This is a genomic window from Bacillus sp. REN3 (assembly GCF_017912555.1).
Lineage (GTDB): Bacteria > Bacillota > Bacilli > Bacillales > Cytobacillaceae > Mesobacillus.
Genome location: NZ_JAERSD010000002.1, coordinates 18,392 through 76,062, shown reverse-complemented (window position 1 = coordinate 76,062; position 57,671 = coordinate 18,392). Strand labels below are relative to the sequence as shown.

Annotated in this window: 54 protein-coding genes and 1 riboswitch (1 of these 55 cut by a window edge); of the genes, 34 read left to right on the top strand and 20 right to left on the bottom strand. The window is 46.7% G+C overall.

All coding sequences use genetic code 11. The features are described 5' to 3' along the window. Both JJQ88_RS01860 and JJQ88_RS01855 read left to right on the top strand, forming a co-directional pair. On the top strand, positions 1-601 hold the 3' portion of the coding sequence (locus tag JJQ88_RS01860; RefSeq protein WP_210364040.1) for an STAS domain-containing protein. 254 nt of this gene lie to the left of the window's left edge; the window shows 601 of its 855 coding nt (coding positions 255-855); the start codon falls outside the window, past its left edge; the stop codon is at positions 599-601. 1,565 nt (positions 602-2,166) lie between these two features. Continuing rightward, positions 2,167-2,670, top strand: coding sequence for a P-loop NTPase family protein (locus JJQ88_RS01855; protein WP_210364039.1), 504 nt, complete (start codon positions 2,167-2,169; stop codon positions 2,668-2,670). A 32-nt stretch (positions 2,671-2,702) separates the two neighbouring features. On the opposite strand, the gene JJQ88_RS01850 is transcribed toward JJQ88_RS01855, so the two are convergent. Next, positions 2,703-3,329: a nitroreductase family protein gene (locus JJQ88_RS01850; protein ID WP_210364038.1), complete on the bottom strand. Its 627-nt coding sequence runs from the start codon at positions 3,327-3,329 to the stop codon at positions 2,703-2,705. Positions 3,330-3,499: 170 nt separating this feature from the next. Here JJQ88_RS01850 and JJQ88_RS01845 point away from each other — a divergent pair, with 170 nt between their 5' ends. Next, positions 3,500-4,060: a maltose acetyltransferase domain-containing protein gene (locus tag JJQ88_RS01845; RefSeq protein WP_210364037.1), complete on the top strand. Its 561-nt coding sequence runs from the start codon at positions 3,500-3,502 to the stop codon at positions 4,058-4,060. 52 nt (positions 4,061-4,112) lie between these two features. Here JJQ88_RS01845 and JJQ88_RS01840 read toward each other — a convergent pair whose 3' ends face one another. Further along, the gene (locus tag JJQ88_RS01840) at positions 4,113-4,835 is read right to left on the bottom strand and encodes a DUF3784 domain-containing protein (protein WP_210364036.1); all 723 of its coding nucleotides are present in this window, start codon (positions 4,833-4,835) and stop codon (positions 4,113-4,115) included. A gap of 140 nt (positions 4,836-4,975) precedes the next feature. Between JJQ88_RS01840 and pnuC the strand changes: the two genes are divergently transcribed. Next, complete coding sequence (pnuC, locus tag JJQ88_RS01835; RefSeq protein WP_210364035.1) at positions 4,976-5,677, top strand: nicotinamide riboside transporter PnuC; 702 nt, start codon at positions 4,976-4,978, stop codon at positions 5,675-5,677. Between the two features lie 301 nt (positions 5,678-5,978). Here the strand turns inward: pnuC and JJQ88_RS01830 are convergent, their stop codons facing one another. Further along, on the bottom strand, positions 5,979-7,184 hold the full coding sequence (locus JJQ88_RS01830) for an MFS transporter (protein ID WP_210364034.1): 1,206 nt from the start codon (positions 7,182-7,184) through the stop codon (positions 5,979-5,981). Between the two features lie 386 nt (positions 7,185-7,570). Here JJQ88_RS01830 and JJQ88_RS01825 point away from each other — a divergent pair, with 386 nt between their 5' ends. Beyond that, positions 7,571-8,188, top strand: coding sequence for a cell wall hydrolase (locus tag JJQ88_RS01825; RefSeq protein WP_210364033.1), 618 nt, complete (start codon positions 7,571-7,573; stop codon positions 8,186-8,188). Positions 8,189-8,346: 158 nt separating this feature from the next. Next, positions 8,347-8,475 (top strand): hypothetical protein, encoded by a 129-nt coding sequence (locus JJQ88_RS21400; protein ID WP_282597645.1) that lies wholly within the window; start codon positions 8,347-8,349, stop codon positions 8,473-8,475. 63 nt (positions 8,476-8,538) lie between these two features. On the opposite strand, the gene JJQ88_RS01820 is transcribed toward JJQ88_RS21400, so the two are convergent. Continuing rightward, the gene (locus JJQ88_RS01820) at positions 8,539-9,366 is read right to left on the bottom strand and encodes a glycerophosphodiester phosphodiesterase (protein WP_210364032.1); all 828 of its coding nucleotides are present in this window, start codon (positions 9,364-9,366) and stop codon (positions 8,539-8,541) included. Positions 9,367-9,561: 195 nt separating this feature from the next. Here JJQ88_RS01820 and JJQ88_RS01815 point away from each other — a divergent pair, with 195 nt between their 5' ends. From JJQ88_RS01815 to JJQ88_RS01795, 5 genes are all read left to right on the top strand, one after another. Next, the gene (locus JJQ88_RS01815) at positions 9,562-10,185 is read left to right on the top strand and encodes a pyroglutamyl-peptidase I (protein WP_210364031.1); all 624 of its coding nucleotides are present in this window, start codon (positions 9,562-9,564) and stop codon (positions 10,183-10,185) included. A 318-nt stretch (positions 10,186-10,503) separates the two neighbouring features. Continuing rightward, entirely contained in the window at positions 10,504-10,977 is a 474-nt protein-coding gene (locus tag JJQ88_RS01810; protein WP_246860872.1) for an ArsR/SmtB family transcription factor, read from the top strand. Next, on the top strand, positions 10,977-12,251 hold the full coding sequence (locus JJQ88_RS01805) for an MFS transporter (RefSeq protein ID WP_210364030.1): 1,275 nt from the start codon (positions 10,977-10,979) through the stop codon (positions 12,249-12,251). The genes JJQ88_RS01810 and JJQ88_RS01805 overlap by 1 nt, the downstream gene beginning before the upstream one ends. A gap of 102 nt (positions 12,252-12,353) precedes the next feature. Next, entirely contained in the window at positions 12,354-13,040 is a 687-nt protein-coding gene (locus tag JJQ88_RS01800) for a hypothetical protein (RefSeq protein ID WP_210364029.1), read from the top strand. Between the two features lie 193 nt (positions 13,041-13,233). Continuing rightward, positions 13,234-15,480 carry a sensor domain-containing protein gene (locus JJQ88_RS01795; RefSeq protein WP_210364028.1) on the top strand — a complete coding sequence of 749 codons (2,247 nt, stop codon included), beginning with the start codon at positions 13,234-13,236 and terminating at the stop codon, positions 15,478-15,480. Between the two features lie 442 nt (positions 15,481-15,922). Here the strand turns inward: JJQ88_RS01795 and JJQ88_RS01790 are convergent, their stop codons facing one another. Beyond that, positions 15,923-16,486: a dihydrofolate reductase family protein gene (locus JJQ88_RS01790; RefSeq protein ID WP_210364027.1), complete on the bottom strand. Its 564-nt coding sequence runs from the start codon at positions 16,484-16,486 to the stop codon at positions 15,923-15,925. Positions 16,487-16,737: 251 nt separating this feature from the next. Between JJQ88_RS01790 and JJQ88_RS01785 the strand changes: the two genes are divergently transcribed. Next, positions 16,738-17,724: a helix-turn-helix transcriptional regulator gene (locus JJQ88_RS01785; protein ID WP_210364026.1), complete on the top strand. Its 987-nt coding sequence runs from the start codon at positions 16,738-16,740 to the stop codon at positions 17,722-17,724. 394 nt (positions 17,725-18,118) lie between these two features. Beyond that, on the top strand, positions 18,119-18,577 hold the full coding sequence (locus JJQ88_RS01780; RefSeq protein ID WP_210364025.1) for a DUF1259 domain-containing protein: 459 nt from the start codon (positions 18,119-18,121) through the stop codon (positions 18,575-18,577). Between the two features lie 199 nt (positions 18,578-18,776). On the opposite strand, the gene JJQ88_RS01775 is transcribed toward JJQ88_RS01780, so the two are convergent. The 8 genes from JJQ88_RS01775 to pepT all read right to left on the bottom strand — a co-directional run bounded on the left by JJQ88_RS01775 (position 18,777) and on the right by pepT (position 27,585). Beyond that, positions 18,777-19,697 carry a ketopantoate reductase family protein gene (locus tag JJQ88_RS01775; protein ID WP_210364024.1) on the bottom strand — a complete coding sequence of 307 codons (921 nt, stop codon included), beginning with the start codon at positions 19,695-19,697 and terminating at the stop codon, positions 18,777-18,779. A gap of 108 nt (positions 19,698-19,805) precedes the next feature. Further along, positions 19,806-19,958 (bottom strand): hypothetical protein, encoded by a 153-nt coding sequence (locus tag JJQ88_RS01770; protein WP_210364023.1) that lies wholly within the window; start codon positions 19,956-19,958, stop codon positions 19,806-19,808. Between the two features lie 2 nt (positions 19,959-19,960). Beyond that, a complete protein-coding gene (locus tag JJQ88_RS01765; RefSeq protein WP_210364022.1) occupies positions 19,961-21,412 on the bottom strand; it encodes a carbon starvation CstA family protein in 1,452 nt (483 codons plus the stop codon). Between the two features lie 193 nt (positions 21,413-21,605). Continuing rightward, the gene (locus tag JJQ88_RS01760; protein WP_210364021.1) at positions 21,606-22,337 is read right to left on the bottom strand and encodes a LytR/AlgR family response regulator transcription factor; all 732 of its coding nucleotides are present in this window, start codon (positions 22,335-22,337) and stop codon (positions 21,606-21,608) included. Continuing rightward, positions 22,338-24,074 (bottom strand): sensor histidine kinase, encoded by a 1,737-nt coding sequence (locus JJQ88_RS01755; protein ID WP_210364020.1) that lies wholly within the window; start codon positions 24,072-24,074, stop codon positions 22,338-22,340. A gap of 147 nt (positions 24,075-24,221) precedes the next feature. Continuing rightward, on the bottom strand, positions 24,222-24,905 hold the full coding sequence (locus tag JJQ88_RS01750) for a DUF421 domain-containing protein (RefSeq protein WP_210364019.1): 684 nt from the start codon (positions 24,903-24,905) through the stop codon (positions 24,222-24,224). A gap of 424 nt (positions 24,906-25,329) precedes the next feature. After that, a complete protein-coding gene (gene liaG / locus JJQ88_RS01745) occupies positions 25,330-26,190 on the bottom strand; it encodes a LiaG family protein (protein WP_210364018.1) in 861 nt (286 codons plus the stop codon). A gap of 159 nt (positions 26,191-26,349) precedes the next feature. Further along, on the bottom strand, positions 26,350-27,585 hold the full coding sequence (gene pepT / locus JJQ88_RS01740) for a peptidase T (protein WP_210364017.1): 1,236 nt from the start codon (positions 27,583-27,585) through the stop codon (positions 26,350-26,352). Between the two features lie 125 nt (positions 27,586-27,710). Beyond that, positions 27,711-27,820: riboswitch (TPP riboswitch) on the top strand. Between the two features lie 69 nt (positions 27,821-27,889). Between pepT and JJQ88_RS01735 the strand changes: the two genes are divergently transcribed. The 7 genes from JJQ88_RS01735 (at position 27,890) to JJQ88_RS01705 (ending at position 33,985) form a co-directional block, all read left to right on the top strand. After that, positions 27,890-28,651 (top strand): 3-oxoacyl-ACP reductase, encoded by a 762-nt coding sequence (locus JJQ88_RS01735; protein ID WP_210364016.1) that lies wholly within the window; start codon positions 27,890-27,892, stop codon positions 28,649-28,651. A 15-nt stretch (positions 28,652-28,666) separates the two neighbouring features. Further along, positions 28,667-29,476 (top strand): hydroxyethylthiazole kinase, encoded by an 810-nt coding sequence (thiM, locus tag JJQ88_RS01730; RefSeq protein WP_210364015.1) that lies wholly within the window; start codon positions 28,667-28,669, stop codon positions 29,474-29,476. Between the two features lies 1 nt (position 29,477). Continuing rightward, entirely contained in the window at positions 29,478-30,305 is an 828-nt protein-coding gene (gene thiD / locus JJQ88_RS01725; protein ID WP_210364014.1) for a bifunctional hydroxymethylpyrimidine kinase/phosphomethylpyrimidine kinase, read from the top strand. Next, positions 30,293-30,955, top strand: coding sequence for a thiamine phosphate synthase (gene thiE / locus JJQ88_RS01720; protein WP_210364013.1), 663 nt, complete (start codon positions 30,293-30,295; stop codon positions 30,953-30,955). Before thiD ends, thiE begins: the two co-directional genes overlap by 13 nt. Next, the gene (gene thiW / locus JJQ88_RS01715; RefSeq protein ID WP_210364012.1) at positions 30,952-31,449 is read left to right on the top strand and encodes an energy coupling factor transporter S component ThiW; all 498 of its coding nucleotides are present in this window, start codon (positions 30,952-30,954) and stop codon (positions 31,447-31,449) included. The genes thiE and thiW overlap by 4 nt, the downstream gene beginning before the upstream one ends. A gap of 235 nt (positions 31,450-31,684) precedes the next feature. After that, on the top strand, positions 31,685-32,299 hold the full coding sequence (locus JJQ88_RS01710; protein ID WP_210364011.1) for an exonuclease domain-containing protein: 615 nt from the start codon (positions 31,685-31,687) through the stop codon (positions 32,297-32,299). Between the two features lie 291 nt (positions 32,300-32,590). Beyond that, complete coding sequence (locus tag JJQ88_RS01705; protein ID WP_210364010.1) at positions 32,591-33,985, top strand: amino acid permease; 1,395 nt, start codon at positions 32,591-32,593, stop codon at positions 33,983-33,985. A gap of 105 nt (positions 33,986-34,090) precedes the next feature. Here the strand turns inward: JJQ88_RS01705 and trhA are convergent, their stop codons facing one another. Continuing rightward, entirely contained in the window at positions 34,091-34,738 is a 648-nt protein-coding gene (gene trhA / locus JJQ88_RS01700) for a PAQR family membrane homeostasis protein TrhA (RefSeq protein WP_210364009.1), read from the bottom strand. Positions 34,739-35,016: 278 nt separating this feature from the next. On the opposite strand from trhA, the gene JJQ88_RS01695 reads away from it, so the two are divergent. Together JJQ88_RS01695 and JJQ88_RS01690 are read left to right on the top strand one after the other, a co-directional pair. Next, entirely contained in the window at positions 35,017-35,598 is a 582-nt protein-coding gene (locus JJQ88_RS01695) for a DUF1836 domain-containing protein (RefSeq protein WP_210364008.1), read from the top strand. Then, entirely contained in the window at positions 35,595-35,834 is a 240-nt protein-coding gene (locus JJQ88_RS01690; protein ID WP_210364007.1) for an excisionase family DNA-binding protein, read from the top strand. The genes JJQ88_RS01695 and JJQ88_RS01690 overlap by 4 nt, the downstream gene beginning before the upstream one ends. A 47-nt stretch (positions 35,835-35,881) precedes the next feature. On the opposite strand, the gene JJQ88_RS01685 is transcribed toward JJQ88_RS01690, so the two are convergent. Together JJQ88_RS01685 and JJQ88_RS01680 are read right to left on the bottom strand one after the other, a co-directional pair. Continuing rightward, positions 35,882-37,564, bottom strand: coding sequence for a PAS domain-containing sensor histidine kinase (locus JJQ88_RS01685; protein WP_210364006.1), 1,683 nt, complete (start codon positions 37,562-37,564; stop codon positions 35,882-35,884). 168 nt (positions 37,565-37,732) lie between these two features. Beyond that, positions 37,733-38,101, bottom strand: a complete 369-nt coding sequence (locus JJQ88_RS01680; RefSeq protein ID WP_210364005.1) for a coiled-coil domain-containing protein — start codon at positions 38,099-38,101, stop codon at positions 37,733-37,735. Between the two features lie 164 nt (positions 38,102-38,265). Here JJQ88_RS01680 and JJQ88_RS01675 point away from each other — a divergent pair, with 164 nt between their 5' ends. Beyond that, positions 38,266-38,775: an NUDIX hydrolase gene (locus tag JJQ88_RS01675; protein WP_210364230.1), complete on the top strand. Its 510-nt coding sequence runs from the start codon at positions 38,266-38,268 to the stop codon at positions 38,773-38,775. Positions 38,776-39,302: 527 nt separating this feature from the next. Next, on the top strand, positions 39,303-41,708 hold the full coding sequence (locus tag JJQ88_RS01670) for an immune inhibitor A domain-containing protein (RefSeq protein ID WP_481748266.1): 2,406 nt from the start codon (positions 39,303-39,305) through the stop codon (positions 41,706-41,708). Positions 41,709-41,782: 74 nt separating this feature from the next. Here JJQ88_RS01670 and JJQ88_RS01665 read toward each other — a convergent pair whose 3' ends face one another. The 4 genes from JJQ88_RS01665 to JJQ88_RS01650 form a co-directional block, all read right to left on the bottom strand. Continuing rightward, positions 41,783-42,133: a hypothetical protein gene (locus JJQ88_RS01665; RefSeq protein WP_210364004.1), complete on the bottom strand. Its 351-nt coding sequence runs from the start codon at positions 42,131-42,133 to the stop codon at positions 41,783-41,785. A 78-nt stretch (positions 42,134-42,211) separates the two neighbouring features. Next, the gene (locus JJQ88_RS01660) at positions 42,212-42,709 is read right to left on the bottom strand and encodes a GNAT family N-acetyltransferase (protein ID WP_210364003.1); all 498 of its coding nucleotides are present in this window, start codon (positions 42,707-42,709) and stop codon (positions 42,212-42,214) included. A gap of 283 nt (positions 42,710-42,992) precedes the next feature. Further along, positions 42,993-44,654, bottom strand: coding sequence for a glutamine--tRNA ligase/YqeY domain fusion protein (locus JJQ88_RS01655; RefSeq protein WP_210364002.1), 1,662 nt, complete (start codon positions 44,652-44,654; stop codon positions 42,993-42,995). Between the two features lie 161 nt (positions 44,655-44,815). Further along, on the bottom strand, positions 44,816-46,468 hold the full coding sequence (locus JJQ88_RS01650) for a M20/M25/M40 family metallo-hydrolase (RefSeq protein WP_210364001.1): 1,653 nt from the start codon (positions 46,466-46,468) through the stop codon (positions 44,816-44,818). Positions 46,469-47,186: 718 nt separating this feature from the next. Between JJQ88_RS01650 and JJQ88_RS01645 the strand changes: the two genes are divergently transcribed. The 10 genes from JJQ88_RS01645 (at position 47,187) to JJQ88_RS01600 (ending at position 56,814) form a co-directional block, all read left to right on the top strand. Next, positions 47,187-47,645, top strand: a complete 459-nt coding sequence (locus JJQ88_RS01645; RefSeq protein ID WP_210364000.1) for an OsmC family protein — start codon at positions 47,187-47,189, stop codon at positions 47,643-47,645. Between the two features lie 227 nt (positions 47,646-47,872). After that, entirely contained in the window at positions 47,873-49,081 is a 1,209-nt protein-coding gene (locus JJQ88_RS01640; protein ID WP_210363999.1) for an MFS transporter, read from the top strand. 223 nt (positions 49,082-49,304) lie between these two features. Then, on the top strand, positions 49,305-50,063 hold the full coding sequence (locus JJQ88_RS01635; protein ID WP_210363998.1) for a threonine/serine exporter family protein: 759 nt from the start codon (positions 49,305-49,307) through the stop codon (positions 50,061-50,063). 15 nt (positions 50,064-50,078) lie between these two features. Continuing rightward, entirely contained in the window at positions 50,079-50,522 is a 444-nt protein-coding gene (locus tag JJQ88_RS01630; protein ID WP_210363997.1) for a threonine/serine exporter family protein, read from the top strand. A 575-nt stretch (positions 50,523-51,097) separates the two neighbouring features. Further along, complete coding sequence (locus tag JJQ88_RS01625) at positions 51,098-52,267, top strand: respiratory nitrate reductase subunit gamma (RefSeq protein ID WP_246860871.1); 1,170 nt, start codon at positions 51,098-51,100, stop codon at positions 52,265-52,267. Then, a complete protein-coding gene (fdhF, locus tag JJQ88_RS01620) occupies positions 52,248-54,374 on the top strand; it encodes a formate dehydrogenase subunit alpha (protein ID WP_210363996.1) in 2,127 nt (708 codons plus the stop codon). The genes JJQ88_RS01625 and fdhF overlap by 20 nt, the downstream gene beginning before the upstream one ends. A gap of 165 nt (positions 54,375-54,539) precedes the next feature. Then, positions 54,540-55,091, top strand: coding sequence for a 4Fe-4S dicluster domain-containing protein (locus tag JJQ88_RS01615; protein WP_210363995.1), 552 nt, complete (start codon positions 54,540-54,542; stop codon positions 55,089-55,091). A 182-nt stretch (positions 55,092-55,273) separates the two neighbouring features. After that, the gene (locus JJQ88_RS01610; RefSeq protein ID WP_210363994.1) at positions 55,274-56,011 is read left to right on the top strand and encodes an Mrp/NBP35 family ATP-binding protein; all 738 of its coding nucleotides are present in this window, start codon (positions 55,274-55,276) and stop codon (positions 56,009-56,011) included. Positions 56,012-56,093: 82 nt separating this feature from the next. After that, positions 56,094-56,621: a QcrA and Rieske domain-containing protein gene (locus tag JJQ88_RS01605; RefSeq protein ID WP_210363993.1), complete on the top strand. Its 528-nt coding sequence runs from the start codon at positions 56,094-56,096 to the stop codon at positions 56,619-56,621. Continuing rightward, complete coding sequence (locus JJQ88_RS01600; RefSeq protein WP_210363992.1) at positions 56,614-56,814, top strand: hypothetical protein; 201 nt, start codon at positions 56,614-56,616, stop codon at positions 56,812-56,814. The genes JJQ88_RS01605 and JJQ88_RS01600 overlap by 8 nt, the downstream gene beginning before the upstream one ends. Positions 56,815-57,671 lie beyond the last annotated feature (857 nt).

Genomic DNA, 57,671 nt, shown 5'->3' with positions numbered 1-57,671 from the left:
GTACATATACAAATTAGGTACTTCCCTTGATGAAGCATTAAAGGATATGAGGTATTACCGTAAGCATATCTGGAAAGCAATCAAGGAAGAGGCCGTGTCAAAGAATATGGCTGCGGTAACCATCATGGATGTCGTTTCGGTCATTGATTCCCTTATGGACAATGCCATCTACAGTTTCAGCCTGACGTTCGTGAAATCCCATGAAAAAAGTCTCGAGCATGCGAAGACCGCGCTTCTTGAGCTTTCTGTCCCAGTTGTCCCTCTGCTGCCGGGTGTAGGTGTCCTGCCTCTGGTTGGGAATGTGGATACCGAAAGGGCGCGGCTGTTAATGGAACAAACACTCGAACATGCAGTCAACCTGAAACTGACGCATCTGATTTTTGATATTTCCGGAGTAGCAATCGTCGATACTATGGTAGCTGACCAGCTGTTCAAGGTCATCAGCGCGCTGTCCCTTGTCGGGGTCAAGACAATCATGACAGGGATCCGCCCAGAGGTTGCACATACAATGGTTTCGCTTGGACTGAACCTGGACGGTATCACAGTCAAAGCAAATCTCCATCAGGCATTCAAAGAAATCCAGGCAATCAAACAAGGATAAAATAATGTTAGGAAAAGCTGCTTCGGCGGCTTTTTTGTTTGTTTACCAGGAAATTATTAAATTCTTTAGGTGTGGATAGCGCTCCAGCCCTTAGCCTTGCGAGACACCTCAGTCCTTCGAAGAAGTCAAAGAAACGACATCATTGGCAGGCTCTTCAAAGGATACGGTGATCGTGCCGACGTGGCTGCAGGATGTGGCGATCTCATCCTGCTAGCACTTATCTGAGCTGAAAGGGGCGCTTGCCCCCTTTGCGTTACCTTTCGTCTCTCCCGACAGCCCCAAAGGGAGTGCATCCCGCACTTGCGTTACTTTTTACCACTCCGAGCACCTCCAAAGGGAGCGCATAGCGCACTTGCGTTACCTTTCGGCACTCCCGACAGCCCCAAAGGGAGTGCATAGCGCACTTGCGTTACCTTTCGGCTCTCCCGACAGCCCCAAAGGGAGCGCATAGCGCACTTGCGTTACCTTTCGGCTCTCCCGACAGCCCCAAAGGGAGTGCATCCCGCACTTGCGTTACCTTTCGGCACTCCCGACAGCCCCAAAGGGAGTGCATAGCGCACTTGCGTTACCTTTCGGCTCTCCCGACAGCCCCAAAGGGAGTGGCATAGCGCACTTGCGTTACCTTTCGGCTCTCCCGACAGCCCCAAAGGGAGTGCATCCCGCACTTGCGTTACCTTTCGGCTCTCCCGACGGCCCCAAAGGGAGTGCATAGCGCACTTGCGTTACTTTTCGGCACTCCCGACGGCCCCAAAGGGAGTGCATAGCGCACTTGCGTTACCTTTCGGCTCTCCCGACAGCCCCAAAGGGAGTGCATCCCGCACTTGCGTTACCTTTTACCACTCCGAGCACCTCCAAAGGGAGTGCATCCCGCGCTTGCAGTACCTTTTACCACTCCGAGCACCTCCAAAGGGAGCGCATACCGCGCTTGCAGTACCTTTTACTACTCACAGCACCTCCAAAGGGAGTGCATTTCACTCTTGCGTTACCTTTTGACTCTCCTGGGACCCCGTTAGGTCACGAGAGCCGTCTTTGCGTTACCTTTTGGCTTTCCCGGGAACCACTTAGGGAACGAGATGTTTGCCGCGTGAAAATAATTCAAGCCTCTAGTCACCATAGCCATCCATTGGCTCCTTGTGATGGAGGTTGAGCTTGGAAGGCGCCGGATTTCGAACCTTGTCTGCCCAACAAAGCGTGGTTGATTAGAACGAAGGATTCCTTTAACAATTTTAACGACTGAATTAGTGATACATTTAAGGATATCGGAAAAAAAGTGGACAATCAGAAGTTTTACATAAAAAAGGCACAAAGAGCGGTTTTAATCGTTCACTGTGCTTTTCTTTTGGTAAGTTGGGCTGTGCAGAGAATTTTTTTGCGAGGTTAAATCGTAACCCCCATATCGAGGCGAGTTCACTTTTTTGTTCTTTGAACTGCCCGCGCTCCACTGGTATATCTTCGAACGCTGATTCGAAGAGATCAGTGAAATTTTTGCTTGCTTTTCAACGAATCATTGCCAATTTAAAAGGGTTTTTGGACTGGAAAGCGAAAAAAGAACATTGGTGATCAAAATGAAAAAAATCCATATAATTGGATCAGTTGGAAGTGGCAAGACGACCTTGGCGAGAATCTTTTCAAAAAGGATGGACATCCCCTGCTATGAACTGGATAATGTTGTCTGGAAAAGGAGCTCCACTGGGGATGTCAGAAGAAGTGAACAAGAGAGGGATAAACACTTGGGAAGCATCATCGATTCACCTACCTGGATTGTAGAAGGGGTCCATTATGGATGGGTAGGGCAAAGCTTCAGGAACGCCGACCTGATCATCCTCCTTGATCCTCCATTTAGAAGAAGGACGAACAGGATCATCAAAAGATTTATTTTACAAAAGCTTGGATTGGAAAAAGCCAATTATGAACCGACATTCGGAATCCTCAGGAAGATGTTTGCCTGGAACCGGAATTTTGAAGTTGAAAACAGGGCGGAAATCATGGAGCTTCTTAAACGATATGAGGATAAGCTGGTCATTGTTAAAGATAACAGTCATATCGAAGAGTTCCTGGCTTTAAAATAAAATGGCCGGCAGGCGCCGGCCCCTAACAGCTTCTATATAAATTCCACAATTTCTTCTAGCGGTAGGCGTGTAGTCTGGAACGGCGGCGCTGCAGCTTTTCCAAGTGCGATCAGGACGATCGGCATATAGCGCCCGTCCACGTTGAACCGCTCTGCGAACTTTTGTTTATCAAAGCCACCCATCGTAACGGTGTCATATCCTCGAGCTTTGGCAATCAGCAAGAGCTGCATGGAAATGAGGCCGGCGTCAAATGAAGCGATGTTTGCTCTCGCTTCTTCAGGGGCAGCGGGATACAGCTTATTCGTCCCTTCGATGATTCGGTTCATGTTCGCTTCATCGATATAGCCTGCTTCAAATGCGCTGCGATAGACTTTATCAACATTCCTGTACATTTCCTTGTCACCAAGGACAGCGATGACAGCAGATGACGTTTCAACCTGCTCCTGGTTGTTCGCGATGCCTCTCAACTCTTTTTTTGTTTCCTGGTCCTGGATGACAATGAATTTCCATGGCTGCAGGTTGCTTGATGATGGCGCCAGGGTTGCTTCTTTTAGGATATCTGCAATTTCCTCTCTGGAAATTTTAAAATCTGGATCATACTTTCTGACAGAATGACGCTCTCGGATGACTGTGGATAAGCTTTTCTCAGATGCTGTCATTGATTTCCCCTCCAAAAATAAATTCACTTACAAATAGTAAGCATTAAGTAGCTTACTATTCGTAACCACAGATGTCAAATTAGGTGCTTCAAGTAGGAAGTGGAAATTTGTAAGGGAATTTGACATGATTGTCCTATGTGAAATTCAAACATGGTCTGGAGGGCTGGAAAGTGAAGACGGAAAAACAGAAAATGCTAGCTGGGGAGTTGTATCTTGCTGCTGATCTGGAGCTTGTTAAGGAACGGGAAAATGCGAGAAGATTGACGAGGCTTTACAATCAGACGAAAGAAACAGAAAGTGGGAGGCGGCAGGAACTGATCAAAGAGCTTTTCGGAAGTGTTGAAGGAACGGCTTTCATTGAACCGTCCTTTCGCTGCGATTATGGGTATAACATTCATATCGGGGACAATTTCTTTGCTAATTTTGATTGCGTGATTCTCGATGTCTGTGAAGTCAAGATCGGAGAAAACTGTTTTGTGGGGCCGGGAGTCCATATTTATACAGCGACCCATCCCATCGATCCGCTTGAACGCATAGCTGGACGGGAATTCGGCAAGCCTGTAACGGTTGGCGACAATTGCTGGATTGGCGGAAGGGCGATCATCAATCCAGGAGTGGCAATCGGGCATAATGTTGTCATCGCTTCGGGAGCAGTCGTCACCAAAAACATACCGGATCATGTGGTCATTGCCGGCAATCCAGCGCGTATCATCAAACGCATTGGAGTTTGAACATACCAGGTGCCTGGTCCTGTGGTTTTTTCTATACAGGGCCAGGCACCTCTCAGTTTCCGTGCCTGGTCAGTTTTTCCTGCCATTCTTTTGTCTGGAGGGGATTTTTGCTGTTGATGAAGATTTTCTTATCCTTCAATTCGATATATAAATAAGGAGCGTTCCCTTTATGGACAAACAACAGGCTCGTGCCGTATTCCTCAACTGTGAACCTCCCCTTTGCGATCGTTGACATGCCGAAGCCGTCTTGTTTCCAGGTGACGGTTGGCATCTCATCGAGAAGGTTGACGGCTACGATCTCTGAATAGTTCCACTCATCCCCATACATGCCGGTAATTTCAAAGGAGTCCTCATGCGTCTTAAGTTCGAAATCCTGGTACCCCACGTATATTAAAACCCCTAAAAAACCGATGGTCCCGGCCGCGATAAGCGAGCTTACGATATAGCTGCGCTTCCGTTTGGACGGTATTTCATATTTTGACAGATAGACAAGACCTCCAAGTAAGAATACAATCATGAAACCGAACTGAATATCCATCGCGTAATCGAACGAAGTGAAACTGAGCGGAAGCAATGCCGCCATCCCGCCCGCAGTCGCAAGCAGAAGCTTCCCGACCCTCTGCGGATAGCCAAGCTCGATCAATTGGCGTTGTTCTTCATCGGAACGTCCATTGAAATTGGATATCAGGCCATATATCTTTTTCTTGACGATTGCCCACCCCAGGATGGAAAAAAGAGCGATCAGGAACAGCTGGATGCCAATGAGAAACCACATGATAGACCCTCCGGTGCAAACTTTTTCTATTATATACGTTTTAACAGAAGAAAGGGATTCAAGATAATTTTGAGGAGGAAAAATCAGGAACGGTGTTGAATAAAATGTATGGCTTGATTATTACAGCAAGGGGTGAAAGAATGAATTTTTTGAGAGACTGGACAGCTTTTGAAAAGAGCTGGCTGATCATTTTTACTGGAGTCAATATTTATTTGTTTTTTGCCTGGGAGGATTCGCTTCTTGGACTTATCTCTTCGATCGCGGGGATGCTGTGCGTTGTCCTTGTCGCGAAAGGGAAAATATCAAACTATTATTTTGGAATCGTCCAAACATCCACCTATGCTTATATTGCCTATACATATGGCCTTTACGGGGAGGCGATGCTGAACGGGCTATTTTATTTCCCTGTCCAGTTCATCGGAATGTATATGTGGAGAAAAAACCAGATCAGGGATGCAGAAAGTGTAAAAGGTGAGGACATTCCTGTACAGCGCCTTTCCTCGCAGGGCTGGATCAAGCTGCTTGCAGTGGTGGCGATTTCAATTGTCGCATACGGATTCTTTCTGAAATATTTAGGCGGCAAGAGTGTCTGGATTGACTCGGCGACGAATATCCTCTCGATTTCTGCGCAAATCTTGATGCTGAAGAGGTATGCTGAACAGTGGGCATTGTGGATTTCAGTCAATGTCCTGTCGATCATTCTTTGGATCGGGGCACTCGTCACAACAGGCGGGAATGATTTATCCATGCTTGTCATGTGGTCAGCTTTCCTTGTCAACTCCATCTACGGCTATATAAACTGGTCAAAGATGTCCAGGCTTCAAGAACAGGAGGCTGCGTGATACCGCTTTTGGATCGCGAGCAACCTGAACGCGATCAACTGCGGTCATTTGATAGGCGAAAAAGTTTATAGACTGCTTGTTTAAAAGCCAGGCATCCTGAAGAGGGTGCCTGGCTTTTGTCGGGCGAGGTTAGCTGGATGGTGAAAAAGGAGACACCCAATTAAAAGGAATATCCGGTGACTAATAGATCCGGGCGTCACGGACGCAGTACAAGTGAATGGCCAGCTTCCCTCTCCTGGATGGGTGATCTTTTTGGATTGCCTGGCAAAGGCTCCTCACCGTTTGGAGCCTTGCCGGTGGTTCACCCAACATTTTTCCTTGGTTCGGCACCTTTTCGCAGCGACCTTGATTTCAGGAAAAAGAGGGAAGTCATTCCGATAGATAAAATGCCGAACATTACGCTCATATTCTGAAGACCGACTGCATCCAGAAGGAAGCCGGTCATAAGCAGGACAATCTGGAAGAATACGCGGTCCATCATGTTGCGGAAGGAAAAGAAGCGGCCGTGATAGTCCTTCGGGACCTTTGTCTGGAAAATAGTTGCGGCGGTCGGGAAGAAGCAGCCGACTGAGAATCCAAAGACGATGAAGGCGATGATCGTTAAAACAGGGAGATAAGCAAAGTAGAGCATCATCTGCGAGATGCCGATCAGGAAAGAACTCACGAATAAAACAGTATATGGCGGGACCCTATCGCTGATCCGCTTGATCAAAAAGGCGCCGCACATGAAGGCGATTCCCTCTGCTGTATAGATCCATCCTTTTATCGCCGCGCTGCCCTGGAGCTCACTGATATTGATGACAAGCAAATTGAAGCCGCCGAGGAACAAAAGCGGGATGAGTGCCATGATCAGTGTCATGAGAACGATTGGCAATTTGCTGATGACCGGAAAAACATCCTTGAATCCTTGTCTTTGGTTCCCTGCCTTGGTATGCAGTACTTCAATCTGCTCATCGAACCTTAAGAACCAGGTCAGACTGAAGAGAATGAGATAGGCGGCCAGGGATAAAACATACACCATCGATAAAGGGATCATGACAAGCAATATTCCTGCAACTGCTGTGCCGATAACGCGAGAAAGCGTAGCGACATTCATATGCACTCCGTTAAGCCGGAGCAAATCTTTTTCGCTGACGACTAAAGGAATTGCTGCCTGAAGTGCCGGAAAATAAAAAGCGGCAGAAATTTGCAGTAAGACCAGAAAGATCAGCATCCACCACACGGAACTTGTTTGAATGGCAATCAGCATGAAGAGGACGCTTGCCGCCCTGACAAAGCCTGACAGCAGCATGACGGTCTTTTTGCTGTGCTGATCGGTCAACCTCCCTGCTAGTGGACCAACAGCAATACCGGCGAGCAACCCGGCCGCAAGGAGAACTGATTTGAAGAAGTCAGAAGGAATTTTTTCCTGCATGAATTCAAGGTTCCCGATGATCCCAAGCCACAATCCAAGACCAGCGATGAATTCCCCGGTCAATAATATCCAAACATTCCTATTTCTCCACATACGTATGCCTCACGTTTTCTTCAATATTGGTTCTTTAAAGATACTACATTTATCTGATAATTGTAAAATTACGGCTCACTAAATAAAAATAAAATAAGAAATTCATCCCATGTTTAAAAGACTTTTCCATTCTTTTGGCCGAGTTTCCAACCTGTATTTTGGGGAAAGGGTATGGTAATGCAAGGAATGGGAGGAGGCGGTGATTGACCATAGAGGCTCTGTTGCGTAAAATGCTGATTGGAGGAAACACAAGGAGGCTCCCTTAGGATTGGTTGGATTTCCTTCGTGCCGCATCGCCGGGGAATGAAAAGGATTTCCTCGAGCGGAAATCAGGGGGGATGTTAACCATTGTCCATTCAAAAACATAATAAAAAAGGAGAAGATGAATGAAGTACATAAGAATGATTGCTGCAGCCGCCGGAATGTTTTGCATGATTGGTTTTTTCCAGGTTGATGCCGAAGCCTCACAGTTGAAAATGGGTTCAAGAGGTTCAGACGTTACCTATGTGCAATCTGTATTAAAAAAACTTGGCTATTTTTATGGCGATACGACAGGCTACTATGGACCGATTACAAGGAATGCCGTTGAGCAATTCCAAAGGGATTTTGGCATCGAGGCCGTTGGGGAAGTAGGGCCGAAGACATCGAGGATGATCAACGATGTTGTGATGATGGCACATACGGTGCATGGCGAAGCAAGAGGAGAGGACTATAAGGGGCAGGTAGCAGTGGCGGCAGTCATCCTGAACCGGGTCCAATCCAGCGAATTTCCTGATTCGGTTTATGAGGTGATTTTCCAGCGGAACGCTTTCACGGCTGTTTCTGACGGCCAATACAATCTCGAGCCGAATTCCATTGCATACAAAGCTGTGAAGGATGCATTCCTTGGCTGGGATCCATCATATGGAGCCGTCTATTATTACAATCCTCTTCTGGCCACTGACCAATGGATTTTTACCCGTACAGTGAACCAGCAGATTGGATCTCACAGTTTTGCTTTCTGATTTTTAACAACGACGTTTCAATGGCCTCCTGACTTGGGCCCGGAATCATAGGGGAGTTTAACAGAACATCCATGGAAGCACCGGTATATCCGGTGTTTTTTGTATGATGAAAAAAAAACGGGAAACCCTAAACCCAAATAGCAAAGGAGGGATGGAAGATGGATAAAAAAGAGGAAGAATTCAAAATGAGCTATGAATCCGACGGTAAAATGGATGACAAAAAAGGAGAAGAGGTGAAGAAAGACGAAAGTGCGAACTTCTTCAATATCACGCCGGACAGCGAATGAGAAAAAGAGCCTGTTCACGCTTCGCGCAGCTGGATTGCCGCGAAGCGGGAGCAGGCACTTCAGTTAGTTCCGGGGATCGACATAATCCGGATAATCGGTAATGATTCCATCCACTTTCATGTCGATGAGGAATTGGGCTGCCTCGGGGCTGCGGACGGTCCATGATTGAATTTCCATGCCAAGGTCATGGACTTTATCCACTAATTCTTTTGAAACCAGGCCGTAGTTCGGATTGAAGTAGTCAGCGTATTCAGCGAAACCTGCAAGGGCTTCATCCGTGACATGCAGCGAGGAGGAAGTCAGTACACCAATCGGAACTTCGGGAAGGAGGGCATCCATCTTCTTCATTGAATCAAAATTGAATGACTGGATGATGATTTTTCCATTTTGAGGTTTGTCTAAGTTGCGTTCTTTCAATTCCTGTGCGACTCTCTCTTCCATACCTGGATACAGCTCAGGTGCTTTCAGCTCAATCAATATCCCGATTTTTCCACGATAACGGTCAAGGACTTCTTCGAAAGTCGGGATTTTTTCCCCTGCGAATTCCTCCCCTTTGAAGCTTCCGGCATCAAGGCTGCGAAGCTCCTCGAATGTCAGGTCGCGGACTTTGCCAGTCCCATCCGTCGTCCTGTCAACCGTCGTGTCGTGGATGACGACTAGTTCACCATCCTTGCTGCGCTGGACGTCAATTTCGATATAGTCTGCTTTCATTTCAAGCCCCTTATCAAAGGCAGCAATCGTATTTTCTGGTGCGTAGCCCGAAGCGCCTCGGTGGGCAACCGTATCAAATTGCCTCAGTTCCCCTTTTGTAGGCCCATCCGCAAACGCCTGTTGAAAAGGACTGAACAAAAGCGCCAGCGCGGTTCCCGCTCCAATCAATGCTTTTTTCATTTCTCCATCTCCTTTGCATTTTTATTACCCATTGATAGAATAAGGGAACAATATTTAGGGTGTATGCGATTTTTGTATAGATAGAGTTATTGATTTTTTAAGAGATTTAGTGAATTTTGCCTAAAAAGATTTACAAATTGCCAGGATTTTAAGAAGAAAAGTATAAGTTTATAACTAAGCAAAGGAGGCTGTCCCATGAAAATCCTGATATCCGGCTTTGAGCCATTCGGAAAGATGAGCATAAATCCTACCGAGGAATTGCTCAAGGATGCTGAACGATTTTCTGCGAAAAACAGGGAGGTTTCAACGATTTTGCTGCCTGTTCATTTTGATGAGTGTGCGGACAAGCTGATTCATAAAATGAATGAGGTAAAGCCGGACATTGTCATATCTTGCGGCCTTGCTGCGGGCAGGACAGCCATCACACCTGAACGGATCGGCATCAATATAAAAGACACAGGCTCCGGCAATCCATACCCTGATAATAAGGGGAAAGTGCCCAGCGATGAACCGATCGACATCCATGGTCCTGACGGCTTGTTCGCTACCTTGCCAATCAGGCAGATCGTGAAAAATCTGAACGATGAAGACATCCCTGCCGCGATTTCGAATAGTGCTGGAACTTTTATCTGTAACAATACGCTTTATGCTGTATTGAACCATATTCGGAAAAACAGCCTTCCGATCAAGGCTGGTTTTATCCACTTTCCGGCCTCGACAAAAATGTCAGTCAGCAATCCCTCACTGCCGTCCCTTCCTCAGGAAACGCTGGTTAAGGCATTGAGGATCATTGTTTCCACTTGTGCCATGGAGGAATAGAACGCTGGATCCTGTTAAAATCCGTATCCAGCACTTTCGCAACAGATTTTCGATTCAAGACAGAAAGAATGGAAATCAATGATAAGATTATATGTTTTGAGGTTCAGAAAATACTGGTCATTATTCAGTAAATAGCTTTGTGGAAGGCAGTGACTAAATTCCTGGCATGCGTCTGCATCCAAAAGGAGTGTATTTTTTCCTGTGAAAAATTAAAAATCTGAACTAGACAAACCACTCATTCTAATTTTTTATTGCATTCTAAAAATTTAGAACATATAATAAAGTCAAATCAAATGAAAATTTTGGAAGGTGAGTCGGATGGATTATATAAAAAAGACCATGGAAGTGAATTTGGAACAGCAGAAGCTCGTCTCCAGCCCTTTGCGGGTTAAAATCATTTACTTGCTGGCAATGAAGGCGATGACCGCAAAACAGGTAGCTGATGAACTAGGGAAGTCTGCCGGGAGTATTCATTATCATATCCAGCAGCTCTACAATGGCGGAATCCTGGAAATTGAAGAGACGAGGGAAAACAGAGGGATCATTGAAAAATACTATCGTTCAAAAGCGACCCATTTCAGTTTGAATACCGAGAAAGAGGACACGAAGGTAGAAGAGACAACGAGCCAGGGAACGTATGTGTCACTGACTGAAGCCGACCTGAAGGAGTTACATGCAGATTTGGACGCACTCTTTTTCAAGTATGTAGAAAGATCAACCAGCAAGAGCGAAGAAGAACGGACTTCCTATGAACTCAATGTTATTTTAAAAAAAATCAAGGAGGAAGACTAATGGAGAAGGCGGTGAAGAGGAATCTGATTTTTTTCCTCCTAGGAAAAGTGACCGCAGTCCTTGGATCTTCGATTTATGCGTTTGCCATCGGACTCTATATCCTGTCCGAAACTGGTTCGAGCCTCAACTTCGCGATTACATTGATCTTAAGCATTCTGCCGCGGATATTGCTCGCTCCGATTGCAGGGACCATCAGTGATCGTTTTGACCGGAAGAAGATCATCATCTCCTCTAACTTTTGCAGTACAGTATGGCTAGTTGCTGCTTTGCTTGTCTTTACCTTCCTGTCAAATGAAATATGGATCCTTTATGCCGCTACTGCGGGATTGGGCATTTTGAACACCTTTTATTCCATCGCAGTGACTTCATCCATTTACAATATGGTTGGCCCTGACCACCTTCAGAAAGCAATGTCATTGAACCAGGCGGCAATTTCCCTATCAGCGATTCTAGGTCCCGTCCTTGGGGGCGTCTTCTTTGGCATTTTTCCCATCACCACCTTCATGGGCCTCAACATCCTTACATTCCTTCTAGCAGCCATAGTAAGCATCCTTATCGATTATAATTTATTCTCAGACAAGAAAAAACCGGAAAAACAAACAAGCATGGTGGAAGATATGAAGCAGGGCATCGTTTATCTCAAGCAGCAGCCTTTCCTCTTTTACCTGATCCTCATCAGTATCTGGCTCAACTTTTGGTTTGCTGTTTTTCCAGTCGCCCTGCCTTATTTAGTGCTCACAATCAGAAAAATGTCCTCAATCCAGCTTGGCATCATCGAAGGGAGTTTTTCCGCAGGGATGATGATTCTGGCCTTGTATCTGTCAGCAAGAAAAGAAATCAAAAGAAAAGAGCAATCGATCATGTTAGGAATCTTGCTTCTCTCAATTGTACTGATTTCTTTGGGACTGCCAGACTTCCAATCCTTTGCATCCATTTCGAACGATTTTTTGTTTGGTTATTTCATCATCCTGGTCCTGCTGCTCTCAGCAGGTATCATGTTCATCAATATGCCGGTCATGGTTCTTTTACAGAAAAATACACCTGATGAGTATCGCGGCCGGGTGATGTCCCTCCTGGAAACCGGTTCAAGTGTCATGACGCCGGTTGGCTTTATCTTGTTTGGTTACCTGCTGGAAAAAGTACCGGTATGGAGCCTGCTCGGATTGTGCGGATTATGCCTGTTATTGATCGTTCCGTATCTATACAGGGGAAACGTGTTCCTGGATTTGCTAAGGAAAGAAGCGCAGCAGGAAACGGTGGCTGTTAAGATGTAGGCGCCAGCCTTTTTAAAACCCAATGTAAATTATTTGAATATATAGGCAAATGAATATAAAATGGGAAAGGTTGGATATCAACAAAGAGATGAGGGAAATTTCATGAAAAAAGTGATGGGAAGTTTGATTGTTTTTTCGGCATTTTTGCTGGCTGGCTGCGGTGGTGTCGTGAAAGAGACGGTGAAGACAGTTGTCAAACAGCAAACCGGTACAGAGGAAGGTGAAGCGGCTGCTGCAGACACGGTAAACAGCGCGGATGGTGCCGGCACAGAGGATGTGTCAACTCCTGATGCGGAGGGCACAAAGGATGATGCAAGCGAAGGTACAAGTGCTGATTCAACCGAAACGGATGGCGAGCCAGGAAATGTAAAAGAAGGCTTCCAACTTGTCGGGGATGATACGGTTGGATGGTTCAAGATACCTGAGGATTTCATCAAGTTCATCGAACAAGGAGGCGGAATCCCGAATGGGATCCAATATGCGACACCGGATGGATCCTTGATCCTGACAGCCATGAAGGTGGATACGGCTGACAGCCTGGAAACGATCGCCGCGGGCATGGTGGAGCATATGACCAGCCAGGGCCCTTCGGTCATGCAAAACAAGACTACGGTTAACGGCAGTCCGGCACTGGTGTTGTTCCAGCACTTCCCAAGCCAGGATCTCAAGTGGTACGTCCATTTGGTTGATGAAGGAAACGCAAGGAAATACATTTCAATTGAATATGCAGGGGATCAGGAAGATCTGAAAAATCAATTACTGGAACACTATTCTCCTGTAAAGCCATAAAAAAGGAAACTGGTTGAAAGGCCAGTTTCCTTTTTATGGTTATTCGGTTTACCTTGAGAATCATGATGAAAATCCGCAAACTTTCGACAAAATTTTAACATTCCATTGTGCGCTGGGCTTGGTATTTGATATGTTAATAATATGTAGTGCTGGAATATTACACCTAAGCTCAAGTCATGGAGGAAACTCTTTAATGGACAGTAAAGAGAAAATTCATCATTTCAATGTATTATTTATTTTAGTATTGGTTTTATTAGTCGAGATTGTGGATTGGTTCACCTCTTTCTATTTTTCTATAAGTGAGACCAGCGAGTATTTAATCGGCTTAACAACCACTTCAGTCCTCACTGTTTTCATTGTGGTCCTATTCAAGGGAATCAACAAAACTGCGAAGGAGCTTCATGCGAATAAGAAAAGGCTCAAAAGCATTTTCGATACGCTTGATGTAGCGATCTGGTCGCATGATTTAAAGACGGATACCCTATTGATCACCTCTGGAATCGAAAAACTTTATGGTTATTCGTCTGAAGAGTTTTATAAAGATAGCACCCTTTGGAAGCAGGTCATCCATCCGGAGGATCGCCATATCCTTCCTGGGAGGGCGGCAGGTTTCCTGAGGGGCGAAGCGGTTACGAATATTTATAGAATCATACGCCGTGATGGCGAAGTGCGTTGGATTCAGGACAGGGGGATTCCTGTCCTGGATGAAAACGGGACCTTCATCGATTTCACGAGTGTGCTATTTGACATTACCGACAGGCAGGAGAGTGAAGGACGTTACCGAAGCCTTGTGGAAATGTCTCCTGATTTGATCGCGGTCTATAGCAGAGGAAAGCTTGATTACATCAATGAAGCAGGGTGTAGGCTGCTGAAGGCCGAAAGCCCGGAGGATTTAATCGGGCAGCCGATTTCTAAAGTCATTCCTGAAGATGTCCTCACCAGGATCAAGCACAGGGAGCTGGCAATCGATGAGGATTCTGAAGAAAAGCTTTGGTTCGAATTCAAGGCGACACAGCTTGATGGAAAGGAAATCGCTGTTGAAATGTCAGCGATGCCGATTCTATATGAGGGTCGGATGGCTGAGCAGATTGTCGGCAGGGATTTGACCCAACGGAAGAAAGCGGAAAATACAATCAAATATATGGCCTATTATGATGTACTGACAGGGCTTCCGAACAGGAATATGGTCAGGAAGCATCTGAATGCAGCATTCCAGGAGGATAGCTGCCGCAGCCTGGCCGTGCTTTTCCTGGATCTTGACCGTTTTAAAATCATAAACGACACGAAAGGGCATTCTGTCGGGGACCTAATCCTGAAGATCGTTGCGGGAAAGCTGAAAGAGGCTGTTGGGGACCATGGGCTTGTGTCACGCCAGGGCGGCGATGAATTCATCATTTTGCTCAAGGACCATACCAAAGAACAGGTGATTGAAATTGCCCGGGGGATTCTTGAAGCATTTTCTGAAGGAATCGAGCTTGAGAACCAGGAATTCTTCGTGACACCAAGCATCGGGATCAGCATGGCTCCATTTGATGGAAATGACGAAGAAACATTGATCAAGAATGCGGACACTGCGATGTACCTGGCGAAGGAAAGGGGGAAGAACAATTTCCAGTTCTATACTGACCAGCTTCGTGGGCTTTCATCAAGGAAAATGGAGCTGGAGAATGGTCTCAGGAAAGCACTTGAGCATGATCAGCTTGTTCTCTACTACCAGCCTCAAGTGGAGCTGGAGTCGGGAAAAATCATCGGTGTGGAGGCGCTTGTACGCTGGTCCCATCCAGAGGAAGGAATCATTTCCCCCGGGGAGTTCATCCCGCTGGCCGAGGAAACGGGATTGATTGTCCCGATTGGCAAATGGGTCCTCCAGAAGGCATGCAAGCAAAATAAGGAATGGCAGGAGAGCGGGCTCCTTCGTGTCCCGGTTTCCGTCAATATATCGGTCCGCCAGCTGCAGGATGATCAGTTCGTCGATACAGTGAAGCAGATTCTGGATAACACAGGACTTCAGCCGGATTTTCTCGATCTGGAAATTACGGAGAGCATCATGCAAAACAGCCAGAAAACCGCTGGCGTCCTGAGGCAACTGAAGGATCTTGGCGTCACAGTGGCAATCGATGATTTTGGGACAGGTTACTCTTCTTTGAGCCTCCTTAGGCATCTGCCAATCGACAAAATCAAGATCGATAAGTCCTTTGTTGAGGATATCGCTCTGCACGGGAACCAAGGGGCGATGGTGAAGACCATCCTTGATATGGGCCATAACCTAAGATTCGGCGTCATTGCCGAAGGCGTAGAGGATCGGGAACAGGTCGAATTCCTGAGCAGCAATGGCTGCGAAATCGGCCAGGGTTATTATTTCAGCAAGCCGCTGCCCCATGATGTATTTGAAGCATTTGTTAAAAAGAATAGGTATCCTTATCAAAGCATTCTGCAATAGCAGGATGCTTTTCTGGCAGGGGGCAGGAACTTCTGATCATCGGCTGGGACAGGTAGATTTACTTTCTAGTATCTTAGTCTTTGGAATTACGGTATTGTTAATTTTTAGGCTGTGTTAAAGCTGAATGTTGTTTTTTAAAGAGTTGATTGGAACGGAAGGGACTGACTCATGCGGGATGCAGCGGCAAGGTGGAGACCCCGCAGGCGCAAAGGGCCGAGGAGATAGGGAAGCTGAAGCGCTTTGGTCAGCCCCGACAAGCGCTGGCCGACTAAGACCGCCGCGTCCTGCGGCAACGTCGGCACTAGGACGTCCTGTCCGTCGAAGGGCCTGCCAGTGAAGTCGCTCTTTGACTTCATTGGCAGGAGAGAAGCGCTGAAGCTGGACGAGCTCCACTGACACCCCGCGGAGAGCATGTCCCTGGAGTGGAAATCAACCCCCAAGTTTAACAGAGCCAATTTTTATTTAAGTGGTAGATTAGCTGCACAACCCCAGAGGAAAAAGTCCTTGTATTAACTAATTTTAAATTCAATCGCTGTTTTAAATCCATGAACAACGGTTTTCCTTCTCCTAAAATAACAGGATGAACAGATAATCTGAATTCATCAACAAGTCCTAAATCGATGAAAGTTGTTATGAGGCTTGCTCCGCCATATAGCCAGATGTCTTTCCCAGGCTTATTCTTTAATTCAGTTACTTCTTCAAGAATATGGTCATTTATGAAGACCGCTTTATTGTCAGTCCCTTTTCGCGTTTTGGAGAACACGTATTTTTCCTTGCTATGAACTGCTTTCCAAATTTCTTTTTCAGCATCGGGGTCTTCTTTTTCCGGAGTAAATTGTCCCCATAAATCATAGCTTTTTCTCCCGTAAAAAATAGTATCAATTTGATTCAAAAAATCAATAAAACCCATCTCCGAATCCATGATACACCAATCAACCTCGCCATTTGCCCCCTCAATATACCCATCTATTGTGACTGCTAAATCTAAAACTATTTTTCTTGACATGAATTTTCCTCCCTTTAATCAAATAGATATTGCCGGTATATAGCAATGGAATCAAATATCACATGAATCTAAGAGGACACAAAAATGGGGAAGGAATGGACCTGCTATACAAAGAGGACCTATTTCCATTCCACTTACTATTTATTGTGAAAATAAGTTTCATTGCTATATTGACACCTAGTATAATATTTAATTATGACATCTATTGTCATAATTAAATATATGATGATGAATCATTGAGGTGGGGAGTTATGCGCGCTGATCGGCTGATATCCATTTTACTGCTGCTTCAAAATAAAAGGAAATTGACAACCAGGGAATTAGCCCAGGAATTGGAGGTAACTGAACGTACCATTCATCGGGATATGGAAGCATTGAGTGCAGCCGGTATCCCCGTGGTGGCTGAACGCGGAAAGGCTGGAGGGTGGAGACTGCTTAAACAGTATCGAACGAATTTAACTGGCTTGAAAGCCGATGAAATTAAGTCTTTGCTTATATCACCGTCATTCCAGTTGCTTACAGACTTAGGATTAACAAAGGATTGGCATGAAGCGCGCCAGAAAATACTGGCTTCGATTCCAGCCCCCTTACAGGAAAATGCGGAGGATGTATGGAACCGGATCCATGTTGATACAAGCACCTGGAGACAGTCAACAGAAAAAATGCAGTCATTCAGAGTTTTGCAACAAGCGATCTGGGAAGAGCGGAAACTACAAATAAAATATGAGCGTGCAGATGGGGAGTGCATCGAACGAGTTGTCAACCCGTTAGGATTAGTTGCCAAAGGCAGTAGATGGTATTTAATCGCGTTATCAAACGAAAAAATCCGAAACTATCGAGCCTCAAGAATATTGTCTGCGCTATTGATGAGTGGAACTTTTACCCGGCCAAATCACTTTGATTTAGCCCATTATTGGAGCAGCTCAACACAAGAATTCATTAAAAATCTGCCAAGATACGAGGTCGATGTTGAAGGATCTCCGGCTATCGTCCAAAGAATGAAGTTCACTGGACGCTTTGTACAGACCGTAAAAAGTGATTCACCCTTAGAAAATGGTTGGATCCCAATGGAGCTGTGCTTTGACACAGAACAAGAAGCGATTGAATATATCCTTGGCTTCGGGAATCAGATAAAAATCATACGTCCGAATATTTTAAAGCTAAAAGTATATGATCGTGCAAGAGCTGTAATAGACTTTTATGAGCAGGAGGAGCAAGTCGAAAATAAAATGTCCTGAAAGTAGAAAGCTTTTTCTCATGTGAAAGCCTGTTTATAAACAGTATTCAGCTCATGAAGTGGCCATTTCCGGAACAATCCAATGGCCATTTTTAAATAACTTTAGCCCGCTTCCAGAGGGACGCAAATCGGTAATGCTGGGTAGTGTTGATTTTTGACTATTTTGCTGGTTCGGAGCGGAAGGGATGAAGACTTCATCGTGAAAAAGGAGGAGACCGCGGAGACGCGGTGTGCCGACGAGGCTCCCTGGCGCGCCTGAGGAAATCAAGTTGAATTTAACAGAAAGCAGCAAGGTAGAAGGGTTCGTTTCTCCTCATAAAAATCAAATTCACTTGGAACTCCTGCATATCAGAAGGCCGAAAAGGCATGATAAAGGAAAAAAGGAGTGATGGTGAATGAGGAAACTGGCTATCGGAGCTGCGCTTTTGCTGGCATTGTTTGTTCCCCAAGTGGCGAACGCAGTGGGGCAGGGAAACTGTGATGTTTTGAAAAGTGTGTTCAAAACAGAGGTCGAATCAGGAAACGGAATCTGCAAGGTCGAGATTGGAAGGGAGAGTATCCAGGCAACCCATATGGGCAAAAAAATGTCTCCTGAAGCTATGGAGCTTGTTTTCCATATGTCTTTCGAGAAGGTGGGCACAGGGACGGCAGTGATGGGTGAATTAGCCCTGCTGGAGGAAGAAGTAAACCCAGTCATTGATGAACTTCGCAAAGGCAGGCTGGAGATTTCAGCGGTCCATAATCATATGCTCCATGAACAACCAAGAATCATGTATGTCCATTTCCAGGGAATTGGCAACATCTCCCAGCAGGCAGAAACAATCAAACGGGCGATTGACCGAACGAGCAAATAAAAGGAAGAGAGCGGGAATTATTGCTCTCTTCCTTTTATTTGTACAACGGCTTTAAGATACGAGCAGTTTCAAGCCTTGTTCCTGGCCAGGCCCAGGATTCATTGTGCAGGCTTTTTGTACGCGTTTCGCAGTGTGTAGTGTATCATGGCAGGTTCACAGTAACGTCTCTTCCGGATCCTTTACGCCCCTTAAGAAACCCCTAGCCTCTATTCATTCCATAAATCTTTTGATTCGCATAAACCGTTGACAAGGTTGGAGCTTCGATCCCAAAGCCGGCTGCTTTTTCCAGTAAATAGCCGAATAGATGATCTCCTTCGGTCGGCAGCTGTTTTTCCATATCACGCTGGAGGGACGATTTCATTCCGTAGCCGATTTCGTTCAGTCTGGCAAAAGTGGCATCCTCGATCCCGCTGGCAAGCGGGGCGCCGATCTTGCGCATGATCCCGGCTGTTTCCCTAATAAGGCTGCGCAGCACCCCGGCGCCCAGTGCTTCCTCGCGGATTGGTCCGATTGGCGATCTAAACAGCGAGGTGATGCCACTTAAAGAGGTAATGAAAAGATATTTGTGCCACATCTCCTGCTCGATTTTTTCAGAAAGCCGGAAACTGGCCGTCGACCCTTCGAATGCTTTTGCAAGCTGCATCATCCGCTCAGTCCGGACTCCGTTCCGTTCGCCGAACACAAGGTCATGGCTTGGACTTGTCTGCAGGATTCTCCCCTCGCTGTCAAGCGTGGTTTCAATGAAGCATAGTCCCCCCAGCACATTTTGACTTCCAAAAGCTTCTGCTAATAGATCAAGATGGGCAATTCCGTTTAGAAGCGGCAAAATCATCGTGTCCCTGCCGGCAAACGGGCGTATATCCTCAATCGCATCGCTCAAATGGTAGGATTTCGTGGAAACCAGGATCACTTCATATGCTTCCGGATCGTCTCCTGCTAAAATAGTCTTCACTTCAGGGAAACGCATATCTCCGTGGATACTTTCGACGACAAGGCCAGTATCACGCAATTTCAGCTGCCGTCTTTCCCTTACAAGGAATGTGACATCCCCGCCCTTTTCCAATAGCCTTCCGCCAAAGTAACCGCCGATTGCCCCTGCACCAACAACCAGGATTTTCAATTGTCCATCGACCTCCTCATCAAATATGAAAAAAGTAAAAGTGCACGCCTGTCATAAGCGTGCACTTCAAAATGAAGCGAAGTCAAGCCTTAATTTTACTGGATCCCATCAATAGAGAAAGTACGCTGCCAGCAGGGAGCCTGCGGCAACAAGAACAAGGATGGCTTTTGCGTAGATAGGAAGCTGGTCCTTCCCTTTGCCATTGACTTGCTCTTCTTTCTCGTTGACCGTTTTCCGGTAGTTCGGACTGCAGCAGCTCATATTTACGCCACCTTGTTCCAGTTGGAGATATCTTCGTCCAGCGGAACATTATTCGCGCGCGCCTTTATAGCAGCCTTGAAGAAAATGGCAATGATTGCTGCGGTAACGATCGCTGCTCCGATGTAGGCTACAGTCATTGACTGGCCAAAGCCGATTGGCGCATTGATGATATAAGTTGTCGTTGCCATTGTCATGAAGGCACCAGGAATCATCGCAATCCAAAAGTTTTTCTTGGCGATGAACAAGTACATTGAAGCTACCCAAAGGGCGATGACCGCAGTTGATTGGTTAGCCCAAGAGAAATATCTCCAAAGAATGGTGAAATCCACCTTTGTCAGAGCGAATGAAATCGCGAATAGTGGAAGGGCAATCCATAGGCGGCTAGTGAATTTCTTTTGTGAAAAATTGAAGTAGTCCGCGATGATCATCCTTGCGCTGCGGAATGCAGTATCCCCTGAAGTAATCGGAAGGACGATGACACCCAATACTGCGAGCGTTCCCCCGATCGCTCCAAGCATCAAGGTAGAAGCTTCGCTGACAATCCCGGCAGGTCCGCCGTTTGCAAGCATGTCATTAAGTCCGTTGTAACCATCGAACAAACTCATTGCAGCGGCTGCCCAGATCATTGCGATGATTCCTTCAGCAATCATCATGCCATAGAAAATCTTGCGGCCTTGCTTCTCATTTTGCGTTGTACGCGAAATGATTGGTGTCTGTGTTGCATGGAAACCTGAAAGTGCGCCACATGAAATTGTCAGGAATAGCAAAGGAAAAATCGGCGCATTATCAGGATGGAAATTCTTTAAGGATAATTCAGGAATTGGTGCTCCCTTGATTACAAGCATCGCACCTACACCCACTGCGCTGATCAGCAGGAGTGCGCCAAAAATCGGATAGAAGCGGCCGATGATTTTATCGACAGGCAGGAGTGTCGCCAGGATGTAGTAAACAAAAATCACTCCGACAATCACGCCCATTGATGCCCAGCCACCCATCAGGTTGTGGAGAAGACCGGCAGGCGCGGTGACGAAGACCGTTCCAACCAGCAGCAAAAGAAGGATGGCAAAAGCGTTTACCACGTGTTTCATGAATTTGCCGAGGAATTTCCCGGCAAGCTCAGGAAGGTGCGCGCCGCGGTTGCGGATGGAAATCATCCCGGTCAAATAGTCATGGACAGCACCGGCGAAAATCGCTCCAAGGACAATCCAGATAAAAGCAACAGGACCGTACAGCGCTCCCATGATCGGCCCGAAGATCGGCCCGACTCCAGCAATGTTAAGAAGCTGGATCATAGAGTTTTTTACCGTGGACATCGGAACATAATCCACGTCATCTTTATTGGTGTATGCAGGCGTAGATCGCTCTTCATTCACACCGAAAACCTTCTCGACAAACTTTCCGTACGTGAAATAACCAATAATTAAGAGTGCAATACCACCTAGGAATGTAAACATGAAGAAACCCCCTTCATTCAAAAATGAATGCGTTTACAGACAATTATAAAAGAATTCTTACAATTGAGTACGTTTTGTGAACAAGATGCAGGAATTGGGGAGCAACGTGCGAAAAATGTCGATTCACATGCAGCAAGCTCTTGCGGAAAAACAAAAAAGTATCCGGCTGGATACTTTTTTGTTTTCCTCAGGTTTATAATTCGAGCTTGGTCCTCAATGCCTTGACATAATTGCGGCTGACGGAAAGCATTTCATCACGCCCTCTTAATTCCAGCTGATACGCACCGTTAAACCAAGGTGTCAATCTCGTTACGAAATCCAGGTTGACGAGATAGCTTTTATGGATGCGGAAAAACGAGAAAGGCAAGAGCCTGCTTTCCAGATCCTTCAAAGGGGTTCTCGATTCATATTCTTTCGTCCTTGTGATGATTTTTGAGATTTTATCATCGCGATACATGTACAAAATATCTGAAGGGTCAATATAGATGATTTCTCCATCGCCTTCCACTGCAAGCTTGCCGGATGGCTTCGCCTGTTCGTTTTCTTTTTGCGGGAGGAAATGCTTTTCAATCCTTTGCACGGTTTGTTTGAGCTGGTCTTCATCATAAGGCTTGAGCAAATAATCGACTGCTTCATATCTGAAAGCTTCGGCAGCGAACTGTGGATAGGCAGTGGCGAAAACAATCAAGGGAACTTTCTTGAGTTCCATCATGGCCTTTGCGACTTCCATGCCGTTCATCTTTGGCATCTCTACATCCAGGAAGACAACATCCGGCTGGAGCTGCAATGCCTTCATGACAGCTGATTCCCCGCTGTCCGCCTCGCCGGCAACCTGGATGGAAGGAAAGGAGGCAAGCAAATGCTTCAGCTCATCCCTGCTGTATAGTTCATCATCTGCAATTAATGTTCTTATTCTGCGGTTCATCTATATTTCCTCCAAATCTGGAATGGCAAAAGAAACCTTTGTCCCCTGCTGTGGTTTGCTTTCAATCCTGAGGGAGGCTGTTTCGCCGAACATCATTGTCAGTCTGCGGTTCACATTGTATAAGGCAATCCCGCTTCCTTTTTTGGAATCAATGATCTTGTTTCCTAGCAGCCTGATCCGCTCCTCGTCCATCCCCTTGCCGTTATCTTCAACGCTGACCAGGATGCCTGATGGCTGATCTAGAATTGAAATTTTGATGAGGCAGTCCTGCTCCATATCCTTGATACCGTGCTTGACCGCATTTTCGACAAGCGGCTGCAAGGTAAGGGGAGGGATCTTCACGCTCAGTGCATCGTCATCTATTTCGTATGCAATCCTTAGCTTTTCGACAAAGCGCGCTTCTTCAATGGCCAGATAGGCCTTTACATGCTTGAGCTCCTGTTCCAGGCTTGCCGTTGTCATTGTGGTAGCGGTAAGGTTCTGACGCAGGAAATGGGAAAGCGATATAAGCAGCATTCTTGCTTTTGCCGGATTGATCCGTGTAAGGGACGTAATCACATTCAGAGTATTGAAAAGAAAGTGCGGACTGATTTGGGCTTGGAGGGCTTTGATTTCCGCTTCCCTTGCCAGTTGATAGGCCTTGTCCGCTTCCGCAATTTCAAGCTGGTTGCTCAGCAGATTGCTGAGGCCGGAGATCAGCTCGACTACGACATTGGTTATTTCTTTTTCTGACTTAAAATAAAACTTCAGCGTCCCAATCGTTTTGCCGCGCTGTTTCAATGGGGCGATCACAGCTGCACCAAGCGGGCAATTTTTTTCACGGCAATGGATCGTTTTATCATTGGCAATGACAAGCTCGCCTTTCCGGAGTACCTCCCTGGTGATCTGGGTTTGGATTGGGCTGCTGGAGCGATGATGATCGTCCCCAAGACCGATGTGAGCCAATATATCAGTCTTGTTTGTCATTGCAACAGCGCTCGTCTGGACTTCATCATGCAAGATCTGGCATACGGCATGGGCAGATTCGGGAGTGATTCCTTTTTGCAGGTAGGCGAGCGTCTTGTCGGCGACCCTCAGTGTCTTCTGTGCCATAAGCGCCCCTGTTCTTTCTTCCTCGGCGACGACATTCTTGATGACGAGCAGGAACAATGCAGAGCCAAGCCCATTTGCGACCACCATTGGCACTCCAATGATCTCGACAAGCGTCACTGCTTTTTCAAAAGGCTTGGCGAGCAGGACGATGATCGCCATCTGGACTGTTTCCGCAATCGCTCCAATCATGAAAGCGGATGAAAGGCTGACCTTGCGATTCGTTTTATGGTAGCGGCCGGAAATGATGCCAGCGACGATGGCGGCAAGTCCGCAGGCAATGGCAGTGAACCCTCCAAGCGTAAAACGGTGGAGACCGGCAATCAACCCAGCACCGATTCCGACTTTGTATCCTCCAAGTAAACCGGCAATGACGATCCCAATCACCCGGGAGTTCGCTATCGCTTCATCTGAGGCGAGTTCAGCTGCCCAGCGATTGAATTGAAGTGTTTCAGTATTGAAGCTCATCCCGGAATAGGTCCCGATGATCCCGAAAAAACCGAAAAAAACGATGGCTAAGTATTGCTGCCGGCGATTCAGCTTGTCATTGTAGATCAGGCCTCTGAAGAAACGGAATCTTGTCAAAATAAATGCAATCGTGACAATGATCCCGAGCCGTTCGAGCATCGTGATTAAAAGTTCAAACATGGCTACATCCCCCAGGGTGACGAATTTTATCATGTACTTGAATTTATTTTATAGGAAGGATCTCCAAAGTAAAAGCGCAGCAGACTGGAAGATGGCTATTTGGGCACATAAAAACTCCCAGACCGCTCTTGATCAGGGGGAAGACAGTTAATAGCGCAGTTTGATGGAAGTGGTTCCGTCACTCTGGAGTTCAGCGTAAAGAACGTCCTCCAATCGGCTGATTCCTTTCAATTTGAGCTCATTCAGGAGCCAGCCCTCAGTCAAGTCAAACTCCAACAAATTTTTCTTTACGACCCTCCCATCCACGATTAATTCCGCAGGAAGATATCGACGCGGTGAAACAGCAATCCCGGCGTCTTTCTTGCTGGCATTTTCATATTCCATTTTTTTAAGCACACTAAGCTGCCCGTTTGGCTCAAGAATGGCGTAATCTACTTCCGCAATAGAGAAAATGTTTTTAAGCCGGAGTAGCATCGTGAGGTCATCCATATTCAGTTTATTGGATTTCATGGCCTCTTCAATGATGTTTCCTTTCTTGATGATGATGGTTGGCTCGCCGTCCAGCACAATCCTTGCTTTTGGTGATTTGAGGCTGATGTATTCGACGGTCAACGTTAAAAAAGCCCACAATGTAAGGCCAATAACCCCATCGATCAGGTTAATGTCCCTATGCACGACCATATCGCCAGCAATGTTTCCGAGTGCAATCCCGGTAATATAGGTGAAGAAAGTCATCTGGCTGAGCTGCTTCTTGCCCAGTACTCTGGTCAAAACAAACAAAACGGTGAAACCCAATAAAGTTCTTGGCATTGTCGTCAGAAAGTGTTCCATAATGGCTCCCCAAAAATCGTTTTTCATAGGTTTCCCTAATGCCATGAAATTAATGACCTGATACCTTCGCGGAAAAACCAGGGGAATGATGCGTGTCCACTGAAAAACTGCCGGATTGACTCCATTAAGAACAAAGAACGGCAGAATCCTCTCCAATAAAGGAAGGGATTCTGCCGTATCAGCCAAGTAGGTTAGAAGCAATTGGTTAAGTAACACCAGGTTGATTGGAGCGAAAGGCGCGAGACTCCAGCGTGGTCAGTGTGGCAGGTGAGAACCCCGCATGCGCTTTAGCACTGAGAAGGCTCAGTGAACGCCACGCGGAAAGCGAGCATCCTGGAGCGAAAAATCAACTGGCAAACTTAATAAAGGCTATCCTTTAAAGACTTTCATCAGACTCAATTATTCCGCCTATTTTTTTGTTGGATCAATAGATCTTCATATTGCCGCTCGAAATATCTGCGTCGATTTCATGCTTTCCGCTGCCATGTTTGCCACTGAGGCGGTTTTTGTTCTCACTCTTGTTTTCCAGCGGGAACTGGCACTTAATATCGCCGCTGCTCATTTTTCCGTTCAAATAAAAATCCGCGTCGTCAGGGAGGTCCAGCCCCATGTATCCTGAACTCACTTTCAAATTGATTCGATCCTTCAATTCTTCCATCCCGATTTCCAGTTCCCCTGAAGACACATCGGCATCAAGCCTTCCGGAGTAATCCTTCACCTTCACACTGCCTGAACTGACTTTGAACGAGCCAGTTCCTGTCCTGATGGATTCCATTTTCACATCTCCAGAGGAGCTTTCATGATTGAAATGATCCACTTTTAGGTTTTCAAGTTCCATGCTTCCTGACCCAATTTCAACTTCCAGTTCATTGAGTTCCATCGGATTTTTCGCTGAAGCTCCGGAAAATTTGACCTCTCCGGAACCAAGTTCGATTTCCATATCCCTGACATAGTCCTCCGGGATATAAATCGCCAGCGATGGGCGATCAAGATCGGACCAATTAAATCCAAAGAAGCGTTTTTGCTTGACTGTAACCTTGATTTCATCACCTTTACGGTCTACCGACACGATTCCCTTGCCACTTAGCTCTGCATAGACATCATTTCTGTCATCCGGGATAATCGCCGTTTCCGTGCTGGAAATGTCAATGGCAATCTTCTCGGTGTTCCTGGAAACTTTAGCCGAGTCTTTCCCTTTTGAAGAAGAATATCCATCAAGGAGATAACTCAGCCCAATATATGCTCCGGTGATGATCAAGAAAATGACAAATATCCGTTTCAACATTCTAGAAATCCCCTCTCACCAAACTCTGACTCCATCATAAGTCAGAACGGCGTCAGCCCCTATGCCCCCTGGTTTTAATTTCCGCTAAGTCCAGAGACTGATTTTGGAAACAAACGCCGGGTTCCTGCAATGGATGAAAAGGCAGTGCGTAACGATTGCCTATTGGGCTCTTGCTTCGAAAAGTTTTACAATTTCGATGATCGTCTGGACGGATTTGATCATGTTGTCAACTGAGATGTATTCGAATCTTCCGTGGAAGTTTTCCCCTCCGGTGAAGATATTCGGTGTCGGAAGGCCCATATAGCTGAGTTGTGAGCCGTCGGTCCCGCCTCGGATCGGCTTCACGATCGGTTTTATCCCGAGACTTTCCATAGCCTCATAGGCGATATCGACAATTTCCTTTACTGGCTCGATCTTCTCCTTCATGTTGTAGTATTGGTCGCTTATTTCAAGCTCAACAGAGTATTCGCCATATGTATGGCTGATTTCATTTGCGGCCTTTCGCATCAAATCCTTCCGCGCCTGGAAGCTGTCGCGATTGAAATCGCGGATGATATACTGCAGCTTTGTTTCCTCGACATCCCCATTGAAAGAAGTCAGATGGAAGAAACCTTCATAGCCCTCCGTATGTTCCGGTGATTCTTGTTCAGGAAGCTTGCTGTGGAATTCCATCGCCAGCTTTGCTGAATGGACCATCTTTCCTTTCGCTGTCCCAGGATGGACGTTTTTCCCTTTGAAAGTCAGTCTGGCGCTGGCGGCGTTGAAGCTTTCATATTCAAGCTCGCCTAAAGGTCCGCCATCGACGGTGTAGGCGAATCTGGCGCTGAACTTTTCGACATCGAAGCGATGTGGCCCTCTGCCGATTTCCTCATCCGGCGTGAATGCGACCCTGACTTTGCCGCGCTTGATTTCCGGATGGTTGATCAAATAGGCCATAGCCGTCATGATTTCTGCGATTCCCGCCTTATTATCGGCGCCAAGCAGGGTAGTGCCATCCGTCGTGATCAGTGTATGGCCCTTATATTGAGGCAGCTCCGGAAAATCCGCAGGCGAGAGGAGGATATTCAATTCCTTGTTTAATAAGAGTGGTTCGCCATCATAATTCTCTACCACTTGAGGATTGACATTCTTGCCGGTGAAATCGGTCGCTGTATCGACATGAGCCAGGAACCCGATTGTCGGCACATCCTTTTCCGTATTCGCTGGCAGCGTCGCCATTACATAACCATTTTCATCCATTGTTACATCTTCCATGCCAATCGTTTTTAATTCTTCGACAAGCATATTGGCGAGTGTCAGCTGTCCCTCGGTGGAAGGGCATGTGCTGCTGTCTTCATTTGATTGGGTATCGACTTTTACATATGTGGTGAATCTTTCAATGATTTCATTCTTCAATTTCCTTCATCTCCCATTCAGATTCTATTTTCATATTATCATTCACGGAGAATATTGTAATACAAAAAACGTTTCGCTTTACAGATCCATCCCATCACGCTACTATGGAACTAACTTCATATTCCATGTACTACTAGGGGTGCCCTGTTTCGGGCTGAGAGAAAAACATTCAGTTTTTTGACCCTTCGGACCTGATCTGGGTAATGCCAGCGTAGGAAAGTAGTGAGAGATTTTTTCTTGCATTGCTTTTTGAGCCAGGTCCTTTCATGGATCTGGCTTTTTCATTTTTAAAAGGGGGATCAATATGCAAATCAAGGATCAAGTCGTTCTCGTAACAGGTGGCAGCAGGGGTCTTGGGGCCGCAACGGCAAAAGCGTTCGCGAGAGAAGGAGCAAGCGTGGTCATCAATTATTTTCAAAGTGAGGGAAAAGCGAAGGAACTCGAAGGCCAGCTTGGAGAACGGGCCATTGCCATCCAGGCGGATGTGACGGATGCCGAACAGGTCCAATCCATGTTCAGGCGGGCGAAAGAGCACTTCGGCACGCCGGTCCATACCATCGTCAATAACGCCCTTGTCGATTTTAAATTTGACCCGATTGCCAATAAAGATGCATTCGCAGCCAGCTGGGAGGACTACCTTGCCCAGTTTGAAGGAGCGGTGCGCGGCAGCTTGAACACAATCCAGGCGGGCCTTCCGGACATGAAGGACATGAAGTTCGGGCGGGTCATCAATATTGGGACAAACCTGTTCCAGAATCCCGTTGTTCCTTACCATGACTACACAACCAGCAAAGCAGCGCTGCTGGGCTTCACGAGGAACATGGCAAGCGACCTTGGGAAATATGGGATCACTGTCAACATGGTTTCTGGCGGATTGTTAAGGACAACAGATGCAAGTAAGGCCACGTCTGAGGATGTATTCAAACTGATTGAATCCTCCACTCCGCTCCGGAAGGTCACTCAACCAGAGGAAGCGGCAGATACCGTTGTATTCTTTGCATCACCATGGGCAAGAGCGGTGACTGGGCAAAATCTTGTCGTCGATGGCGGCCTTGTCATGAATTAAAGAGGAGGAACAGGTATGGAAAAAGCATTTATTGGCGATATGTTGGAGAGAGTCCGCCGGCAGAATCCACTCGTGCATAACATTACGAACATTGTGGTCGCTAATTTTACTGCGAACGGCCTGCTGGCGCTGGGAGCAGCTCCAGTGATGGCAGATGCCATAGAGGAAGTCGCGGAAATGGCAGGGAAGGCAGGAAGCCTGGTAATCAACATAGGGACCCTGAAAGGGAAGGATGTTGAAGCAATGCTGGCTGCGGGAAAGGCAGCAAATGAGAAAGGCGTTCCCGTGGTGCTTGATCCAGTAGCGGCAGGTGCAACTGCCTACAGGACAGAGACCGCCAAAAAGCTATTGGAGAATCTGGAGATGGCGATTATCAGAGGGAACGCTGGCGAGATTGCCAACATTTCAGGGGAAAATTGGGTAGTTCGCGGAGTGGATGCAGGTGAGATCAAGGGCGACCCAATCGAACTTGCCGTCTCTGCTGCGCGAAAATTAAACACAGTTATTGCCATGACTGGCAAGGATGACATCATAACCGATGGTGAAACGATTTATGTTGTCCGCAATGGCCATCCGCTTTTAACGAAAGTTACAGGGGCAGGCTGTCTCCTCACCTCTGTGGTCGGGGCGTTTGTGGCTGTGGAAAAGGATTTCCTTAAAGCAGCGGCTGGAGCGGTCATTTCCTATGGAGTAATTGCTGACATTGCCGCTTCGAAAACCGCTGCTAAAGGACCGGGCAGCTTCCAGATTGAATTCTTGGATCATCTGTCACAGGTAGGTCCTGATGACATCGAAAAGCATAGTTCTTTTGAGGAGGTTAGATAGCATGAAAAAAGCATTGACGATTGCTGGATCGGACAGTGGCGGAGGTGCCGGGATCCAGGCAGACTTGAAAACGTTCCAGGAGCTTGAAGTATTTGGCATGTCAGCGCTCACCGCAGTTACGGCCCAGAATACGGTCGGAGTCCAGGGGGTTTTTCCATTGGAAGCAGAAGCGGTAGCCAGGCAAATCCAATCTGTCGGAGAGGATATCGGGGTTGATGCCTTGAAGACAGGCATGCTCTTCAATGCAGGGATCATTGAAGCAGTAGCAGGGAAAATAAAGCAGTTCGGCTGGGAGAATGTAGTGATCGATCCGGTGATGATCGCAAAGGGAGGATCGGCATTGCTTCAGAATGAGGCGGTCGCTGCCCTTAAAAAGTTCATGGTGCCTCTTTGCAACGTGATTACGCCAAATATCCCGGAGGCTGAAGTGCTGACAGGCATGAGCATCAACAATCCTACCGGGAAAAAGGAAGCAGCGAAAAGGCTGTATGACCAGGGGGCGAGGAACGTGGTCATCAAAGGAGGCCATGAGGATGATTTGCGCCAGTCGGTCGATCTGCTTTTCGACGGGCGTGATTTCTTTTTCTTTGAAAGTGAAAGGGTCAAAACAAAGAACACCCATGGGACCGGCTGTACATTTTCAGCAGCGATAACGGCCCAGCTTGCAAAAGGGTACTCGGTGTATGATGCTGTCTCTGTCGCGAAGGACTTCATCCAGGCAGCGATTGCCCACCCGATCGAAATCGGGAACGGCCACGGTCCGACCAATCATTGGGCTTATATGCGCGGTGTAGGAGCGGAAAGAGGGAGTCTGCAATGGAAAGAATAAGCCCTGACATGATGAGCGATTTGCTGAAGGTATATTTTATCACCGGCAGTGCCAATTGCCTGGATCGGCCGGAATCAGTTTTGAAACAAGCAATTGAGGGTGGGGTGACCCTTTTCCAATACCGTGAAAAAGGGGAAGGCTGTCTCGTAGGAGAAGCGAAACGGAACCTTGGAAAAAAGCTGCAGTTCATCTGCAAGGAGCATGGCGTGCCATTTATCGTCAATGACGACATTGAATTGGCAATGGAGCTTGATGCGGATGGTGTCCATATCGGGCAGGAGGATGAGGATGTTTTTACCGTCCGGGAAAAAATCGGCGCTAAAATCCTGGGTGTCTCTGTACACAACCGGGACGAAGCAGATCGGGCGAAACGGGCTGGCGCAGATTATTTCGGGGTTGGTCCTATTTATCCGACAGAAACGAAGAAGGATGCGCGAGCGGTGCAAGGGACATCCCTGGTCAAAGAGCTGAGCAGCAATGGAATCCCGATAGTCGGAATAGGAGGCATCAACAGGGAAAATGCAGCGGAAGTTATCCAGGCCGGAGCAGATGGCGTTTCTGTCATTACGGCGATCAGCAAGGAACGGAATGTCAGGCAAGCCGCTGCGGCAATCAGGGACAGCGTGTTCCTTATGAGGAAAGAAGGATGAACAGAACCCGCAAACTGACATTGACAGCCATGATGATGGCGATTGGCACATTGACCAGCCATATGCTGTTTATCCCGCTCGGCATTGTCAAAGCCTTCCCTGTGCAACATTTTCTCAATGTTCTATCGGCCGTACTGCTCGGCCCTTATTACGCTATCGTCCAGGCTCTTGGTGTTTCGCTCCTCAGGAATATGATGGGGACCGGGTCATTATTCGCCTTTCCGGGAAGTATGATCGGTGCGTTCTTTGCTGCCTGGTTGTACCGTAAAACGAAGAAGATTGGCTTTGCTGTCGCAGGGGAGGTAATTGGGACCGGGTTCATCGGTGCGCTGGCGAGCTATCCGCTAGCCGTGTTTTTACTCGGGAAAGATGCTGCGGTCTTCGGTTTCGTCCCCGCCTTCTTTGTCAGCTCACTGGCAGGGTCGGCAATCGGCTTTGTGATCCTCCAGGTTTTTATGAAAAATGCAGCCGGCAGAGTGGAAATCAATCAATAAAATATAAAAAATAGTTGAGTGATTGGAAAGAAGCAGAAGAATATGAAGTTTTCATTCTGGCAGGCTATGTCAAAGACCGGTATATGTTGGCTGGAATCTATGAGCAAGGACTGGCGTGGGAACATTCATGATACATCGAATCCGGGAATGATTTCATCCTGTTTTATCTGGCTGGAAAAGTTGGCAGAACTGCTATATCATAGAGACATATTTCCAGCTGAAAAGGGTGACATTTTTGAATAAAGATCAAAAGCTTGGTTTAGTAGTGGACGTTGAGACAACTGGATTGGGACCAGGTTCAGATGAAATCATAGAATTAGCGGTGAAGCTGTTTTCTTTTCAGGAAGAAACAGGAGAGATCCTTGATTTCATAGATGAGGATTCGTATTTAAGGGAACCTCTGTCAGCTGCTGCGCGAAGGAACTATGACAGGGCATACCAGATTCATGGAATTCCTTTTGATGCAGTGAGGGGACGGACATTCCAGGATGAGAAAATCATGGAGTTTTTCAACCGAACGGATGCTGTCTTTGCCCATAATGCTTCATTCGACCGGAGTTTTTTGTACCGCATGTACCCTGAGGTCAATGATTTGAAATGGTACTGCACCATGAAGAACGTCAAATGGAAGAACCACGGCTTTCCGAACAGCAAGCTTTTGACCCTGCTGCAAGCACATAATATCTCGGAATTCCAGACGCACAGGGCTATGGATGATATCACGTACCTGACTGAGCTGCTCAAGCTGCAAAATCCGAATGGGGAGCCATATTTAAAAGAAGTGCTTGAATATGGACCAATGCGAAGGTATCAGCCAGCAGAAAAACAGAGAAAAAGGATGTTCTACTGAACAATGAATGCCTTTTCACCCATGAGGATGGGTGGAAAGGCATTTTCATTTTAAGAAAATACTCATATTTGTATAGAAGCCCATTCATGATAGAATGGCTAAAGGAAATTTTATGAGAATAACAATTTTCGTGGGGGATTTTTGCGTTCATGATTTTGGATTGAGGAAAGAGCTTGATATCAAAGGGGTTCAGTGTGGATGGTTTAACCGTTGAGCTACTCTGTTTTCAGGGAACATTTTTGCATACATAACAATGGCTCTTCAGGAAATCGAACAAAAAGGGGAGACAGCATGAATACACAAGGAAATGAACTGCATCGCGGATTGGAGCAAAGGCATATTACACTTATGTCCCTGGGGGCAGCGATTGGGGTCGGCCTTTTCCTCGGATCAGCGTCGACCATCAAGCTGGCGGGACCAGGGATCTTGCTGGCATATGCTTTTAGCGGATTGATCATGTTCTTCATCATGAGGGCATTAGGGGAAATGGCGATCGAAAAACCAGTTGCGGGCTCCTTCAGCAAATATGCACGCGATTATCTCGGACCATTGGCAGGCTATATAACGGGCTGGAATTACTGGTTTCTCTGGATTGTAACCGGAATGGCGGAAATCACGGCAGTCGGCATCTACATGCAATTCTGGTTCCCGGATTCACCGAGGTGGATTTGGGCATTGGCCGCTTTGGCCATCATGGCCTCCATTAACTTCCTGGCAGTAAAAGCGTATGGTGAACTCGAATTCTGGTTTGCGCTGATTAAAATTGTCACGATTGTCGCTATGATTGTGTCTGGAGCAGGGATGATTTTTTTCGGGCTGGGGAATGGCGGCATCGCGACCGGTATCCAGAACCTGTGGGAGTATGGGGGATTTTTCCCGAATGGGTTCAAAGGGGTCTTGCTGTCCCTTCAGATGGTCATGTTCGCCTATCTGGGGATTGAAATGATCGGCATTACAGCAGGAGAGGTAAAGAATCCGCAAAAATCGCTGGCCAAAGCCATTGATTCGGTGTTCTGGCGGATCCTGATTTTTTATGTGGGAGCATTGTTCGTCATCATGTCCATCTATCCGTGGCAGGATATCGGCACGAAGGGAAGCCCGTTCGTCCTCACATTCGAGCAGCTTGGCATCCCTGCAGCCGCCGGAATCATCAATTTTGTCGTCCTGACCGCGGCATTATCCTCCTGCAACAGCGGGATTTTCAGCACCGCACGGATGCTGTTCAACCTTGCAAACCACGGCGAAGCGCCCGAGCAGTTCAGCAAGCTGACGAAGAACGGTGTACCGGGGCTAGCCATCCTTGCTTCTGCAGCCGCGCTCCTGATCGGGGTTGTCCTGAACTATTTCGTTCCTGCCAAGGTATTCGCATGGGTGACAAGCATCGCTACATTCGGGGCGATCTGGACATGGGGAATCATCCTGCTGTCTCAGCTCCGCTACCGAAAGAGCTTAAGGAAGGACCAGGTGAAGAAGCTGAAGTACAAGCTCCCGCTCTTCCCGTTCACTTCCTATTTATCGCTTGGATTCCTGGCGTTTATCATCGTCCTGATGGCATTCAGTCCCGATACAAGAGTGGCAGTGATTGTCGGTCCCGGGTGGCTGCTGTTTTTGATCGCCTTTTATTACGGGAAAGGATTCCATAAGCGGGCAAATGAAACAAACCTGTCTTCTGAAAAAGCGGGCTAAAACAAGATGGCTGTTCTCCAAAATGAGGGGAACAGCCATTTTTTATCTTTTTCGCAGAGATTGCTTCTTTCCTTAGAGGAGTTGGCATTCCAGCCGAAAAGCAATTCAAAGTACATAGTGATAGACACTAAGGAAATGGGCGAGGCTTCCAAGCATGATAAAGATGTGGAAGATTTCATGGAAGCCAAGATACTTGGATTGCAGGAACGCTGGTTTTAGCGCGTAAATGACACCGCCGATCGTATACATGATCCCGCCGGCAACAAGCCAGAAAATGCCGCCTGCATTCAAGACGGAAGAAAGCGGCGAAATAACGAAAATCACCATCCAGCCCATGATGATGTAAATGGAGGTGGAGAGCCACCTTGGGCTTTTGAACCAGACCATTTTGAAAAGAATCCCGGTTGCAGCGGCGCCAATGATAATTCCAAACAACGTCCATCCAGTCGCTCCATTAAGGCTGATCAGGCAAAAAGGTGTATAGGATCCGGCAATCAGCAAGAAAATCATTGAATGGTCGATCCTCCTCAGGAAAGCGATGACGCTCTCCTTGCTGATAACCATATGGTAAGTCGCAGAAGCAGTGTACAAAAGAATCATGCTGATGCCGAAAATCATCACCGCTGTGATGGCAAGTGGGGATCCTGTGGTGAGCGAAGCCTTGATGACAAGGGCGAGCAGCCCGACAAATGACAGCAAGGCACCGGCTAAATGGGTCAGTCCGTTGATCGGTTCACGAATATAAGTATTCATCAAACAACCTCCATATTCTATTATGTAGTTTATATAACTACTTGTTATGATATTATTGTACCGCCACATAGTCAATACTTGCGGGAGGAAAATTTTAAGATATAATAAAAGCAGGCTGATTGTTGTTTTGAAAACAGGTTTTATAGCGGACAATTCAGGATCAAGGAGAGCTCATCGTACGAAGGCGAGAGACTCCGCCTGGGAGGCGCACATCATACGGAAAGTGCGAAACCAATGCTTTACAAGCAGCCTAAAAGACTAAGATCGAGGGATTTGATTTGGAAAAAATAGAATACTTACTCGAGCAACTAGGTTTTGAAAACAACATCTCACTTGAAGACATTCCTGAAATCGACCTTTATATGGATCAGGTCATCCAGCTGTTCGAAAAAAAGTTTGGCAGCACGACAAGGAATGATGAGGAAAAAGTCCTGACAAAGACGATGATCAACAATTATGCGAAGGGGAAACTGTTCTTTCCAATTAAGAACAAGAAATATTCAAAGGAACATTTAATATTGATCAGCTTGATTTACCAGCTCAAGGGCGGCCTGTCCATCCAGGACATCAAGCAAACCCTCGCTGGAATAAACAGCCGGATAGCGGATGGCCAGTTTTCGCTGGATAGTTTTTATAGAAGCTATTTGAATCTGCATGAAAAAAATATCGCAATATTCACTGAGGACGTACTGCATGCATCAGGAGAAGTGAAACAAGAAGTGGAAAAGCTTGAGGCGGAAAATCCCGCTGAACTCGAGACCATTTTAATGATCGCATCTCTGGTCAATCTCAGCAATTTTTACAGGCGGACTGCCGAAAAGCTTGTTGATCAGCTGGCGGAAAAAAACCATAAAGGATGACGGATGTGTATTTAACAGTAAAAGAAGCATCAGAATACTTATCGATGCCGGAACATCAGATTGAAAAACTGATTTTTCAGGGGAAAATCAGGGCTATCCATGATGGAAGCCAGTACTTGCTATATAAAGATCAATTCAATACCCATTTGAAACAGCTGGAGAAATACAAAAAACTCGTGGAAGAAATATTGAGTGAACCAGTTCCCGAGGATATTGACATCAAGGATGAAGATTAAAAAAACGCGAATGGGCAGATCCCTTCGCGTTTTTGCTTTCGTCCAAGTCACGTACTTGTGGCAGGCCGGAATGGTTCCTTCACTTTCTTCACTTCGTTAGTGCCATTATGCTTCAACGGCAATTGGACAAGGACCTCCGTGCCTTTTTCTGGCTCGCTGTTGAATTTAATGGTGCCATTATGGGATTGGACAATCTTGAAGCTGACAGTCATCCCAAGCCCGGTTCCTTTTTCTTTTGAAGAATAAAAAGGTTCGCCAATCCGTTCCATGAGTTCCTTGGACATTCCGCAGCCTTCATCCTTAATCTTCACATTTACCTGATTATCAGATCTTTGGACAGTGATCTGGACTACATCTCCCGATTCCGAAGCTTCGATTGCATTCTTGACGACATTGATGAAAAGCTGCTTCAGCTGGTTTGGTTCGCATTCAACCATCACAGAACGATCCAGGGCCTCAAACTCGATTTGGATGTTATGCATGCTTGCTTCCGGGGTCAGCAGGGATATGACATTGTATAAAATGAGCTGCAAGTCAGCTTTGATGAACTTTACTTGCTGCGGCTTTGCCAGCAGCAGGAGCTCACTGACAATGTGGTTAATGCGGTTCAGCTCCTCAAGCATGATCTGGTAATACATCTGATGCTTCTTATCTTCCATTTGCAGCAGCTGGACCAGTCCTTTCAGCGAGGTCAACGGGTTGCGGATTTCATGAGCCACGCTGGCCGACAGTTCGCCAACGACTGAGAGCTTGTCCGTCCTCCGCAAGTGTTCCTCTGTTTGCCGCAGTTCCGTTACATCCCTGGCATAGCAAATGATTCCAGCTATCTTCTCATTGACGATGATTGGCAAGGAAGTTGTCTGCAGGATCAGCTTATTTCCATTCTTATGGGGAATCTCGTATTCATACATTTGCGGAACCTGGCCGGAAATGACCTTCATCAGCTTCTCCCAGATCAGCTCGCGCGAATGAGGAGGCAATAACTCTTTTATGCTCCGTCCAATGTATTTCTGCGGATTGTAGCCCGTGGTTTTATGGAATTGAGGGTTCAGATTCGTGATGATCCCATCTAGGTCGAGCATCGAAACAATATCGGGACTGTATTCGAACAGGGATCGATATTGCTGGCGGCTCTCCTCGAGCAATGTCTCAATGTTCTTTCTTTCGGTAATATCCCTTCCCATGATGACCAGGCCCCGTCTGCTGCCATCGGCGTTGAATAAAGGTACTTTGATCGTATCGAATGTTTTTGTGGTGCCATCCTTCTGGGGAAGGGCCTCCTCGACACGGATGATTTCTCCTGCTCTCCATGCTTTTTCGTCGGAAATTTCGCAAAATCTCAGGGCGTCCCCATAATATGGACTGTATTTGGCTAATTCCGAGTCTTTCTTGCCTCGATAGTCAACGCTCTCAAGATCGAACAGCTTCAAGCCAAAGTGATTTGCCTCAATCCACCGGCCTTCACCATCCTTGAAATTGACAAAGTCAACCATTGAATTGATTAAGGTAGATAGGCGCATTTTCTCTTCCCTTGAAGTATTCAATTCCTCCATTTTTGAAATGAAATAATAGAAAAACCACCCTGCCATCAAGACATAAAATACTTCTTTAGAGTGTTCTATGATCATCATGTAACGAGAAGGGGCATATAAATGCACCAGATAGTTTGTCAAAAATATCCAAACTATGCTGAGAATAAAAAAGATCAAGACGTATTTCTTCTTTTTCATGAATCGTACTCCTAAATCGGCTTCCAAGTCTGGACAAAAGTTGAATTACTTTATATATATTAGCACAGTTCAAATGCTAAAGCTGTTGTATTTACCTTCCCGGTCCTGGGTAAATATATCCAAACTGAAACAGGACCCAGACTTGCAGGCCCTGTTTATTCACTGGCTTTAAAACCCTCCGTCAGTGGGACTGAAAGGAATGTTCAGGCGAGTTTCGACGGCACGAAGACGCTGGTTCAGCCTATTCAGGCGGCGGGTATGTTTCTCATCATTTTCATTCAATCTGTTGATTTCCTGATTGATCCGGCCGATTTCCCTGTTCAGCCGCTTGATTTCCTCGTTCAAGCGTCCTATTTCCCTGTTTTGCCTGTTCAATTCTCTTGCCTGCTGTTCATTTTGGCGTTCAAGGGCGCCAATCCTTCTTTCCAATCCCTGTTGCCGATAAGGATCATTGATGTCCGGATGCTGGGAGTGGAAATCGTATTGAGTATAAGGATCAAACTGTCGAGGGCTGTAATAATACGGATATGTGTTCATTCGGGTACACTCCTTCTTTTATCTGATCCACCGTGAAGCTAGGCGGATGAATCCCTTATAAAATATGTGGTTGAATGCAGATTGCCACGGCTATCGCCCAGGGACAGGACCGGATAAAGGAAAGAGCAGAGGGTATGCAGAATACTTTATTGGAGGTGAAAGGAATGGGAATGTCTGGTTATTATCAGGAACTCAGGTCCATGGTTGGCGGGGATTTGATTTTCATGCCAAGCGTAGCAGGGATCATAAAGAATAGGGAGGGAGAAATCCTCTTCCAAAATAAAGGAACTGGAGAGAAATGGAGCCTGCCAGCTGGAGCGATTGAACCTGGGGAAGCCCCAGCAGAAGCGGTTGTCCGGGAAGTATGGGAAGAGACAGGATTACAGGTCGTTCCTGTAAAACTTTTAGGTGTGTTCGGCGGCAGGGACTTCCGCTATCAATATCCAAATGGCCATAAGGTTGAGTACATCGTGTTTGTTTTCGAGTGTCATGTGAAAGGCGGGGAACTTGCCCCAATTGATGAGGAAACCGCCGAATTGTGTTATTTTAGCGAACAAGGAATGCCGGAACTGGCTCTGCCATACCCGAAATCCGTTTTCGGGGACGGAAGTGGCAGCACATTCTTTCAGTGGGATGAAGAGTGGGTAACAAGGGGAAAGAACTATGATTTTTAAGATTGTAGCTGCCTTGTTTCGCAAGATGAGAGAACGAGTATATTTATTTGGAGAAAGAGGCTGCTTATAGCTAGAGAATTTTTGGTAAGAAGAGCCTGGGCGAGGTAAAAGAGCGCGGTGATAATCGCGCTCTTTGTTATCAGCAGCTGAAGTTTGGGCATACAGACCTTTTTCATGTGTTTTTAAACAGCTTGTGCCTCATCTCCTTCCGCATCATCACTGTTTCAGGGTAATTCCTAAATCCTTTTATCAGACGGCAGCAATCGGGTCAAAACCAACAAATCCTACTTTTATCACGGAAAAACCTCGCTATATAAATTATTTTAAAAATTTTCAGTTTGATAAAAAGAAGTTTCAATTGGTCGAATGATAGGCGTTTACCATTATAAATAGTGTCGAAGATTGCTATTTATCCATTAAATTTGTGGAGAAAATTAATAGTTTGGAATATTGTAAAAATATTACCTGGTTGGTAAAATAATATAGTACTAAATTTTCTGAAAAAAATATAGGAGAGGGGTAATGAATTGAAGAAGAAATTAGGTCTTAAGGTCCTTTCAACCATTACGATGACCGCCATGCTAGCCAGCACACTTGCATTTGCCTCCAATGGCCCGTCAACAGCTAACGCTGTGGAAAAGGCAAGTTACCAGTCCGTGGGCGGGGCGCCAATTGATCTAGGCATCGCGAATGACGAAAGATTGATTGAAATGCTTAGGAAGAATGGCACCATCACGAAAAATGCCACTCCAGCTGAAGCAGAAAAGGCATTACAGAAGTATCTGCAAAGAAAAGCATCAGGGGCTTCAAAAGAGCCGGGGGAACTACATAAACATGAAAAAGAGCTGGCCGGTACATTGAAAGAAAAGCTTGATGACACCGGGCTGGTTAACGGAAAAGGAATGAAGAATGGGCATACGAAAAACAATAAGGTTGAACCATTAGCGGAAGAAACCTGGAATGGCGGGCAGCGGAAGGACAATGTTCTTGTCCTGCTGATCGAATACCCTGATTTTCCGGCGACCAATATAAAGCAAGGCGAAACAGACATGTACTATGATGAATACTTGAAAGAACACTATGAAAATATGGTTTTTGGCGATAATGGCTATACAGGTCCGAACGGAGAAAACCTAGTATCAGTCAAACAATATTACGAGCAGCAATCCGGCGGCAGCTACACTATTGATGGACAAGTTGCAGGATGGTACAAGGCTTCAAAACCGGCGGCGTATTACGGAGGGAATGTCCCGGATCCGGACGGAAATGACGCCAAGCCGCGATCTCTAGTGTATGAAGCCCTGTTGGCAGCAGCAAAGGATCCATCCGTAAATCTCAAGGAATTCGACCAGGAAGACCGTTATGACCTGGACAGCGATGGAAATTACCGTGAACCGGATGGCTTGATCGACCATCTGATGGTTGTCCATTCTTCAGTTGGGGAAGAGGCTGGCGGCGGTTCACTTGGCGGCGATGCCATCTGGTCACACCGCTGGAACCTCGGCGGGATAGCGCCTATTACCGGATCGCCAGCACCAGAGGTTGATTATTGGGGAGCGGGAACTATGTACGCCTACGACTACACGATCGAACCTGCAGATGGCGCAGCTGGTGTGTTCGCGCATGAATATGGACATGACTTAGGCCTTCCTGATGAATACGACACGATTTACAGCGGTGCCGGTGAGGCAGTAGCTTACTGGTCGGTCATGGCGAGCGGAAGCTGGGCAGGAAAGGTTCCTGGTACAGAACCGACAGGCTTCAGCCCATATGCAAGAGAGTTCCTGCATGCCTCGATGCCAGGAAGCAATTGGCTGACAGGTACGACGCTCCATGCTGATGATGTTACTAGCAAGGGCCAGGAGATTTTGCTTGACCAGGCAAACAGTAAAGGCAAGAACAATGATGCTGTGAAAATAGAACTTCCAGATAAAGTGAATATCATTAACACGCCGAAAGAAGGAAAGTTTGAGTACCACAGTGGCCGAGGCGATGAAATGGATCACCAGATGGTGACCGAAGTCGATTTGACGAATGTCTCAAAAGCAACTTTGGATTTCGATGCTTGGTATGACATCGAAGAAGGATGGGACTATGCGATGGTCCAGGTTTCAAAAGATGGAGGAGCTACCTGGAAGTCGCTGGCGACCCCTAATACAAGCTCTTCGATTTCGCCAGATGGGTATCCAGCGATTATCCCGAACCTTCCTGGATATACAGGCACAAGCAATGGCTGGATCCATGAAACAATCGATTTAAGCGAGTATGCCGGCCAAAAAATCCAGCTGCAGTTCCGTTATATGACAGACTGGGCTACAAACCTGAACGGGTTCTTCGTCGATAATGTGAAAGTAACAGCCGACGGCAATGTTGTATTATCCGATGGGGCGGAAGCAGACTCCAGCTTTGCGCTTAATGGTTTTGAAAAGCATGAAGGGAAAACGACAACTTCCCACCATTACCTATTGGAATGGAGATCGCATAACGGCGTAGACGAAGGCTTGAAAAACATCCGCCGCGGCGCAAGCTTGATGACCTATGATTCTGGACTTGTCGTCTGGTATGTGGATGACTCGTATGACAACAACTGGACAGGAGTCCACCCTGGTGAAGGTTACCTGGGAGTGGTCGATGCAGACCAGACAATCAACAGATGGAGCGATGGCGCGGTTGGCTCAACTCGCTACCAGCTCCATGATGCTGCATTCAATCAAGGAAAGACTGAAACGATGTTCCTGGATTACTCCAATATCCTGGGGATCACAATGAAAGACAACACAACCCAAAGGACACCGATTTTTGATGACAGTGCAAAGTATCTCTCACCAGTATTGCCTGATGCAGGCCGCAACGTTCCTAACTATGGCCTGAAATTCAGGGTGGTCGGACAGAGTGAGGATGGAACGGTTGGTAAGGTATTGATTTTCAAATAATGAAAAGGAGCGCTGCCGATTTGCTGGCAGCGCTCCCTTATTTTGCTTCGGTTTACAGTGAGCCACCTTTAAGGTTAGCCAAGATCAGGCTGGAAACCGATCAATTTCGCCTTTTTATCCGCTTTAGGGTCAGTATCAGGAAAGGGAATGACGGAAGCAATATAATCCCACCGTATCAGGAAGTGCGTTTTGCAGGTTTCTTCCACCTGGTCTTCAGCCGGAATTGCCGTGCCGTCTTCTTTTTGCACCGGCGTACGCTTGTAGCATGGATTCTCAACCCAAATCCCCATGCTCTCAGCATTGACCAATTTCACAAGATACCATTCGCTAGGCTGATAGATTCCTGTCACCTCGCCAACCATATTATCAGGGAAATTCTTGAACTTGACTTGGATCTTTTGATTTAGGTACGCGTCTAAAAACATGGCCATTCTCCTTTCGAAAAAACTTGCCTATTTTACCTCCTTCCTTTTTGAGCAAGTTTTAAACATGGAAAGGAGCTCTTAAAGAAACAGCACCATCAATTCCTCATCAAAATATGTATCCCCAACGCGCAATGCTTTTTTATCCAGTCCGTACACTTCAAAACCAATGGAGGAGTATAGGCGCTTTGCCGGTTCATTGCTGGCAACGACCGTAAGATAAATTCGCTCAATCTCCTCAAGTTTTCTTGCTTGGCTGACCACAGTCTCAACAAGCTGCTTTCCGGCCCCCTTGCCCCGAGTTTCCGGTTTGACATACATCGCGTATATATTAGCGCGGTGCTTCATTTTCATTTTTCCTTCAGGCACCAGCGTCACCACACCGACCAGTTCAGGCCCATCAAACGCACCATATGTAAAAGTATTCTCCGCCTGCAGCCTGTCACGGAACCTTTCGAGTGTGTAGCCTTTTTCTTCCTCATAGCTTGATCCGAAAGCTTCGGGATTTTGTTGTAAGCCATCTAGCCGGATTGCCCGGTAAATGTCGGCATCCTGGCCGCTTAATCTTCTGATTTCCAATGCCTTCCCCCCTGAAAATTTGATTGACTACTATAATTCTTTATTTAAGTGATGAATTCCTTTAATTTTTGCAAAGAGCAGGCATGGATGGAAGATTGGAAGAGAGGATTCCCTTAAAATCACGTAAGATAATCCCCACCAGAAAAATAAACCCGGTTAGAGAGAATATAATCAATTCAAATTATCCCAGTTGGAGCAAAATGAACGTTAGTCCATTCCCAGCAGCAAACCAGCACCCCATAAAGAATCCCCGGATTGGAGTCCGGGGATTTTTTTACCTATCTTACTTCAGTTTAAACGAGCTCTTCAGCGACACGATTCTGTTGAAGACTAGTTTGTCTTCGGTTGTGTGCTTTGGATCGACGTTAAAGTACCCATGGCGGAAGAATTGGAACTTGTCATGGGGCTTGACGTCTTTCATGTTTGGCTCGATATAGCCGCTCAGGATTTCCAGTGATTTTTCGTTTACATAGTCCAGGAAGGTTTTTCCTTCTGCTTCCTCTGCTTCATTTTCTTCGCTGTCGAGGATCAGTGGCTCATACAGGCGGAATTCAGCAGGGATAGCGTGAGAAGCATCGACCCAGTGCAGCGTGCCTTTTACTTTGCGGCCAGTGAAGCCTGAGCCAGATTTCGTTTCCGGGTCATATGTGCAGTGAAGCTCCACAACATTACCATTTTCATCCTTGATGACTTCGTTGCATTTGATGAAGTATGCGTGCTTCAGACGGACCTCGTTTCCAGGGAAGAGGCGGAAGTACTTGGCCGGCGGGTTTTCCATGAAATCATCTTGCTCAACATAAATTTCGCGGGAAAATGGGATTTTCCGCTTGCCCATTTCCGGATTCTCAGGGTTGATTTCAGCATCAAGCCATTCCACTTCGCCTTCAGGGTAGTTGGTGATGACAACTTTCAATGGACGGAGCACGCCCATTGTCCGAGGCGCTTTCAGCTTGAGGTCTTCACGGACAAAATGCTCAAGCATTTGCTCATCGACAACCGAATATCCCTTTGAGACCCCGGCTGCTTTCACGAATTCACGGATCGCCTCAGGTGTGAAGCCACGTCTTCGCAATCCAGAAATCGTCGGCAGGCGCGGGTCATCCCATCCATCGACATAACCATCTTCCACAAGCTGCTTCAGTTTCCGTTTGCTCATCACCGTATTTGTCAGGTTCAGGCGGCTGAATTCGATTTGCTGCGGCTTCTCTTCCATCTCGCATTCGCGGACAACCCAGTCATAAAGCGGGCGCTGGTCCTCGAATTCGGTTGTGCACAAACTGTGGGTAACACCCTCGATCGCATCCTCAATCGGGTGGGCGAAGGCATACATTGGGTAGATGCACCACTTGTCGCCTGTGTTATGGTGTGTTGCATGGGCGATGCGGTAAATGACTGGGTCACGGAGATTGATGTTAGGTGACGCCATGTCAATCTTTGCGCGCAACACCTTTTCGCCATTTCCGAAATCACAATTGCGCATCCGTTCGAACAAGTCCAGGTTTTCATCGACAGAGCGGTTGCGGTACGGACTTTCTTTTCCTGGTTCGGACAAGGTGCCGCGGTATTCGCGGATTTCATCGGCTGATAAGTCGTCCACATAGGCTTTGCCTTTTTTGATCAAAAGGACAGCACGGCTGTACATCTCCTCGAAATAATCAGATGCGAAAAACAGACCGTCCCACTCGTATCCAAGCCATTCAACATCTTCTTTGATCGATTCAACGAATTCCTTATCCTCCTTCAATGGATTCGTGTCATCGAAACGAAGGTTTGTCTTTCCGCCGAATTCATCGGCAAGGCCGAAGTTGATGATGATGGATTTTGCGTGCCCAATATGCAGGTAACCGTTCGGTTCAGGAGGGAAACGGGTTACAACTTTGTCACGCTTGCCGCTTTCAAGGTCTTCTTTAATGATCGTTTTTATAAAATTAGAGTTTTCTTCCAATTCATATCAGCCTTTCTCTTGATCAGTCTCATTGTATTTATTTTAATGATTTCTTAAAGATATTTCCACTGAACTCTATAGTAATAAGAAAGAAGCCGAAAAACAAGAGCGGACAGGACAGGAATGCAAAAAAGGCGCCTGTTGGACAGGCGCCCTGGAATCTACTTCGCGAGGACATTCTTGATGACTTCATTTGTCAGGTTCGGAACAATCTGCAATGAATAATCCATTTCCATCCGTTCGTAGCGTTTATGTGCATCAAAGCCGTATGGGCCGATATTGATGACAGGCACATTGAGTTTGCGGATATCCTGATAATCCACGTAGAACTTTGTCCCCCAGCCTGGATTGTTGCGCGAAGCGGCATCAAGGGCTTCATCATCATCGCTCAGGGCAACGAAGCTCATATCCGAAATATAAGGAAAAAAACTTCGGATGATGATTGGCTCCGGGTATTCCGGCTGGATGGCCTCCACTGCTTCTTCAAGGGCTTCGATCAAAATCCGTTCTTCCTTCGTTCCACCTGAAACTTCGATACGCGGTGAATAGAGGGAAGAGTAGAAAAGGATAATGGCCGGGCTTTGATCCGACATCCATTTCCATGCTTCCTCGACGACCCTTGCCGCATACATCCTTATATCAAGGCTGGCATCAAGTAAAAGTGTTTCCTTGAAGGAAGCCATATACGATGTATACTCGGACCCGTGAATGTTCATTAGCTCCTTTTCCATTTCTTCATAGGTCATGACCCTAGGTTTCCAGGCCAAATCCCTGCAAGGCTCCGAAATGATCTTACAGAAACGGCTGTAGCGATCCTCATACAGCTTCAATGCCTGGTCAAAGGCAATGCGCGCTTGTTCCTTCAATTTTTCAAGCACGTCTTTTGGCGACCACGAATGGATAAAAAAGTTGTAGTACACATAAGCAGCCAAAGCGGTCTGGACCGTATAATACGGCTTAAGGTCCATCTGCTTGAGGGAAACTGGCGGGATCGTGATTTCGCCAAGTGCTTCATTGCAAAGGTCTGGGTTGTAGTCAATCTGCCTGGTCAGCTCGGCAGCGATCAAGTTTGGGTCCAGTCCCTCGAATGCGGCGCCGACATGGGTCTCAGCTCCCGTTATGAAAAAAGAAGGGAGAAGTTTTCCGACGGTTCCTTTGTATATATAGCGGTTCCGGTCCCCTTCAAAACGAGGGGAAACAAAATCGCTGTTAATCGCGGCCACGTACTCAAAACCGTGCTCGTCACCCCATGCATTCAAATCCTTGAGTGCAGATAGGATGCCCGTTGAACTGTCCTCCTCATCACATTCTGATAAAAAGACAAGGTTGCCTTCCAGTTCTTCCGGATGCTCTGAATAATACTTCAGTAAATATAGGTTGCTTGCTACACCACTCTTCATATCAAGCACGCCGCGGCCGAACATCCACCCGCCTGATTCAGCATGTTTTCTCACAAGGGGAGGAAGAGTTTCTTTTTTCAGTTCGGACATCAATTCATCCGGATTGAAAGCCTTGGGGGCAAGTTGGGTGAAATCATCGATGCCGACTGTATCGAAATGGCCCATGAGAATGACTGTCCTATTGCTGTTTCCTTTTGTCCCTTTGACAAAAGCGAGGACATTGTACCGCTCCGTGCCATCATTGCAGGTCTGGGGTTTGATAACATGTGATGGGTTCTGGATAAAGTATGGAAACGATGAAATCATCGTATACAGAACCTGTGCAATTTCTGTCTCTCCATTTGTATTCACAATGCTCCCGATATTCACAAGCTGTTTTGTGTAAAATAACACTTCATCTCGGCAGTCAAGCATTCAGAGCATCCCCTTCCTCTATCATCAGAAAGTTTTTTATTATCAAACTACATCAAATTTTACAAAAAAACAATTCCCTATTTGGAATATTATCTGTAAAAATTTTGTTTTTTTAAAAAAGGCTGTTTTTGAAAACTTTGTTGTTTTTTAATAAATCGTTGATATCCACTCCAGGTTGCGCGCTTTCTGCGGGGGGGTGAGGTGAGACTTAAAGCGACTGCGGGGTCTCAACTTTCACGCTGATCCAGCTGGAGTCTTGCACCCTCCGTTCCAATCCATCTTTTCGAACGATTCGTATCTCTTAAAATTTATTCAGTAAACAACAACCTTTTAGAAAACAGCGTTAAAGTGAAAAAAGGGATGGATTCCGTACAGAAGCAACAAATTTGCGTGATTCCTCATTGGCCGCTTGCTTCCAGTTTGGCCCCATGGATCTTTGCAGTAAGTGATAAGCCTTCCTGAACATGAGAAAGATAAAAGGGGTGGCCAAGGCTTTTCGCCGTTGCACTATGGTTTGGATGTCCATTGCCAGGCTGAGGATTCGATCTGTTTGAGCGGCACTTCATTGAATTCAACGTGTAGTTTCCCCTACAAGATTGTTCAGTTATTCACAATCTCTTCATAATGTAATGAATCTTTTGTGTCATTCTACTTCAGGGGGAGAAAATTCTTCCGGAATATAGGAAAATATAAGTGTAGATTAAAGGAGGGAAAGAACATGCCAAAAGAAATGTTCAAAGCCACAGCAGTGCTGCAGGAAGGAGTAAAAGTGGATGTGTCCGCGAGGAACTTCCATATTACGATCGATGAACCGCCAGCTTTGGGGGGAACCGATGCCGGAATGAATCCGGTCGAAATGGTACTGGGAGCTTTAGGCGCATGCCAATCCATAGTCGCTCGTGTATATAGCCGTAAATTCAATGTCCAGCTTGATGATTTCAGAGTTGAACTGGAAGGTGACCTTGATACAGACGGATTCATGCACAAATCAGATGTGCGCAGAGGCTACTCTGATATTCGTTATACGTATTATATAAAATCTCCATCACCAAAAGAGAACATCATGAAGCTCGTTGATTTTATTGCGGAAACTTGCCCTGTGGATGACACCATCTCAAATCCAGTCAATGTTGTCCGCAAAGATGTTGTAGTTGAAATGACCCAGGAACAGGCTTAAGCCTGTTCCGTTTTTTATGACTGACATGATCTTACAGGCGCCGCCACAATGTAAGCCAGCTTTATACTGAAGGGGAACCTGCTTGCATTTTTTTCCATAGGTTCACGGTCCTATTCCCTTTTTATCCATTGTGTGTTATTATTTTGTGATCCGAAATAACATATTCAAAATCTTCTGTTCCAGAAGGTTTTTTCTTATGGATAAAAATAAAATCGAAGGGAGATAACATGTCACAGACAAACAAAGAACCTTTATGGACCACTTCATTCATAAAGCTGATGGTGGGGAATCTTTTCGTTTTCATGTCGTTCCAGATGCTGATTCCCACACTGCCTCCATATATAAAATCAATCGGCGCAAACGGTATGGAAATCGGCCTTGTTACGGCTTTGTTTTCAATTGGCGCAGTTTTAAGCAGGCCGTTCATCGGATTCCTGCTTGAATACAAAGCGCGGAAGCCACTCGTGCTGATTGGGGCCGTGATGCTGCTGCTGATCACCTTGCTGTACCCAGTTTCGCAAGTCGTTGTCGTTTTCCTCGGTTTCCGCCTGCTCCATGGGCTTGCCTGGGGCTGGTCGACTACAGTGAATGGAACCGCAGCAGTGGACGTCGTCCCAAACTCCCGCTTAGGTGAGGGAATGGGCTATTACGGACTGTCGATCACCATTGGAATGATTATCGCACCAAGCCTTGGGATATTCCTGTTCCAGACAACCTCATTCGAAAATCTCATCTATATATCAGGGGCGCTAGGTGTCATTGCGCTCGTGCTGCTTTCGACCGTCCGGTATCAGACACCTGAAACTGTTTTGCAGTCAAAAAGGGAGGACATGAAGTTCTCCTACGTCGGTTCACTCGTCGATAAGGCCGGGTGGTTCCCGTCCATGATTACCTTTTTGCTTAACCTTGGTTACGGAACAATTGTTACCTTCATCGTCATTTTCGGAGAAGAACGGGGTATCGATCAGATTTTCCTGTTCTATCTTCTCAATGCTGTCATGGCGTCGTTATCACGTCCAGTAGCGGGAAAGTGGTTTGACCAAAGAGGGCCAAGAGGTCTGGTCATCTTGACAATCATGGTTACATTTGCTGGCATGTGGGTGCTGTCCTTTGCGTATTCTGGCATGATGATTGCGCTTGCTGGTGTCCTATTCGGGATTGGCTTCGGTTCCTTGATCCCTACACTCCAGTCGTGGACACTTTCGAGGACTGCACCGAATCGGAGGGGTGTAGCAAATGGGATGTTCTTCTCATCCATCGACCTTGGGATAGGGGTAAGCGGCTTGATTTTCGGCATTCTTGCCCAGTACGTTGCCATTGGCTCGCTATTTCAAATTTCCAGCGTGTTCATGGTCGCGGCATTGATCCTTACGATCCTCGAAGGGCGGCGTCCAAAAGGTGCCTCCCATGCAAAAGAGGCCCTCTCTTTGGAGTAATGATGATAGCCATTCCGTTTTAGCAGCCGGAATGGCTGTTTTTATCATATGGCCCTCCTATCCGCCAATTCCAAACAATCCGGGCCAGCACATCTTCCAACCTGCCTCGCCGAGCCATACTATACGGATGGGGCTTCCTTATTGATGGTTGCCTATTTTTGCTCCTATGGATTAAACTGATAAAGAATTAAACAGGATTTGGAATAGGTAAGTGAGGTCAAATATGGATAATAAAGATCAAACATTTCAGGTTATGCAGACATGCCTGCTCGCTGGTAAAATCATGCTCCAAAGCGGGGCGGAGACATACAGGGTCGAGGATACGATGTCCAGGATGGCATCTGCATTCGGGATCGGCCTGACAGATAGTTATGTCACGCCTACCGGCATCATTTTTTCAGTCGAAGGAATAGGACCTGAGCGGACAAAGCTCGTCCGCGTATCCGACCGGACGACAGATCTGCGTAAAGTAGCGATGGTCAATAGCATTTCCCGGAAAATCACCAGCCATGAAATCGATGTTGAAGAAGCTTTCCGGCAATTGTTAGAGCTGGAGAAAGCCAATCTCACCTACTCATTTTATTTACAGCTTGCCGCAGCGGCGATTGCAAGCGGCTGCTTTACCATCATGTTCAGGGGAAGCTGGCTGGATTTCCTGCCATCGATGGCGGCTGGAGGGGCCGGCTATTTCTTCGTAGTCTATTTCCATCGGATTGTCCCGGTGAAATTTTTTGCGGAATTCCTATCCTCCTTCTTTATCGGAATGATATCGTTTATTTTTGTAAAATCAGGGCTTGGACAGGAACTTGACAAAATCATTATCGGTTCCGTGATGCCTCTGGTCCCAGGACTATTGATCACAAACGCAGTCAGGGATTTGATGGCTGGCCATCTTGTTTCCGGGTTGTCCAAAGGGGCAGAAGCCTTGCTGACGGCATTCGCCATCGGATCTGGGATTGCCGCAATCTTATCTTTTTTATAAACAGGAGAATGCAGGATGATGTATATTGAACAGTTAATAACAAGCTTCATCGCTTCTGCGGCATTTGGCATCATTTTCAATGCCCCTAAGGAATCATTGATCAAGTGCGGTTTATCTGGAATGATTGGCTGGATTGCGTACTTCGCTCTTGATTACAATGGATTTGGCACAATCTTTGCGACTTTAATCGCCTCCTTCCTGATTGCTGTGGTCAGCCAGATATTCGCAAAAGCCTACCGTACGCCAATCATAATCTTCAGTGTGGCAGGAATTATCCCGCTCGTACCAGGTGGCCTTTCCTATGATGCGATGCGCAACTTCGTGGAAAATGATTATGGAACAGCGGTTGCCTTAGCTGCGAAAGCATCGATGATATCAGGGGCAATTGCAGTCGGGCTTGTTTTTTCTGAGGTGATCAACCAGGTGATCCGCCGATCCACCTTCGGCCCGACTAAATGATCGATCCCTTTTTCGTTTGAACCTTTTTGGGGAAATTTGAATGGACAGTATGAGGATTCTGGTTCAGAAACAATGAAAGCGGCCTCCTTGCCGCAGCATCGCAAAAAGTGAAGCCCGAATCCATTTAAATGGATTCGGGTTTGTTTTTTTTCTTTTTCCTCCAGCGTTCTAAACTCCGCAATAACAAGAGCAGCTCCAACTACAAAATCACTTCCGTTTAGGGCAATTCTTATTTCATAGGACAGGAAATGGGGATTAATACCGGCCCCAAAACTTTCCCCTCCTAAATTTACAGGACCTGAATGACTTTTTGACAAATTTGTTAGGCGTTGTTGTCTAGATAAGCACCTTCAATATAGTTTTTTAATCAGGTGTGACGGACTTCACATATCTTTTATTCGTCGTATCTTAAGATTTAGTTACATAAGGTACATCTTGGAGATCAGTCTTGGAAACATTGTTAAATCAAGTTTTCACTATTCACAAATTGTTTACATTTTCATCCTTTTATTACTGTTTTTACATGATAAGATAACTTTCGAAATCGGAAAACGATTCTCAGGGAGGTAGCAAAGTTGTACAAATTCGAAAAATCCTTTTATTCAAAAACAAGCATGTATTCCTTTGTTGTTGTTCTTATATTATTTTTCTCAATGTGGGTTTCCACAAGCAAATTTGTCCATATCGATATGGCGCTATTAGGCTATGCGATTTCGTCGGCAATCTTCGCGATCGGCTTGACGATCAGGATGAGCTTCTGGCTTTACCGCAAGGCGACGAACCGGGTAGCTACGCGCAGTGTCGGCAATCTATTCAATAAGGAAAGAATGCAACGAAATGCGAAAGCAATTTTTAAAACATTGGTCGATAATATCGTGCTGCAGAAATTCATTTTCCATCGCGGTCTGTACCGGGGAATCCAGCACTTGATGATATCTTGGGGCTGCATCATTTCCTTCGCCATCACATTCGGACTGACATTCGGCTGGATGCGCTTTGACCTGATCGATCCTGAAACGTATCAGATTGTGGTCTTCAATGTCCCGACGATGAAAATGGCAGCACACGGCTTTTTCGCAGAGCTTGTCTATAATGGCCTGAATTACGGCGCAATCATGGTGCTCATCGGAGTATCGATGGCCCTTTACCGACGGATCACTAATTACGATGTAAAAGTGACCCAGCGTTTCGAATTCGATATCCTGCCACTGCTGATCCTGATGGCAGTCACTGTAACAGGCTTGATCCTTACGATCATGTATACATTCCTTGATGGCTGGATGCACCACTACATGTCCCTTGTCCACCAGGTCACAGTCATCATCATGCTTGTCTACTTCCCGTTCGGGAAATTGTTCCATGTGCCGATCAGGCCGCTGGCAACAGCTGTACCAATGAGTTATCAAGAGGTGGTAAAAGTGGATACGAAAACATGCAAAGGCTGCGGACAGCCGTATAGCAATGATGACCAAATCGCGGACGTCCAGGCAATCCTGAAAAGCCAGGGAATGGATCTCCAGATGGCAGACGGATCGTACCTCTCAGATTACTGCACCGGATGCCGCCGAAGGATGAGGGCGATGAAACAGATGAATCTTGAAGCGCCAAAAGGAAACCCATACGGACCGATCAACACAAATAACGGAATCCACCTATCAGGCTTCAGCAAAAAGCGTTCAGAAGAATTTTACGGACTTGACCAGGAATTGAAGGAGGACACCAAAAATGAGCCAGTTTCTCGTTAAAGAAGGCGTGAAAAACCAAATCCGCAAAGGCGAAAAGTTAGTGACAACACACTGCTGCTACTGTGGGATGCAGTGCGGCATGCACATCCGCGTCGATGAAAAAAGCAATAAAGTTGTCGGTGTGGAACCACGTTATGACTGGGTGCTGACAAGAGGGAAAATGTGCCCTAAAGGGGTAACCGCCTATCAGACAATCGACCACCCGGACCGGATCAAACGGCCTCTGATCAAAAAGAATGGCAAGTTTGTCGAATCCTCCTGGGAAGAAGCGCTTGATCTGATCGAAAGAAAATATAAAGAAATCCAGGGAACATACGGTAAGGATGCACTAGCGGTATATGGCGGCGTATCGATGACGAATGAAAAGTGCTATCTTGTCGGGAAGTATGCGCGTGTCGGCCTAGGAACCCGCTACATTGACTATAACGGCCGCTATTGCATGAGTTCTGCAGCAGGCGGCTTCAATAAGACGCTTGGAATTGACCGCGGATCATCACTTCCATGGACTGAGCTCGAGCACAGTGACTGCTTTTTCATGGCTGGGTCAAACACGGCAGAATGCCACCCTACTAGTATTCAATGGTTCTGGAAAGCAAAGGACAAAGGGGCAAAGTTCATCGTGGCCGATCCGCGTGAAACAGCAACAGCGAGAGTTGCAGATGTTCACCTTGACCTGCTTCCAGGGACAGATGCAGCATTGGCCAACGGAATTATGCACCTGTTGATCAAGCATGATTACGTCGATCATGAGTACGTCAAGGAGCGCTGCAATAATTTTGAAGAATTAAGGGAAATGACGGCGAAATTCACGCCTGAGTATACATCTGGTATTACTGGGGTTGCTGTTGAGAAAATCATTAAAGCGGCACATATTTTTGGTAAATCACCCCGCTCAGTTGTTATGTTCGCACGTGGTGCAGAGCAGCAGACTGCAGGTGTTGATAACGTAAGCCTCTACACATCTATGGCTCTTTTAAGAGGACAAATCGGCAAGTTCGCTTCTGGTGTTGCGACTTTTACTGGACAGGGAAACGGCCAGGGCGGACGCGAGCATGGGCAAAAATCAGATTTGCTGCCAGGATACCGTAAGCTGACAGATCCAAAAGCTGTAGAGTACATTTCAGGAGTATGGGGCATCCAACCTGAAGATATGCCTCAGCCAGGTGTTTCTGCGTATGAAATGTTCAACTTGATGGAAGCCAAGACGATTCGTGGTTTGCATGTTATCTGCTCGAATCCGGTAGTGTCATCACCGAATATCAATTACGTTCAAAAACAACTTGAAAACCTCGATTTCTTAGTCGTAAATGATTTCTTCCTTTCTGAAACAGCTGAACTTGCAGACGTGGTCCTTCCAGCAACAACATGGGCTGAGGACGAAGGAACGACTACAAATACGGAAGGCCGGATAATCCACATACGTAAAGTAGTTGAGCCGATAGGTGAATCAAAACCAGACTGGGAGATTATGAGTCTTATTGCTGATCGCCTGGGCAAAGGCCAGCACTTCCAATATAATGAACCAAAAGAAATTTTTGATGAGCTTCGCCTCGCATCAAAGGGAGGCAAGGCTGATTACTATGGTGTCACATACGAAAAAATCGATGAGCAAGACGGTGTCTTTTGGCCAGCACCAGCTATGGACCACCAGGGAACACCTTCTATGTTCAAAGAAAGATTCGCCACTGAAGATGGCAAGGCGAATCTTGCGGTTTGTGACTACAGAGGACCTGCGGAAGTGAAAACAACGGAATATCCGCTATGGCTTACAACTGGCCGTGTTGTATTCCACTACCTTTCCGGGAACCAGACAAGACGCGTCGACTTTCTGAAAGAGCAATGCCCGGAGCCATTCGTGGAAATGCATCCAGAACTGGCAAGTGCCTACCAGATTGAAAATGGTGAAAGAGTAAAACTGACAACACCGCGAGGCGACATGATCGCACCGGTTAAAATAACAAAGGCGATCCGCAAAGATACAATGTTCGTCCCATACCACTGGGGCAAAAAGCTTGCAGTTAACCAATTGACAAGCCCGGCGCTGGATCCTATCTCACGGATGCCTGAATTTAAAGTCTGTGCTGTGAAGCTTGCAAAAATGATATAAAAATTCACTAAGTGTGAAAAGTGAAAGATGTCCAGCTACCGCATCCCGCCCCTCTTGTCATAAGCCATCTCCTATCGGAAACCAGGATTTCCGACAGGAGCGCTTTATGCTTGTAGGCGGGCCGGTCAGGGCGCTTCCGCTTTTCGATTAGGAGGAACGGCGATTATGAATAAAATCATGTATCTTGAATTTGAACGCTGCATTGGATGCCGTGCCTGCCAGGCAGCCTGCCGTGAGTGCGGGGACCATGATGCAAAGGAAAGGAACTATGTTGAATATGTAGATTTTACTGAATCCCGCCAGACATTCCCGATGCTGTGCATGCAATGCAAAGACCCTGCATGCGCTCGGGTTTGCCCGGCAAATGCCATCCAGATCACGGATGAGGGCGTCGTCTTGTCCGCGATGGAAGAGAAATGCATCGGCTGCCGTAACTGTACATTCGGCTGCCCATTCGGGATTCCTAAGTTCGACTTTGAAAAGAACAAGATGTACAAATGCGATATGTGCTATGACAGGACGCGCCATGATATCGCGCCAATGTGTGCTTCTGTCTGCCCGAGCGATGCGATCCGCTTCATCGATTTCGATGAAATGCAGCAGCTGAGAAGAAGACGAACACAGATGAACCTGGTAGAAGGCAAGAAGCCACAAGAGGGAAATAAGTGGGATTACGTTCCTGAATTCTTCGGCGTCTATACTGATTCACAATCATAGCATGACGTTAAGCAAACAATAGATCAAGAGGAGCCGGTCCACAAGCGAGCGCTAAGTTCATTAGGGCCGGCTCTTTTTTCGCCGGAAATGGTTACTGGGGAAATTGTGGGTAAAGTATACTTATAAAATTGGGTAAGACATTGCGCGACCGGATAAGATTTTAATAGAAAGGGTGAGGCAAGATGTTAAAAGGGAATGTCCTTGCCGTTACAAGCGGAAAAGGGGGCGTAGGGAAATCTTCCTTATCGGTCAACCTGGCATTGGCTCTTAGCAAATTGGGGAAATCAGCCGCCATCATCGATCTCGATATCTATGGTTTCAGTGTACCGAAAATCCTGAACATCGATTCCAGGCCGAAGACATTCAACGGGAAGATTATTCCGGTTGAGGCAAATGGAATTAAAATCATGTCGATGGGATTCCTTGTGAAGGATAACGAGCCAATCGTCTGGCGCGGTCCGATGCTCGGCAAGATGATCCAGCATTTCACTGAGGATGTTATGTGGGGTGAAATGGATTATTTCATCCTCGATATGCCGCCGGGAACGGGCGATGTCGCTCTGGACATGCATCTGATGATTCCGCAGAGCAAAGAAATCGTCGTGACTACTCCGCACAAAGCGGCTTCATTTGTTGCAGAACGAGCTGGAGCGATGGCCATCAAGAGCAAGCATGATGTAATTGGCGTGGTAGAGAACATGTCCTTCTTCCAGCCCGAAAACAGCGAAGAAAAGTATTTTATCTTCGGCAAGGGCGGAGGAGAGGAGCTGGCCCATCAACTCGGAACGGAACTGCTGGCGCAACTGCCGATCCAGGAAGCGGATGAAAACAGCGAAACGCCTGCGATTGCCACGGAGGATAGCCCTCTGTTCAAAGAATACTTGTCCCTGGCGGAAAAAATAGATAAGAAATTCAATTAATGGCGCCTCTCCGTTAAACGGCGAGAAAGCCAAAAAAGTGTCCGGACGTAAAGGGAGACACAAGGAGCAGGAGGAATTGGCGATGAGTGATGAGAAGAAACAGCCGCATCATGAAGATGACAAAGACATGATCAAGCTGATCGAGAACCTGAATAGGAAAGATGATGTCAATTTAAATAGACGGGCTTTTTTAAAAGCTTCATTCGGGGCGACCGTCGCGATAGGTCTTGCAACAACGCCATTTGGCATTTTTTCATACCTTCGCGATGAGAATGGTGAAGTGAAGAGAGTGGAAATCACGGATGTAACTGACCTGGAAATTGGAGAGTCCAGGAACTTCAATTATCCGACCAAAGATGAACCTGCCATTCTGGTAAGGACACCAGAGGATAAGTTCGTTGCCTACAATAATAAATGTACACACCTGCAATGCCCGGTATTTTATGAGCATAAAGAAAATGTATTATTATGCCCTTGCCACAAAGGCTATTTCAATGTAGACAGCGGCCAGCCGATGGCGGGACCGCCGCAGCGTGAGCTTCCGAAAATCCTGCTGGAAATCAAGGAAGGCAAAATATTCGCAGTAGGGAGGGAAGTAAGACATGGGTAAAAAAAGAGCAGCATTCCTCTCCATCTTCCTGTTCCTTGCCGTCAATGTCATTGCCCTTGCAAATGCAATCGAAGGCTATTATGGATATGAGGATGGCCGGGTATACGGGGCCGTAGCCGTGGCCCTTCTTTCAACCACTCTGGCTGTGGTCGCCTTCTTCATCTGGAAAAAAGCTGAATATAAAAAGCACTGAAAAAGCAGCGGATGCTGCTTTTTTATGTTGCTTGAATTTTTTTAAGATGTGATGCCGGAAGTAAATGGACGAATGCTTGAATTTTTTTAAGATGTGATGCCGGAAGTAAATGGACGAATGCTTGAATGTTCAGGATTCTAAGGTTGGTACAAGAAGGAAAATTACGAGTCACAGGTCCGTTCCCAAAGCGGGTGCGGTAAAGGGTGGAGGGGAACGGAATTCGCTGGATCGTGCCCAAACGGATGTCCGAGAGAGCGAAAAGGTAACGCAAGGGGTCTTCTCGTGACCAAACGGGTTCCCAAGAGAGCGAAAAGGTAACGCAAGGGGTCTTCTCGTGACCAAACGGGTTCCCAAGAGAGCCGAAAGGTAACGCAAGAGCGTCTCTCGCGCCCAAACGGGCTCCCGGAAGAGCGGAAAGGTAACGCAAGAGCGTCTCTCGCGCCCAAACGGGTTCCAAAGAGAGCCGAAAGGTAACGTAAGAGCGTCTCTCGTGACCAAACGGGTTCCCGAGAGAGCGAAAAGGTAACGCAAGGGGTCTTCTCGTGACCAAACGGGCTCCCGGAAGAGCGGAAAGGTAACGCAAGGGGTCTTCTCGTGACCAAACGGGTTCCCGGAAGAGCGAAAAGGTAACGCAAGAGCGTCTCTCGTGACCAAACGGGCTCCCGGAAGAGCGAAAAGGTAACGCAAGGGGTCTTCTCGTGACCAAACGGGCTCCCGGAAGAGCGGAAAGGTAACGCAAGAGCGTCTCTCGCGCCCAAACGGGTTCCCAAGAGAGCCGAAAGGTAACGTAAGAGCGTCTCTCGTGACCAAACGGGCTCCCGGAAGAGCGAAAAGGTAACGCAAGGGGTCTTCTCGAT

Excerpts from the sequence above, each read along its gene's own strand:
- JJQ88_RS01855 (WP_210364039.1), top strand. The coding sequence starts at position 2,167 with ATGAAAAAAATCCATATAATTGGATCAGTTGGAAGTGGCAAGACGACC.
- JJQ88_RS01850 (WP_210364038.1), bottom strand. The coding sequence starts at position 3,329 with ATGACAGCATCTGAGAAAAGCTTATCCACAGTCATCCGAGAGCGTCAT.
- JJQ88_RS01840 (WP_210364036.1), bottom strand. The coding sequence starts at position 4,835 with ATGTGGTTTCTCATTGGCATCCAGCTGTTCCTGATCGCTCTTTTTTCC.
- pnuC (WP_210364035.1), top strand. The coding sequence starts at position 4,976 with ATGAATTTTTTGAGAGACTGGACAGCTTTTGAAAAGAGCTGGCTGATC.
- JJQ88_RS01830 (WP_210364034.1), bottom strand. The coding sequence starts at position 7,184 with ATGTGGAGAAATAGGAATGTTTGGATATTATTGACCGGGGAATTCATC.
- JJQ88_RS01825 (WP_210364033.1), top strand. The coding sequence starts at position 7,571 with ATGAAGTACATAAGAATGATTGCTGCAGCCGCCGGAATGTTTTGCATG.
- JJQ88_RS21400 (WP_282597645.1), top strand. The coding sequence starts at position 8,347 with ATGGATAAAAAAGAGGAAGAATTCAAAATGAGCTATGAATCCGACGGT.
- JJQ88_RS01820 (WP_210364032.1), bottom strand. The coding sequence starts at position 9,366 with ATGAAAAAAGCATTGATTGGAGCGGGAACCGCGCTGGCGCTTTTGTTC.
- JJQ88_RS01815 (WP_210364031.1), top strand. The coding sequence starts at position 9,562 with ATGAAAATCCTGATATCCGGCTTTGAGCCATTCGGAAAGATGAGCATA.
- JJQ88_RS01810 (WP_246860872.1), top strand. The coding sequence starts at position 10,504 with ATGGATTATATAAAAAAGACCATGGAAGTGAATTTGGAACAGCAGAAG.
- JJQ88_RS01805 (WP_210364030.1), top strand. The coding sequence starts at position 10,977 with ATGGAGAAGGCGGTGAAGAGGAATCTGATTTTTTTCCTCCTAGGAAAA.
- JJQ88_RS01800 (WP_210364029.1), top strand. The coding sequence starts at position 12,354 with ATGAAAAAAGTGATGGGAAGTTTGATTGTTTTTTCGGCATTTTTGCTG.
- JJQ88_RS01795 (WP_210364028.1), top strand. The coding sequence starts at position 13,234 with ATGGACAGTAAAGAGAAAATTCATCATTTCAATGTATTATTTATTTTA.
- JJQ88_RS01790 (WP_210364027.1), bottom strand. The coding sequence starts at position 16,486 with ATGTCAAGAAAAATAGTTTTAGATTTAGCAGTCACAATAGATGGGTAT.
- JJQ88_RS01785 (WP_210364026.1), top strand. The coding sequence starts at position 16,738 with ATGCGCGCTGATCGGCTGATATCCATTTTACTGCTGCTTCAAAATAAA.
- JJQ88_RS01780 (WP_210364025.1), top strand. The coding sequence starts at position 18,119 with ATGAGGAAACTGGCTATCGGAGCTGCGCTTTTGCTGGCATTGTTTGTT.
- JJQ88_RS01770 (WP_210364023.1), bottom strand. The coding sequence starts at position 19,958 with ATGAGCTGCTGCAGTCCGAACTACCGGAAAACGGTCAACGAGAAAGAA.
- JJQ88_RS01765 (WP_210364022.1), bottom strand. The coding sequence starts at position 21,412 with ATGTTTACATTCCTAGGTGGTATTGCACTCTTAATTATTGGTTATTTC.
- JJQ88_RS01760 (WP_210364021.1), bottom strand. The coding sequence starts at position 22,337 with ATGAACCGCAGAATAAGAACATTAATTGCAGATGATGAACTATACAGC.
- JJQ88_RS01755 (WP_210364020.1), bottom strand. The coding sequence starts at position 24,074 with ATGTTTGAACTTTTAATCACGATGCTCGAACGGCTCGGGATCATTGTC.
- JJQ88_RS01750 (WP_210364019.1), bottom strand. The coding sequence starts at position 24,905 with ATGGAACACTTTCTGACGACAATGCCAAGAACTTTATTGGGTTTCACC.
- liaG (WP_210364018.1), bottom strand. The coding sequence starts at position 26,190 with ATGTTGAAACGGATATTTGTCATTTTCTTGATCATCACCGGAGCATAT.
- JJQ88_RS01735 (WP_210364016.1), top strand. The coding sequence starts at position 27,890 with ATGCAAATCAAGGATCAAGTCGTTCTCGTAACAGGTGGCAGCAGGGGT.
- thiM (WP_210364015.1), top strand. The coding sequence starts at position 28,667 with ATGGAAAAAGCATTTATTGGCGATATGTTGGAGAGAGTCCGCCGGCAG.
- thiD (WP_210364014.1), top strand. The coding sequence starts at position 29,478 with ATGAAAAAAGCATTGACGATTGCTGGATCGGACAGTGGCGGAGGTGCC.
- thiE (WP_210364013.1), top strand. The coding sequence starts at position 30,293 with ATGGAAAGAATAAGCCCTGACATGATGAGCGATTTGCTGAAGGTATAT.
- thiW (WP_210364012.1), top strand. The coding sequence starts at position 30,952 with ATGAACAGAACCCGCAAACTGACATTGACAGCCATGATGATGGCGATT.
- JJQ88_RS01705 (WP_210364010.1), top strand. The coding sequence starts at position 32,591 with ATGAATACACAAGGAAATGAACTGCATCGCGGATTGGAGCAAAGGCAT.
- trhA (WP_210364009.1), bottom strand. The coding sequence starts at position 34,738 with ATGAATACTTATATTCGTGAACCGATCAACGGACTGACCCATTTAGCC.
- JJQ88_RS01690 (WP_210364007.1), top strand. The coding sequence starts at position 35,595 with ATGACGGATGTGTATTTAACAGTAAAAGAAGCATCAGAATACTTATCG.
- JJQ88_RS01685 (WP_210364006.1), bottom strand. The coding sequence starts at position 37,564 with ATGAAAAAGAAGAAATACGTCTTGATCTTTTTTATTCTCAGCATAGTT.
- JJQ88_RS01680 (WP_210364005.1), bottom strand. The coding sequence starts at position 38,101 with ATGAACACATATCCGTATTATTACAGCCCTCGACAGTTTGATCCTTAT.
- JJQ88_RS01675 (WP_210364230.1), top strand. The coding sequence starts at position 38,266 with ATGGGAATGTCTGGTTATTATCAGGAACTCAGGTCCATGGTTGGCGGG.
- JJQ88_RS01665 (WP_210364004.1), bottom strand. The coding sequence starts at position 42,133 with ATGTTTTTAGACGCGTACCTAAATCAAAAGATCCAAGTCAAGTTCAAG.
- JJQ88_RS01650 (WP_210364001.1), bottom strand. The coding sequence starts at position 46,468 with ATGCTTGACTGCCGAGATGAAGTGTTATTTTACACAAAACAGCTTGTG.
- JJQ88_RS01645 (WP_210364000.1), top strand. The coding sequence starts at position 47,187 with ATGCCAAAAGAAATGTTCAAAGCCACAGCAGTGCTGCAGGAAGGAGTA.
- JJQ88_RS01640 (WP_210363999.1), top strand. The coding sequence starts at position 47,873 with ATGTCACAGACAAACAAAGAACCTTTATGGACCACTTCATTCATAAAG.
- JJQ88_RS01635 (WP_210363998.1), top strand. The coding sequence starts at position 49,305 with ATGGATAATAAAGATCAAACATTTCAGGTTATGCAGACATGCCTGCTC.
- JJQ88_RS01630 (WP_210363997.1), top strand. The coding sequence starts at position 50,079 with ATGATGTATATTGAACAGTTAATAACAAGCTTCATCGCTTCTGCGGCA.
- fdhF (WP_210363996.1), top strand. The coding sequence starts at position 52,248 with ATGAGCCAGTTTCTCGTTAAAGAAGGCGTGAAAAACCAAATCCGCAAA.
- JJQ88_RS01615 (WP_210363995.1), top strand. The coding sequence starts at position 54,540 with ATGAATAAAATCATGTATCTTGAATTTGAACGCTGCATTGGATGCCGT.
- JJQ88_RS01610 (WP_210363994.1), top strand. The coding sequence starts at position 55,274 with ATGTTAAAAGGGAATGTCCTTGCCGTTACAAGCGGAAAAGGGGGCGTA.
- JJQ88_RS01605 (WP_210363993.1), top strand. The coding sequence starts at position 56,094 with ATGAGTGATGAGAAGAAACAGCCGCATCATGAAGATGACAAAGACATG.
- JJQ88_RS01600 (WP_210363992.1), top strand. The coding sequence starts at position 56,614 with ATGGGTAAAAAAAGAGCAGCATTCCTCTCCATCTTCCTGTTCCTTGCC.